At 73.2% G+C, this 56,284-nt stretch carries 53 protein-coding genes and 2 pseudogenes (1 of these 55 cut by a window edge); 27 read left to right on the forward strand and 28 right to left on the reverse strand.

Annotated elements, in window-relative coordinates:
* Positions 1-252, forward strand: partial view of a Rieske (2Fe-2S) protein gene (locus tag B085_RS0111075; protein ID WP_018558639.1) — the 3' portion only. 231 nt of this gene lie to the left of the window's left edge; 252 of the gene's 483 nt are visible here — the last part of the coding sequence; its start codon lies off the left edge, out of view; its stop codon occupies positions 250-252.
* Here the strand turns inward: B085_RS0111075 and B085_RS0111080 are convergent.
* Entirely contained in the window at positions 235-909 is a 675-nt protein-coding gene (locus B085_RS0111080; RefSeq protein ID WP_018558640.1) for an isochorismatase family protein, read from the reverse strand. The two genes, B085_RS0111075 and B085_RS0111080, sit on opposite strands and share 18 nt — an antisense overlap.
* Before the next feature lie 85 nt (positions 910-994).
* Between B085_RS0111080 and B085_RS0111085 the strand changes: the two genes are divergently transcribed.
* Entirely contained in the window at positions 995-1,465 is a 471-nt protein-coding gene (locus B085_RS0111085) for a pyridoxamine 5'-phosphate oxidase family protein (protein WP_026250918.1), read from the forward strand.
* On the opposite strand, the gene B085_RS45560 is transcribed toward B085_RS0111085, so the two are convergent.
* Positions 1,462-2,307, reverse strand: a complete 846-nt coding sequence (locus B085_RS45560; RefSeq protein ID WP_018558642.1) for a hypothetical protein — start codon at positions 2,305-2,307, stop codon at positions 1,462-1,464. The two genes, B085_RS0111085 and B085_RS45560, sit on opposite strands and share 4 nt — an antisense overlap.
* A 12-nt stretch (positions 2,308-2,319) precedes the next feature.
* Positions 2,320-3,234: a LysR family transcriptional regulator gene (locus B085_RS0111095; RefSeq protein WP_018558643.1), complete on the reverse strand. Its 915-nt coding sequence runs from the start codon at positions 3,232-3,234 to the stop codon at positions 2,320-2,322.
* A gap of 68 nt (positions 3,235-3,302) precedes the next feature.
* Between B085_RS0111095 and B085_RS0111100 the strand changes: the two genes are divergently transcribed.
* Complete coding sequence (locus B085_RS0111100) at positions 3,303-4,292, forward strand: DMT family transporter (RefSeq protein ID WP_018558644.1); 990 nt, start codon at positions 3,303-3,305, stop codon at positions 4,290-4,292.
* A 19-nt stretch (positions 4,293-4,311) separates the two neighbouring features.
* On the opposite strand, the gene B085_RS0111105 is transcribed toward B085_RS0111100, so the two are convergent.
* Positions 4,312-5,652, reverse strand: a complete 1,341-nt coding sequence (locus B085_RS0111105) for an aminotransferase class I/II-fold pyridoxal phosphate-dependent enzyme (RefSeq protein ID WP_018558645.1) — start codon at positions 5,650-5,652, stop codon at positions 4,312-4,314.
* A gap of 26 nt (positions 5,653-5,678) precedes the next feature.
* On the opposite strand from B085_RS0111105, the gene B085_RS0111110 reads away from it, so the two are divergent.
* Together B085_RS0111110 and B085_RS0111115 are read left to right on the forward strand one after the other, a co-directional pair.
* Positions 5,679-6,350: a pyridoxamine 5'-phosphate oxidase family protein gene (locus B085_RS0111110; protein ID WP_018558646.1), complete on the forward strand. Its 672-nt coding sequence runs from the start codon at positions 5,679-5,681 to the stop codon at positions 6,348-6,350.
* Between the two features lie 13 nt (positions 6,351-6,363).
* A complete protein-coding gene (locus B085_RS0111115) occupies positions 6,364-7,002 on the forward strand; it encodes an FMN-binding negative transcriptional regulator (protein ID WP_018558647.1) in 639 nt (212 codons plus the stop codon).
* Here B085_RS0111115 and B085_RS0111120 read toward each other — a convergent pair.
* The 6 genes from B085_RS0111120 to B085_RS0111145 form a co-directional block, all read right to left on the reverse strand.
* Positions 6,999-8,519, reverse strand: a complete 1,521-nt coding sequence (locus B085_RS0111120) for an FG-GAP repeat protein (protein ID WP_018558648.1) — start codon at positions 8,517-8,519, stop codon at positions 6,999-7,001. The two genes, B085_RS0111115 and B085_RS0111120, sit on opposite strands and share 4 nt — an antisense overlap.
* Positions 8,520-8,736: 217 nt before the next feature.
* Positions 8,737-9,729, reverse strand: a complete 993-nt coding sequence (locus tag B085_RS0111125; RefSeq protein WP_018558649.1) for an EamA family transporter — start codon at positions 9,727-9,729, stop codon at positions 8,737-8,739.
* Between the two features lie 12 nt (positions 9,730-9,741).
* The gene (locus B085_RS48105; RefSeq protein WP_018558650.1) at positions 9,742-10,095 is read right to left on the reverse strand and encodes a hypothetical protein; all 354 of its coding nucleotides are present in this window, start codon (positions 10,093-10,095) and stop codon (positions 9,742-9,744) included.
* Between the two features lie 13 nt (positions 10,096-10,108).
* Positions 10,109-10,804: a pyridoxine/pyridoxamine 5'-phosphate oxidase gene (locus B085_RS0111135; protein WP_018558651.1), complete on the reverse strand. Its 696-nt coding sequence runs from the start codon at positions 10,802-10,804 to the stop codon at positions 10,109-10,111.
* Between the two features lie 73 nt (positions 10,805-10,877).
* On the reverse strand, positions 10,878-12,305 hold the full coding sequence (locus B085_RS0111140; protein ID WP_026250921.1) for a chitinase: 1,428 nt from the start codon (positions 12,303-12,305) through the stop codon (positions 10,878-10,880).
* Positions 12,306-12,632: 327 nt separating this feature from the next.
* Positions 12,633-14,864, reverse strand: coding sequence for an RICIN domain-containing protein (locus B085_RS0111145; RefSeq protein ID WP_018558652.1), 2,232 nt, complete (start codon positions 14,862-14,864; stop codon positions 12,633-12,635).
* Positions 14,865-15,476: 612 nt separating this feature from the next.
* Here B085_RS0111145 and B085_RS0111150 point away from each other — a divergent pair.
* The 3 genes and pseudogenes from B085_RS0111150 to B085_RS0111160 all read left to right on the forward strand — a co-directional run bounded on the left by B085_RS0111150 (position 15,477) and on the right by B085_RS0111160 (position 18,213).
* Positions 15,477-16,772 carry a ThuA domain-containing protein gene (locus tag B085_RS0111150; protein WP_018558653.1) on the forward strand — a complete coding sequence of 432 codons (1,296 nt, stop codon included), beginning with the start codon at positions 15,477-15,479 and terminating at the stop codon, positions 16,770-16,772.
* Between the two features lie 186 nt (positions 16,773-16,958).
* Positions 16,959-17,262: pseudogene (locus B085_RS42050) on the forward strand (SRPBCC family protein); the annotation flags it as partial.
* A 327-nt stretch (positions 17,263-17,589) separates the two neighbouring features.
* Positions 17,590-18,213 carry a PASTA domain-containing protein gene (locus tag B085_RS0111160; RefSeq protein WP_018558655.1) on the forward strand — a complete coding sequence of 208 codons (624 nt, stop codon included), beginning with the start codon at positions 17,590-17,592 and terminating at the stop codon, positions 18,211-18,213.
* 149 nt (positions 18,214-18,362) lie between these two features.
* On the opposite strand, the gene B085_RS42055 is transcribed toward B085_RS0111160, so the two are convergent.
* Positions 18,363-18,974 carry a PadR family transcriptional regulator gene (locus tag B085_RS42055; RefSeq protein ID WP_026250922.1) on the reverse strand — a complete coding sequence of 204 codons (612 nt, stop codon included), beginning with the start codon at positions 18,972-18,974 and terminating at the stop codon, positions 18,363-18,365.
* 257 nt (positions 18,975-19,231) lie between these two features.
* On the opposite strand from B085_RS42055, the gene B085_RS0111170 reads away from it, so the two are divergent.
* The 6 genes and pseudogenes from B085_RS0111170 (at position 19,232) to B085_RS0111195 (ending at position 25,665) form a co-directional block, all read left to right on the forward strand.
* A complete protein-coding gene (locus B085_RS0111170) occupies positions 19,232-19,852 on the forward strand; it encodes an L-threonylcarbamoyladenylate synthase (RefSeq protein ID WP_018558657.1) in 621 nt (206 codons plus the stop codon).
* A gap of 72 nt (positions 19,853-19,924) precedes the next feature.
* Positions 19,925-20,071, forward strand: a pseudogene (locus B085_RS48535) (DUF2199 domain-containing protein); the annotation flags it as partial.
* Positions 20,072-20,164: 93 nt separating this feature from the next.
* Positions 20,165-20,752, forward strand: coding sequence for a hypothetical protein (locus B085_RS42060; protein WP_018558659.1), 588 nt, complete (start codon positions 20,165-20,167; stop codon positions 20,750-20,752).
* A gap of 218 nt (positions 20,753-20,970) precedes the next feature.
* The gene (rox, locus tag B085_RS0111185) at positions 20,971-22,395 is read left to right on the forward strand and encodes a rifampin monooxygenase (protein ID WP_018558660.1); all 1,425 of its coding nucleotides are present in this window, start codon (positions 20,971-20,973) and stop codon (positions 22,393-22,395) included.
* A 259-nt stretch (positions 22,396-22,654) separates the two neighbouring features.
* On the forward strand, positions 22,655-25,252 hold the full coding sequence (locus B085_RS42065; protein WP_018558661.1) for a Pls/PosA family non-ribosomal peptide synthetase: 2,598 nt from the start codon (positions 22,655-22,657) through the stop codon (positions 25,250-25,252).
* Positions 25,253-25,425: 173 nt separating this feature from the next.
* Positions 25,426-25,665 (forward strand): twin-arginine translocase TatA/TatE family subunit, encoded by a 240-nt coding sequence (locus B085_RS0111195; protein WP_018558662.1) that lies wholly within the window; start codon positions 25,426-25,428, stop codon positions 25,663-25,665.
* Positions 25,666-25,820: 155 nt separating this feature from the next.
* Here the strand turns inward: B085_RS0111195 and B085_RS0111200 are convergent, their stop codons facing one another.
* On the reverse strand, positions 25,821-26,852 hold the full coding sequence (locus tag B085_RS0111200) for a hemolysin family protein (RefSeq protein ID WP_018558663.1): 1,032 nt from the start codon (positions 26,850-26,852) through the stop codon (positions 25,821-25,823).
* Positions 26,849-28,150 carry a hemolysin family protein gene (locus B085_RS0111205; RefSeq protein WP_018558664.1) on the reverse strand — a complete coding sequence of 434 codons (1,302 nt, stop codon included), beginning with the start codon at positions 28,148-28,150 and terminating at the stop codon, positions 26,849-26,851. Before B085_RS0111205 ends, B085_RS0111200 begins: the two co-directional genes overlap by 4 nt.
* A 548-nt stretch (positions 28,151-28,698) precedes the next feature.
* On the opposite strand from B085_RS0111205, the gene B085_RS0111210 reads away from it, so the two are divergent.
* Complete coding sequence (locus tag B085_RS0111210) at positions 28,699-29,541, forward strand: undecaprenyl-diphosphate phosphatase (RefSeq protein WP_018558665.1); 843 nt, start codon at positions 28,699-28,701, stop codon at positions 29,539-29,541.
* An 11-nt stretch (positions 29,542-29,552) separates the two neighbouring features.
* Here B085_RS0111210 and B085_RS0111215 read toward each other — a convergent pair whose 3' ends face one another.
* The gene (locus B085_RS0111215; RefSeq protein ID WP_037731572.1) at positions 29,553-30,737 is read right to left on the reverse strand and encodes a serine/threonine-protein kinase; all 1,185 of its coding nucleotides are present in this window, start codon (positions 30,735-30,737) and stop codon (positions 29,553-29,555) included.
* 280 nt (positions 30,738-31,017) lie between these two features.
* Between B085_RS0111215 and B085_RS50660 the strand changes: the two genes are divergently transcribed.
* Positions 31,018-31,347 carry a WHG domain-containing protein gene (locus B085_RS50660; protein WP_018558667.1) on the forward strand — a complete coding sequence of 110 codons (330 nt, stop codon included), beginning with the start codon at positions 31,018-31,020 and terminating at the stop codon, positions 31,345-31,347.
* A 22-nt stretch (positions 31,348-31,369) separates the two neighbouring features.
* On the opposite strand, the gene B085_RS0111225 is transcribed toward B085_RS50660, so the two are convergent.
* The 4 genes from B085_RS0111225 to B085_RS0111240 form a co-directional block, all read right to left on the reverse strand.
* Positions 31,370-32,110, reverse strand: coding sequence for a GNAT family N-acetyltransferase (locus B085_RS0111225; protein ID WP_234018550.1), 741 nt, complete (start codon positions 32,108-32,110; stop codon positions 31,370-31,372).
* 126 nt (positions 32,111-32,236) lie between these two features.
* Positions 32,237-33,691, reverse strand: a complete 1,455-nt coding sequence (locus tag B085_RS0111230; RefSeq protein WP_018558669.1) for a glyceraldehyde-3-phosphate dehydrogenase — start codon at positions 33,689-33,691, stop codon at positions 32,237-32,239.
* Positions 33,692-33,774: 83 nt separating this feature from the next.
* Positions 33,775-34,251 carry a hypothetical protein gene (locus tag B085_RS45565; protein ID WP_018558670.1) on the reverse strand — a complete coding sequence of 159 codons (477 nt, stop codon included), beginning with the start codon at positions 34,249-34,251 and terminating at the stop codon, positions 33,775-33,777.
* Between the two features lie 157 nt (positions 34,252-34,408).
* Positions 34,409-36,358 carry an N-acetylmuramoyl-L-alanine amidase gene (locus B085_RS0111240; protein WP_078619846.1) on the reverse strand — a complete coding sequence of 650 codons (1,950 nt, stop codon included), beginning with the start codon at positions 36,356-36,358 and terminating at the stop codon, positions 34,409-34,411.
* 719 nt (positions 36,359-37,077) lie between these two features.
* On the opposite strand from B085_RS0111240, the gene B085_RS0111250 reads away from it, so the two are divergent.
* Genes B085_RS0111250 through B085_RS0111260 form a run of 3 tightly spaced genes read left to right on the forward strand, consistent with a single transcriptional unit; the run spans position 37,078 to position 39,969 of the window.
* Positions 37,078-38,601 carry a GMC family oxidoreductase gene (locus B085_RS0111250; RefSeq protein WP_037731552.1) on the forward strand — a complete coding sequence of 508 codons (1,524 nt, stop codon included), beginning with the start codon at positions 37,078-37,080 and terminating at the stop codon, positions 38,599-38,601.
* A 59-nt stretch (positions 38,602-38,660) separates the two neighbouring features.
* Positions 38,661-39,335, forward strand: a complete 675-nt coding sequence (locus tag B085_RS0111255) for a molybdopterin-dependent oxidoreductase (RefSeq protein WP_037731575.1) — start codon at positions 38,661-38,663, stop codon at positions 39,333-39,335.
* Positions 39,277-39,969, forward strand: coding sequence for a cytochrome b/b6 domain-containing protein (locus B085_RS0111260; RefSeq protein ID WP_018558674.1), 693 nt, complete (start codon positions 39,277-39,279; stop codon positions 39,967-39,969). The genes B085_RS0111255 and B085_RS0111260 overlap by 59 nt, the downstream gene beginning before the upstream one ends.
* Before the next feature lie 81 nt (positions 39,970-40,050).
* On the opposite strand, the gene B085_RS0111265 is transcribed toward B085_RS0111260, so the two are convergent.
* From B085_RS0111265 to B085_RS0111275, 3 genes are all read right to left on the reverse strand, one after another.
* A complete protein-coding gene (locus B085_RS0111265; RefSeq protein ID WP_018558675.1) occupies positions 40,051-40,626 on the reverse strand; it encodes an ABATE domain-containing protein in 576 nt (191 codons plus the stop codon).
* 109 nt (positions 40,627-40,735) lie between these two features.
* Positions 40,736-41,704, reverse strand: a complete 969-nt coding sequence (locus tag B085_RS0111270) for an SDR family NAD(P)-dependent oxidoreductase (protein ID WP_018558676.1) — start codon at positions 41,702-41,704, stop codon at positions 40,736-40,738.
* A gap of 202 nt (positions 41,705-41,906) precedes the next feature.
* On the reverse strand, positions 41,907-42,380 hold the full coding sequence (locus tag B085_RS0111275; protein WP_018558677.1) for a MarR family winged helix-turn-helix transcriptional regulator: 474 nt from the start codon (positions 42,378-42,380) through the stop codon (positions 41,907-41,909).
* 174 nt (positions 42,381-42,554) lie between these two features.
* On the opposite strand from B085_RS0111275, the gene wrbA reads away from it, so the two are divergent.
* The 4 genes from wrbA (at position 42,555) to B085_RS0111295 (ending at position 45,743) form a co-directional block, all read left to right on the forward strand.
* On the forward strand, positions 42,555-43,163 hold the full coding sequence (wrbA, locus tag B085_RS0111280; protein ID WP_018558678.1) for an NAD(P)H:quinone oxidoreductase: 609 nt from the start codon (positions 42,555-42,557) through the stop codon (positions 43,161-43,163).
* Between the two features lie 104 nt (positions 43,164-43,267).
* Complete coding sequence (locus B085_RS42085) at positions 43,268-43,918, forward strand: DsbA family oxidoreductase (protein ID WP_018558679.1); 651 nt, start codon at positions 43,268-43,270, stop codon at positions 43,916-43,918.
* A gap of 92 nt (positions 43,919-44,010) precedes the next feature.
* Positions 44,011-44,892 carry a helix-turn-helix transcriptional regulator gene (locus B085_RS0111290; protein WP_018558680.1) on the forward strand — a complete coding sequence of 294 codons (882 nt, stop codon included), beginning with the start codon at positions 44,011-44,013 and terminating at the stop codon, positions 44,890-44,892.
* A 137-nt stretch (positions 44,893-45,029) separates the two neighbouring features.
* Positions 45,030-45,743 carry an SDR family oxidoreductase gene (locus B085_RS0111295; protein WP_018558681.1) on the forward strand — a complete coding sequence of 238 codons (714 nt, stop codon included), beginning with the start codon at positions 45,030-45,032 and terminating at the stop codon, positions 45,741-45,743.
* A gap of 96 nt (positions 45,744-45,839) precedes the next feature.
* On the opposite strand, the gene B085_RS0111300 is transcribed toward B085_RS0111295, so the two are convergent.
* The 4 genes from B085_RS0111300 to B085_RS0111315 form a co-directional block, all read right to left on the reverse strand.
* On the reverse strand, positions 45,840-46,553 hold the full coding sequence (locus B085_RS0111300) for an SDR family NAD(P)-dependent oxidoreductase (RefSeq protein WP_018558682.1): 714 nt from the start codon (positions 46,551-46,553) through the stop codon (positions 45,840-45,842).
* Positions 46,554-46,635: 82 nt separating this feature from the next.
* The gene (locus B085_RS0111305) at positions 46,636-47,910 is read right to left on the reverse strand and encodes a YbfB/YjiJ family MFS transporter (protein ID WP_018558683.1); all 1,275 of its coding nucleotides are present in this window, start codon (positions 47,908-47,910) and stop codon (positions 46,636-46,638) included.
* A gap of 114 nt (positions 47,911-48,024) precedes the next feature.
* Positions 48,025-48,327: a muconolactone Delta-isomerase family protein gene (locus tag B085_RS0111310; protein ID WP_018558684.1), complete on the reverse strand. Its 303-nt coding sequence runs from the start codon at positions 48,325-48,327 to the stop codon at positions 48,025-48,027.
* Positions 48,328-48,523: 196 nt separating this feature from the next.
* A complete protein-coding gene (locus B085_RS0111315) occupies positions 48,524-48,913 on the reverse strand; it encodes a YybH family protein (RefSeq protein WP_018558685.1) in 390 nt (129 codons plus the stop codon).
* Positions 48,914-49,146: 233 nt separating this feature from the next.
* On the opposite strand from B085_RS0111315, the gene B085_RS0111320 reads away from it, so the two are divergent.
* Positions 49,147-50,178, forward strand: coding sequence for an NAD(P)H-dependent flavin oxidoreductase (locus tag B085_RS0111320; RefSeq protein ID WP_018558686.1), 1,032 nt, complete (start codon positions 49,147-49,149; stop codon positions 50,176-50,178).
* Positions 50,179-50,230: 52 nt separating this feature from the next.
* Here the strand turns inward: B085_RS0111320 and B085_RS0111325 are convergent, their stop codons facing one another.
* The gene (locus B085_RS0111325; protein WP_018558687.1) at positions 50,231-50,851 is read right to left on the reverse strand and encodes an HAD-IA family hydrolase; all 621 of its coding nucleotides are present in this window, start codon (positions 50,849-50,851) and stop codon (positions 50,231-50,233) included.
* Between the two features lie 320 nt (positions 50,852-51,171).
* On the opposite strand from B085_RS0111325, the gene B085_RS0111330 reads away from it, so the two are divergent.
* A complete protein-coding gene (locus tag B085_RS0111330; protein WP_018558688.1) occupies positions 51,172-52,230 on the forward strand; it encodes an alpha/beta fold hydrolase in 1,059 nt (352 codons plus the stop codon).
* 231 nt (positions 52,231-52,461) lie between these two features.
* Here B085_RS0111330 and B085_RS0111335 read toward each other — a convergent pair whose 3' ends face one another.
* Entirely contained in the window at positions 52,462-54,147 is a 1,686-nt protein-coding gene (locus tag B085_RS0111335; protein ID WP_018558689.1) for a cytochrome c biogenesis protein DipZ, read from the reverse strand.
* A gap of 121 nt (positions 54,148-54,268) precedes the next feature.
* Positions 54,269-54,472: a hypothetical protein gene (locus B085_RS0111340; protein WP_018558690.1), complete on the reverse strand. Its 204-nt coding sequence runs from the start codon at positions 54,470-54,472 to the stop codon at positions 54,269-54,271.
* A 227-nt stretch (positions 54,473-54,699) separates the two neighbouring features.
* Here B085_RS0111340 and B085_RS0111345 point away from each other — a divergent pair, with 227 nt between their 5' ends.
* Both B085_RS0111345 and B085_RS0111355 read left to right on the forward strand, forming a co-directional pair.
* Entirely contained in the window at positions 54,700-54,879 is a 180-nt protein-coding gene (locus tag B085_RS0111345) for a hypothetical protein (protein WP_018558691.1), read from the forward strand.
* Between the two features lie 377 nt (positions 54,880-55,256).
* Entirely contained in the window at positions 55,257-56,273 is a 1,017-nt protein-coding gene (locus B085_RS0111355; RefSeq protein WP_018558692.1) for an alcohol dehydrogenase catalytic domain-containing protein, read from the forward strand.
* Positions 56,274-56,284 lie beyond the last annotated feature (11 nt).

A 56,284-nucleotide genomic window follows, 5' to 3' on the forward strand; every position in this document is an offset into this window, starting at 1 on the left:
GGCGGCGGCAAGATCTTCGCGGACAAGAAGGTCGTCGTCTGCCAGCCCGAGGCGGGCTCGTTCAAGGCGTTCTCCGCGATCTGCACCCACCAGGGCTGCGCTGTCAGCGAGATCGCGGGCGGCACGATCAACTGCCCCTGCCACGGCAGCAAGTTCAGCATCAAGGACGGCAGCGTGGCCAACGGCCCGGCGACCCAGCCGCTGGCGGCGGCGAACATCAAGGTGGAGGGGGACTCAGTGGCCCTGGCCTGAGTCCCCCGGACCCGGCCCGGACCGTTCCCAGCTGCCGATCACCTCGTCGGTGGTGGTGACCGTGGCGACCAGCGCGAGGGTGTGCCGGAGCATGTCGGCGGTGTACGACTGCGGCACCCCGGCGATGGCGTCGGCGGGCACGACCGCCTCGTAGCCGAGGTTGACCACGTCGAAGACGGCGTTGGGGACGGCCACGTTGGCCGACACCCCGGTGACGACGACCGTGCGCACGCCGAGGTTGCGCAGCACGGCGTCGAGGCCGGTGCCGGCGACCGGCGACAGCCCGTGCAGCCGTCGCACCACGAGGTCGCCGGCACCGACCGCTATCTCCTCGGCCACCTCGACGGCGGGCGTGCCGGCGACCTGCGGTACGGGGAGCCGTTCGGCGGCGCGGAAGATCCGCGCGTTGCGGCTGGACCCGCGGCCGTCGGCGCGGCGTTCCGCGACCGCGTGCACCACGGTGGCGCCCGCCGCGTGGGCGGCGGCGACCAGCCGCCCGGTGGCCTCCAGCGCCCCGGAGGCGCGTACGGCGGCCGCGAGTTCCGGCAGCGCGCCGCCCGGGCGGACCACCCCGCGCCGGCACTCGACGGTGAGCACGGCGGCGGACCGGGGGGTCAGGAGCGCGTCGAGCCGCCGGTGCCGATTGCCGTCCGCCACTCTTGCCCCCTCGCGCTCGGGTGCCCTACCGTCGTCCCGGGTGAACGTACCTGACGACATGTCAGGCTGGGAAGTGGGGGTGCGCATGGCCGTCGCACAGCGCCGCGGACGCCGGATCATGATGACCGCCGAGGAGGTGGACGCCTTCCTCGGCGCGCAGCGCACCTGCCGCGTGGCCACGGTCTCGCCCGACGGCCGCCCGCACGTGGGAGCCCTGTGGTTCGCCTGGGACGGCGCGTCCCTGTGGCTGTACTCGATCGTCCGCAGCCGCCGCTGGGCCGACCTGCGGAGCGACCCGCGCGTCGCGGTCGTCGTCGACGACGGCACGGAGTACGGGGACCTGCGCGGCGTCGAACTCTCCGGCACCGTGGAGTTCGTGGGCGAGGCGCCCCGCACCGGCGAGCCCCACCCGGACCTGGAGGCCGTCGAGCGGTTGTTCGCCGCCAAGAACTTCGGCCTGGAGTCCATGCCCCACGACGGCCGCCACGCCTGGCTCCGCCTGACCCCGGACGCCGTGGTCTCCTGGGACTTCCGCAAGATGCCGGACCCTGGCTAGGGCACGCGCGCGACCGCGTCCCCGAGGGCGGAGCGCCGTCCTCGTGCGGCGTCGCGGAGTTCGGCGAGTGCCTGGTCACGGTCGACGAGCGGGGGCGTGAAACGGCCGCCGGAGGCACGGACGTGCTCCTCCCAGTGGTCCGCCCAGAACTCCACCGTCCACCCCCGCCAGCGCGAGGCCATCAGCGGCGCCCCGGCCTGGGCACCGAGCAGCCACCAGCCCACCCGGCGCCGCGCCGGGTCCACATGGAGGCCGGAGTCCGCGGCGAGGACACATCGCCCGTGGTCGGGCGCCCCCGCGAGCCGGTCGAGCAGCGCCGGGCCTTCGGCCACCGGGTGGTGGTTGGCGGAGGACAGCAGATGGCAGCGGTCGGCGCCGACCGTGACGACCCGGATCATGGGATCGCGCTCGGCCAGTTCCCCGTCACCGGTCGCGAGGGCGCCGTCGGGACAGGTCGAACCGCCGGTCTCCCGTACGGCCTCGGGGTCCAGGCCGAGGTGGGAACGCAGTTCGGCGGGACCGTCGTAGGTCCAGCGCAGCTGCCAGCCGGGCCAGGCGCGTCGCAGCGCCTGCCACACGGCGGCGCGGTGGCGCAGTTCGACGACGGGCCCCTCCCAGGCGAAGAACAGCAGCACCCTCTGCCGCAGGTCGATCAGCGCCGCCGCCTGGCACCACACCTCGTCGCGCCGGCCTTCGGCCCGTGGGCGCTCCCGGAGGACCGGCACCAGGACGTCGGGACCGGCGAGCAGGTCGAGGTCGAGACCGACCGCGCCGAAGCGGGCCTCGTACACCTCGTGCCCGCCGTCCTCGCGCACGAGGACGTACGTCGCCCAGTCAGCCATCCGGGGATGGTCTCAGACGTCGGCGGCCGCCACGTCCTCCCCCGCCCGGCGCAGGGCGTCGACGGCGGCGCGGATGGCGGGGCGGCGGTCGGCGTCGGAGCGCCAGACGGCGTAGATGTGGCGCTTCATGGTGTGCCGCACGCGGATGGCGCGGACCCCGGCCGGGAGGGGGCCGCGGCCCAGGCGCGGGACGACGGCGACGCCCAGGCCGGCGGCGACGAGGGCCAGCACCGTGGGGTGCTCCTCGGCGTGGTGGGCGATGCGCGGTTCCACGCCCTTGCCGCGCAGGGTGAACAGCAGCCACTCGTGGCAGAAGCCACCGTCCGGCCAGGCGATCCAGTCGTCGTCGGCGAGTTCGCCGAGGTCGACCTCGGCACGGCCGGCCAGGTGGTGGCCCTCGGGGACGACGACGTCGGCGATGTCGTCGAGCAGCGGCTCCTTGGCCAGGCCCCCGGGCAGCGACAGCGGCTTGTTGTACCAGTCGAGGACGACCGCGAGGTCGATGTCGCCGCGGACGAGCCGGGCCAGCGCGTCCTGGGGCTCCATCTCGCGGACCATCGCGCGCAGCTTGGGGTGGTCGCGCCGCGTCGCGGCGAGCGCCTGCGGGAACAGCCCGCGCACCGACGTGGGGAAGGCCGCCATGCGCAGTTCGCCGACCGCGGCGCCGCGGTGCGCCTCCAGGTCGGAGTGGGCGAGCTCGACGAGGGAGAGGATGCGGTCGGCGTGCCCGGACAGCAGCCGGCCGGCGTCGGTGAGCCGGACCCCTCGGCCGTTCTTGGCGAGCAGGATCTGTCCGGTCTCACGTTCGAGCTTGCCCATCTGCTGGGAGACGGCGGAGGTCGTCACGTGCAGGACGTCCGCCGCGGCGCTCACCGAGCCGTAGGTGGAGATCGCGTGCAGGATGCGCAGGCGCTCGAGATTCAACATGTAAGCAACACTACGCGATCACCGGCAGGTTTTCTCGCTTGTCCTAAGAGGTTCGATCCGTCATCGTGATGGCCATGAGCGCACCCAGCACCCGCCGCCCGGACGCCGTGGCCGCCCCCTCCACCGCCGGCGCCCCACCGGCCGCCGTCACCGGCGCCCCCTCCGCCACCGCGCGCCGCCGCCTCGTCGTCGACTGGCGCGTCAGCTGGGCGGTGCTCGCGCTCATCTGGGGCTTCAGCTTCCTGTTCATCAAGGTGGGCACCGAGGCCTACGCCCCGCTGCAGGTCGCGCTCGGCCGCATGGCGTTCGGCACCGCGGTGCTGGCCGCCGCCTTCGCCCTGAAGCGGGAGCGGCTGCCGCGCGGCGCGCGCGCCTGGGGGCACATGGCGGTCGCCGCGCTGCTGCTGAACACAGTGCCGTTCACACTCTTCGCGTACGCGGAGCTGACGATCCCGTCGACGCTCGCGGGGATATGCAACGCCACGACCCCGCTGTGGAGCATGGTGCTGTCGGTGGTGGCGCTCTCGGACGACAAGCCGACCCGGCAGCGGGTCGCGGGGGTCGGCATCGGCTTCGTCGGCGTGCTGACCGTGCTCGGCGCCTGGCAGGGCTTCTCCGGGACGGACCCGGCGGGCACCGCGATGGCGCTGGGCGCCTCCGCGAGCTACGCGGTGGGCTGGATCTACGTGCGCCGCACCCTGAGCGGCAGCGGCAACTCGGCGCTGTCGATGTCCTCCGCGCAGCTGCTCCTCGGCACCGTCCAGCTGGCCGTGCTGACGCCGCTGTTCACCTCCGTGCCCGCCTCGTTCCCGCTGTGGCCGACGCTGTCGGTGGTGGCGCTGGGCGCGCTGGGCACCGGGATCGCCTTCCTGCTGCAGTACGGGATCGTCGCGGAGAAGGGCCCGACGATCGCCACGATGGTCACCTACCTGATCCCGGTCATCGCGACCGCGGCCGGCGTCGCCCTGCTGAACGAGCGCCTGACGTGGAACGAACCGGTCGGCGCCCTCGTGGTGCTCGCCGGCGCGGCGCTGACCCAGCGCCGCCCGGCGGGCTGACCGCACGGTCCGCGCCCGGTCAGCCGAAGCGCCCCGCGCGGAGCGGGCGGACCGCGCCGGCGACCGCCTCGGCCAGGGCCGGGACCTCGTCCACCGTGACCGGCGAGACGGTCACGCGGATGCCCGGCGGGGAGTCCAGCCGGAAGCGCGCGCCGGGCGCCACGGCCCAGCCCGACTGCAGGAGCCGGGCGACGGCCGCGGTCTCGTCCGGCACCGGGACCCAGACGTTCATGCCGCTGCGGCCGTGCGCCGCGACGCCCCGGTCGGCCAGCGCCCGCACCAGCGCGTCGCGGCGCGCGGCGTAGGCGGCGGAGACGGCCGGGACGTCGACCGCACCGGTGCGCCAGAGGTGGGCGACGGTGTGCTGCAGCAGATGGCTGACCCAGCCGGGCCCCAGCCGGTAGCGGCCGCGGACCCGGTCGACGGTGACCGGGTCGCCGGTGAGCACGGCCAGCCGCAGGTCGGGGCCGTAGGCCTTGGCGGTGGAGCGGACCAGCATCCAGTGCGGGGTGCTGCCGGCGAGCGGATGCAGGGGCAGCTCGGTCAGTCCGTTCACATGGTCGTCGTCGATGACGAGCACCCGCGGGTGGCCCCCCAGGACCGTGCGCAGTTCGCCGGCGCGCGCCGCGGAGAGCGTGGCGCCGGTCGGGTTCTGCCCGCGGTCGGTGACGATCAGCGCCCGCGCGCCCCGCCGGAGGGCGGCGTCGACGTCGTGCGGGAGCGGCCCGTCGTCGTCCACGCCCACCGGGACGGCGCGCAGCCCGAGGGCCGGGACGAGGTCGAAGACGCTGCCCCACCCCGGGTCCTCCACCGCCACCGCGTCCCCCGGCCGCAGGTGGGCGGTGAGCGCGCGTTCCATGGCGTCGAGGGAACCGGAGGTGAGCCCGACCGGCCCGGCCGGCACCCCGTCGGCGTCGAAGGCGGCCCGCGCCAGGGCCGCGAGCTCCTCCTCGACCGGGGCGTGCCCGTACAGCATGGGCTGCCGTGCGTTGCGCGCCGCGGCCTCGGCCAGCGCCTCCGCGAGCGGTGGCAGCAGCGCGGTGTCCGGATTGCCGGTGGACAGGTCCCGCACCCCGGGCGGCACCTCCGGGCGGATCTCGTCGCGCGCCGTGGTCGCCGGCCGCCGCCGCACCCGGCTGCCGCGGCGGCCCGCGGTCTCGATGACGCCGCGGTCGCGCAGCAGGCGGTAGGCGGCGGCGACGGTGTTGGGGTTGACGCCGAGTCCGGCGGCGAGCTCCCGCAGCGGCGGCAGCGCGGCGCCGGGGGCGAGCGCGCCCTCGCCGATGGCCCGTTCGACGCTCGCCGCGATGTCCGCTGCGCCCCGGCCGGTGAACGTATACTCTCCTAGCACAAACAGCATTATGCACTAGTGCAAAGGATCGTGCCATGTCCGCCACGCCCTCCGCTGCCGACGCGTACGCTCCCACCGACCGCACCGTCCCCACCCGCAGCCGCGAGCGCGCCTCGTACGACCGCGAGCTGGTGCACGCGATCCTCGACGCGGACTACCTCTGCCACCTCGGCTTCGTCCGCGACGGGGCGCCGGTCGTGCTGCCGACCCTCTACGCCCGCGTCGGCGAGCGGCTCTACGTGCACGGCTCCACCGGCTCCCGTCCGTTGCGCGGCGCCGGCGAGGACACCGGGCTCCCGGTCTGCCTGACCGTGACGCACCTGGACGGGCTCGTGCTGGCCCGTTCCGCCTTCCACCACACCATCAACTACCGCTCCGTGGTGGTGCACGGCGTGGCCCGCCAGGTCACCGACCCCGCCGAGCGCTCCGCCGCCCTGGACGCCCTGGTCGAGCACATCGTGCCCGGCCGGGTCGCCGACTCCCGCCCGGCCAACGCCAAGGAACTGGCCGCCACCGCCGTCATCGCCCTCGACCTGCACGAGGTCTCGGCCAAGGTGCGCACCGGCGGCCCCGGCGACGACCCCGAGGACCTGGCGCTCCCCCACTGGACGGGAGTGCTGCCCGTCACCCGCGCCTACGGAACACCCGAACCCGCGGACGACCTCGACCCGTCGATCGCCGCCCCGGGCTACCTCACCACGCGCTGAAGGGAGCCCGCGCATGCTCGTCCACCCCTGGGACGCCCCCGTCGACGAGGCCGAGTGGCAGGACTGGCTGGCCGAGCACGACTTCGGCCAGCTCGCCGTCAACGGACTCGGCGGCGAACCCCCGTTGGTCCAGCCGGTGCACTTCGCCTATGACGCCGCACGGCGTGAGGCGGTCACCCACCTCGCCCGGCCCAACCCGCTCTGGAACGCGATCGAGGCCCACCCCCGGGTGACGCTCAGCGTCGCCGGCGACCACGCCTTCATCCCCGGCGCCTGGCACGCCCCCGAGGGCACCCCGCCCGAGCACGGCACGCCCACCAGCTACTACGCCGTCGTGCAACTGCTCTGCGTGGCCCACCTCGTGGACGACCCGCAGGAGAAGGCGGACCTCCTGCACCGGCAGCTCGCCCACTTCCAGCCGCGCGGCGACCACGCCCCCGTCGTCCCCGGCCAGGCGCCGTTCGGCCGGATGCTGCCCGGCATCCGCGGGCTGCGGCTGGAGGTCGCCGACGTCCGCGCCAAGTTCAAGTTCGGCGGGAACCGGCCGCTCGAGACGCAGCGGCGGGTGACCGGCCTGCTGGCCGAACGGGGAGGTCCGGGCGACGACGCCGCCCGGACCCAGCAGTTGCGCCGCCTCGGACAGCCGGGCTAGTCGTCCATCGCCGCGCCGTACCGGGCGTTCTGGTAGGGCGCGCCGAGCGAGCCGCCGCCGTACGTCCAGCTCCCCGGCAGCTTGAGGCCACCGGAGCCGGCCGAGAACACCCACACCACACCGTCGTTGGTGTTCTCCCCCGGTGCCGCGGCGAGCAGACCGTAGTAGCCGTCGCGGTTGGGGTCGGTGAAGGAGACCTGGGCGCCGAACTTGTCGGCCTTCTCGGCGGTGCCCGGGACGCCGGCGGTGTTCTGGTTGACGTCCAGGACACCGGCGGCGGTCAGACCCCGCGCCGAACCGCGCAGCACCCACACGGCCCCCGCGTCGGCGACGCTGCCGATGTCCTCTCCGGGGGAGCCGATCGCCACGTCGGCGTACCCGTCGCGGTTGACGTCGCCGACGGAGAGGTCGGCGCCGAAGCCGTCGCCGCGCTCGGCGACGCCCGGCACACCGGGGTTGTCCTGCGTCCACCAGTACGGCGGGGTGCCCGGTCCCTCCTGGCCCACCAGCCCGTCCCGGCTGCCGTGGTAGACGCCCACCAGGCCACCGTTCACGAACTCGCCGCCGTCGTCGGGGCTCTGCGGCTCGCCGGTGACGAGGTCGTCGAAACCGTCGCCGTTGATGTCGCCGGAGGCGACGACGGGTCCACCGCGCAGGGCGGTGACGGGCAGCGGATCGATGTCGTCGCTCAGGATGACGTACGACCAGCCGTGGCCCGGCTCGTTCCCCAGGCTGACACCGGAGACGACGAGGTCGGCCAGGCCGTTGTCGTCGTAGTCCCCGGTGGTCAGCGACGTGGGCGCGATGCCGGGCCCCTCCGCCTGCCGGGCGAGCGGCGTGCGCCGCCGGTCCTTGAAGGGCGTGAAGGTCCCCGCGTCCCCGCCCTTGCGGGCGGCGGCCTGCGGCACGGACTCGTACTGGAAGATCGACAGCCCCACCTTGTCGATCACGGCGAGCAGGTCACCCGGGACGTAGGTGGTGAAGTGCCCGGCGGCCAGGGCGCTGCCGAACCGGTCGCCCTTCATGGCGCTGACGGACTGCAGCCAGTCGCTCGCGGTGCCGGACAGCCCCTTCGCCGAGCCCCACAGGACCACGACGCCCCCCGCGTCGGCGCCGACGCCGCCCAGGTCCTCGCCGGGGACGCCGACGACGGCGTCGTCGTACCCGTCCCCGTCGAGGTCCCCGCTGGCCACGGCCTGGCCGAAGGCGTCGCCGGTCTCGGCGGCGCCGGGCACGCCGGAGGTGTTCTGGCTGAAGACACCGGCGCTGGTGGTGACCCCCTTGGGGCCGCCGTACTGCACGGTGACGGCACCGGCGCCGGAACGGCCGCCGACCGTGGCGCCGGGCGCGCCGGTCAGCACGTCCTCGTACCCGTCGCCGTTGAAGTCCCGGTTGCGATCGCTCGCGTGGGTGCCGCCGGGGGTCCCGGCGACGGAGGCGGGCGCGGAGGCGATGGCCGCGCCCGTGATGAGGAGAAATGACGCCGCGGTGACCGCAGCCGAGCGGTTCTTGCGCATGAGCGGCTCCTTCGCTCAAAAACGACCGGGCGGTGCGGGGGTATCCGGAAAGAGCCCGTTTCCTTCTCCGGCACCGTCTTTGACACGCCGTGAGAGGAAAGGGTTGTAGGGGGACGCGAGACAGTCGTCGGTCGGGCGTGGTGACGCCGGTGGGCGGGCGACGCCGGCGCTGTGCGCCCGCAGGGCGCGAGACGGCGGGACAGCCGAACTGCCGGCGCTACTGCCCCACGCCGGACACCGGCCTGGCAGGCGCGGCGGTGCCGGTGCCGACGGGGCTGCCCGAGGCCACGACCGTCGTCGGGCCCCGCTTCTTGGCGGTCTGGGCGACGAACGCGCCCGCCAGTACGAGCGTGCCGCCGATGATCTGCGGCGTGCCGAGGTGTTCGCCGAGCAGCACCCATGCGAAGACGGTGCCGACCACCGCTTCCAGGCACGCGACGACGCCGGCCACCTGCGGTGACAGCCGGCGTACGGCGACCACGCCGGTCAGGTACGCGAGCACGGTGGCCACCAGCACGACCCAGCCGACGAGCAGGACCGCGGGCACGTCCGTCTCGCCGAGCGCCGCCTGCCGCGTGAGCACCGACCAGTCCATCGACCAGGGGCGGGAGACCGCGGTCAGCACGACGGCGCCGATGGCCAGGCCGTACGCGATGACGGCGACCGGGTCCGGGGCGTCGTCGCCGTCGCTGCCGTGGTCGGCCAGCACGAAGTAGCTGACCTGGCAGCAGGCGGCGCCGAAGGCGAGCGCCAGGCCCAGCGGGTCGAAGGCGAGCCCGGACCACACCTCGACCACCGCGGCCATGCCGCCGACGGCGAGCACGACACCGATCGCGGCGGCCTTGCTGACCGCCTTGCGCTGGACGAAGCGCACCCAGCCGAGCAGCAGCGCCGGGCCGAGGAACTCCACGAGGATCGCGACGCCGACCGGGACGCGGGATATCGCCGCGAAGTAGAGCGTCTGGACACCGGCGACACCGAGCAGCCCGAAGCCGAGCAGCAGGCCGGGGCGGCGCAGCAGGAGCGCCCGGTGCCGCAGCACCACGGGGAGCATGATGAGCGTGGCGCCGGTCACGCGCAGCCACACCACATGCAGCGGGTCGAGCCCCGCCTCGATCAGCGGCTTGGCCGCCACCCCCGAACCGCCGAACGCGAACGCGGAAACCAGCGCGAGCCAGAGCCCGGCGTTCCTCCCCTGAGACACATGCATCGGGCCATGATGTCAGCTCGCGACAGGACCGTCATCCCGGTAGCGGCTGTCGTTCTCGCCGCGCGGCAGGGGTGGCCGCACGGCCGGGACCTGCGGTTCGACCCCCGCCGACCTCAGCACCTGCGCCGCCCGGCTCCCCTGGTCGGCGACGAGCGCGGCCAGCAGGTCCGTGCCGCCGGCCCGCGGCGCGCCCCGTTCCGCGGCGTGGCCGGCGGCCGCGCGCAGGGCCGCGGCTGCGTCCGGGCTCCAGCCGGGCGCTTCGACGGCGGTGAGCACGGTCCCCGCGCCGGCGTCCTCCACCGCGCCCCGCCCGGGCAGGACGCCGCCCGCGTGCGCGCCGCCGCCACTCCCGCGGGCGTGCGGCACCTGCGGTGAGGCCTCAGGGCCAGAGCAGCGTGCGCGTCCAGCCCCCGGGGACGGCGGGGTCGCGGGTGTAGCGCAGGCGGACGTGGCCCTGGTCGGGGGCGGCCTGCCAGAACTCGGCCTCCTCGGCGGCGAGGCGGTAGACGGTGTGGCCCTCGGGGACGTCGTCGGGGTGGGCGGCGACGTGCCCGGCGGCCCGGCGGCGCGCCTCCTCGTACGCCGCACGGTCCTCCAGCGGGGCACTCGTCACGCCCGTGAAGCCGGCCACCCGGGAGGCTTCACGGCGGCCGAGGAAGTCGCGGCGGGTGGCGTCGCGGCCCAGGGTCTCCACCGGTCCGGTCACCCGGATCTGCCGGCCGTGCCGCGGCCAGTACCAGGTGAGGGCTGCCCAGGGGCGCTCCGCCAGGTCGCGGCCCTTGCGGCTGGCCGCGTCCGAGGCGAAGGCGAAGGCGGGGCGGTCGAGGTCGACGCCGCGCAGCATGAGCATCCGCGCGGAGGGCCGGCCGCCGGCGTCCGCAGTGCTGAGGGTCATCACGTGCGGCTCCGGGACGCCGTCGTCCAGCGCGTACGCGAGCCAGCGGGCGAACAGCGGCCCCGGTTCCGGACCCGCGCCGTCGGGGTCGAAGGAGGGAAGGGGCCCGGCGAGGACGGGCGCGGAGCGCATGCGCTCCCGGAGGGCGTCGGCGGTCACGGGGGCCTGGTCGTCGGTCACGCAACGATCCTGGCATGCGGCCGCCCGGCGCACCGCGGTTCCGCGGTGCGCCGGGCGGCGGCGGTGGGACCCGTCAGGCCGGAAGGTGGAACTGCTGGTTGGTGCCGCCGGCGCAGGTCCAGATCTGCAGCCGCGCGCCGTTGGCGGTGGACTTGTCGGTGACGTCCAGGCACTTGCCGGAGGCGGGGTTCACCAGGGTGTCCCCGCTGCCGGGCTGCCAGGCCTGGGCGCCGGTGCCGTTGCAGTCGTACAGCTGGACCTTGGTGCCGTTGGCGGTGCCGGCGGCGGTGAGGTCCATGCACTTGCCGAGGGCGCGCACGGTGCCGTCGGTGCCGACCGTCCACTGCTGCGCGGTGGTGCCGTTGCAGTCGTACATCTGGACGGCGGTGCCGTTGGCGCTGCTCGCGGCGGCGACGTCGACGCACTTGCCGCCGAGGCCGGTGATCTGGCCGGTGGAGCCGGTGGGCGGCGGGGTGGTGCCCCCGCCGGTCACGGTGTTGAAGACGGAGGAGAACTGCCAGGCGCTCTGCGGGGTGCCGCTGCAGCTGTCGGAGAGCTGCCCGTTGGTGGCGCACGCCTTGTCGCGGCCGAGCGCCCAGAAGGCGAGTTCCTGGATGCCCTTGGACTTGGCGAATCCGGCGAGCGTGGAGGCGTTGCCGGTGGTGAAGATCTCGCTGGTGTCGTCGTTGACCCCGATCATCGGGGTGTTGCCCTCCATCGCCCACAGCTGGGCGTCGGACTTCTCCGGCCAGATGGCGCCGAGCTGGCCGCGCAGGGCGGTGGCGGCGTCGGTGGCCGCCTTGCCCATGTCGCGGGTCCCGTCGTAGTAGTCCATCGTCATGATGTTGACGAGGTTGACGTTCAGCCCGTTGCTCTTGGCGTTGGAGAGCAGCTTCGTGCCGTTGTCGTCCAGTCCGCTGGGCATGGCCGGCAGGGTGTACTGGACGTCGAGCTTGCGCCCGGCCGCCGCGTACTCCTGCTGGAGCTGGGCGAGCGCCTTGTTGCGGCGGTCGTTGGCGGCGGTGTCGGCGATCGCGCTGCCTTCGACGTCGAGGTCGACGCGGGTGAGGTTGAGGGCGTCGACGACCTTCTTGTACTGGGCCTTGAGCGTGGACACGCTCGTACAGGACAGGCCGATCTCGGTGCCGGAGGCGCCGCCGAAGGAGACGATGACGTCGCCGCCGGCGGCCCGCACGGAGTTGACCGCGGAGGTCCAGCCGGCGTCGGTCACAGGCGTGTCGCCGTTGAACATGGCGTTGCAGCCGCCGCCGTCGATGACGAAGGCGAGCGTGAAGTACTTCAGGCCCGTCGCGTTGCGCACGTTGGTCATCGCCGAGGGCGAGTTCCAGGTCTCGACGTAGGGCGCGGCGTAGTGGGCGGGGAAGCCCGGGCCGGGGTTGGCGGCGGCGCTCGCGGAGCCGCCGGTGGCGACGACGGCGGTGGCGGCCATGGCGAGGACGGCGGGGGCCGCGGTGAGGGCTCTGACGGCGGATTTCAGCACGGGACGGCTCCTTCGTGTGCGCACCCGGGGTGCGCGTCGTGGGGGGCAAGCCGTTGAGGGGGTGGTACCGAGGTGAGCGGGGGGGGTGGCACCAGGGGTGGGGGGATCGAGGCAGCCGTTCATGTAGGTGAAAATCGCCTCACTACATGAACAGCTGATGGCCGCAGACGCTATGGACCAGACCAGCCCCGCGTCAAGACCCCGGCGTCATCGGTGCGTTGGGCGCCGCGACGACCGCCGGCGGGCCTGCGGGCATGCCTGGTGGCGGGGTCGCCGCCGCCCACCGTGCGGACGGCGGCGGCCCCGCCTGGTGTCGTCCGGCCGGGGTCAGGGACCGGAGACGAGGTTGGCCACGTTGTTCGCGGAGTTGGACGGGCCTCCGCTGTTGTTGATGACGTGGCTGATCGTGCCCGTTCCGCCGAGCGAGACCGTCACCATGTTGTGGAAGCGGACCCCCGACACCGCGGGCACCTCGAAGGCCCGGTCGGCGACGACGGACGGGTTGACGTTGAAGTAGCAGTAGCTGCCCAGGCCCCAGGCCTCGTGACCGGTCACCGACGGGCTGACCTTGTAGGCGTCGTAGCCGCGCGTGGAGCCGTTCATCCAGGCGGACTGGTTGGGCGGGTCGTACGGCATCTCGTTCTGGAAGAAGTACGTACGGCCGCCGTTGCCGTTCCAGATCACCTGGTGCTGCTGGTAGTGCTCCACGAACAGCCCGTACATCGTCACGTTCGTGCCGTTGACGATCAGGCCGTTGGCGGCGGTGTTGCTGTTCCAGCCCACCCCGCTGCCGTGGTCGGCCCGCCACAGCCACATGTGGTCGCCGATGACGTCCGAGCTGTTGACCACCAGGCTCTGGGAGGCCTTGCCGACGCCCGCGCCGCCGATGCGGAAGAAGACGTCGTGCAGCGAGGTCGGGTCCGCGGTGTGCCGCGCGGACGATCCGGCGGGGCCGACCTGCATCAGCGTCTGCGAGTTGGCGGTGCCCGCGTCGATGAGCAGTCCGGCGATCTTCACGCCGTCGACGTCCGCGACGTTCACCGCGGTGATGCCGTTGTCCGGGATCACGGTCGCGAGACCCAGACCGAGCACGACGGTGCCGGCGCGGTTGACGTTCAGCGTCTGGTTGAGGTGATAGACGCCGGGCGTGAACAGCAGGTTCTTCCCCTGGGCGAGCGCGCCGTTGATGTCGGTGGCGGTCGCTCCGGGCTTGACGATGAAGAACTGGTCGATCGGCAGCGAGCTGCCCGCCGGGTTGCCGCCCGCCCAGGTCGTGCCCTGGGTGTTGGTGCGCAGCGACGGTACGAAGACCTTGTAGGCGCCGGCCGAGTCCACGTACAGGAACGGCTTCTCACGGGTCACCGGGGACTGCGCGACGGTGGTGTAGGGCGGGTTCGGGAAGCTGTTCGAGGGCGCGTTGACGTCACCGACGAAGACCATGTTCCAGTTCGAGCCCGTCCAGCTGCCCCACTGGCTGTTCCGCGACAGCCACTGCTGCTGCGAGCCGGAGCGCACCTGGCCGTCGATCTTGGAGTCGGCGATCAGGCCGCCGCTGGACCAGCCGCCGTCGTCCAGCTGCAGGTTGCCGCGGACGTGCATCCGGCGGTACGGGGCCGCCTGCGAGACCGCCCAGCGGTCGGTACCGCCGGAGGGGTTGACGGAGAGGTTCTCCGCCGAGCGCCAGAAGTTCTGGGTGGCGTTGCCCTGGAACCAGTCGGCCTCGGCGTGCACCGCGCCGTTGATCGTCACGTCGTCCGGCGACAGGCCCAGGCCCGCGACCTGCGTGTAGAAGCCGACGTTGGCGTCGACGTCGTAGCTGCCGGGCTTGAAGAGCAGGGCGTACCGCTGGGCACCGAACTGGTTGGACTCCTGCTGCCCGAAGACCTGGTTGAGCCGGCCCTGGATCGCGGCCGAGGACATCGACGGGTCGAAGACCGAGACGTTCGGGCCGAAGTCGGGGGTGCCCGGCGGGTTCTGCGGGGAGTCGGTGGAGCCCAGGCTGAAGGACTGCGCGCTCGTGCCGTTGCAGGTGTACTGCTGGATGCGGGCGCCGTCGGCGGCCGACGCGGCGGGCACGTCGAGGCACTTGCCGCTGTTGCGGTTCACGAAGTGGTAGGTCCCGCCGGCCTCCTCGACCGGCAGCCACTGCTGGTTGGCGCCGTTCGAGTACGACCAGAGCTGGACCGGTGCGGCGTCCGCCACGGAGACGTCGGTGACGTCCCAGGCCTTGCTCGCGTCGTTGCGGTTGTTGACGCGGACGTAGCCGTCGCTGGTGGGCTGGAACTGCCACTGCTGCGCGGTGGTGCCGTTGCACGCGTACTGCTGGACCGCGGTGCCGTCGGCGGTGCCCGCGGCGGCGGCGTCGACGCACTTGCCGCTGTGCTTGGCGGCGACGGTCACCCAGCCGGTGGGGAGGCTCGCGGCCTGGGCCTGCGGGGCGGTCAGCACGACGGCGGACAGCCCCGAGGCCAGGAGTGCGCCGAGCGCGAGCGGTACGACGCGGCGCCGGACCCGGCCGCGTCCGGTGGCGCCGCGGGGCGGCGCTCCGAGGGTTCTCATGGATGACTCCTGTTGCCGCGCGGGGCGCGGCGCCGTGGGGGGTGGGAGCGGGCATGCCGAAGCGTGCGGCGGCGTGACCGGGCATGGTGGAGGTGGGGGGTGGGGGTCGCCGGGCGCACGCGCCCGGCCGTGCGACAGCGGCTCAAAGGCCGGAACGACCTTTCTTCACGGCGTGAAGTTAGGCTTCTGCAGCGGACACGTCAAGAGGTCGCGCTACGGATTCCGAAGGCCGCCGGATGCGTGGCAGGGCCTGAGCTCATCGGCGGGCAGGGGCATCCGCGCAGTTGGCGACCGGTACGGAACCCCATGGCCGGCAGTTCCGCCGGATCCGGGCCGGACAACACTTGAACGCGCCCCCTCCGCCGGACCGCCGTGCCCGGTCCGCACCCCCGGACCCCTCGTCCGGAACCGCCGATCAACGGAGGCCACCTGCGCGGACATTACTGGTCTGTACCAAAGTCTTGACTGCACCCTTCCTTCACTCCTTAAATCACGAGTTGAAGAAGGCCTCCCCACCGCCTCCCCCCACCACCTCTCCCCACGTCTCCCCCCTCTCCGCTCCCCCACCGGCGCCCCCCACACGCGCCCGCCGACCGGGAAGGACCTCCCCCCATGACCCGTGCCACGACCGCCGCCAGGCGCGTCGCCGCCCGCCTGTTACTGCTGCTCGCCGTCCTCGTCGGAGCCGTCGCCGCTCCCGCCACGGCCGCCCCCGCCGCCACCCCCTTCAAGGTGCTGGCGTTCTACAACGGCACCTGGGACGCGGCCCACATCGACTTCGTCAAGGAAGCCAACCAGTGGTTCCCGCAGGCCGGGGCCGCCAACGGCTTCACGTACACCTCGACGACCAACTGGAACCTGCTGACCGACGCGAGCGCGCTCAGGCAGTACCAGGTCGTCCTGTTCCTGGACGACGCCCCGACAAGCGCCGCCCAGCGCGCCGGCTTCGAGGCGTACATGCGCGGTGGCGGCGGCTGGATGGGCTTCCACGTCTCGGCCTGGACGGACAACGCGCAGAGCTGGCCCTGGTACTACAACCAGTTCCTCGGCAGCGGGAACTTCCGCTCCAACACCTGGGGCCCCACGACCGCCACCCTGCGCGTCGAGGACCGCACCCACCCCTCCACCTCGCACCTGCCGGCGACGTTCACCTCGTCGGTGAGCGAGTGGTACGGCTGGAGCAACGACCTGCGCGCCAACCCGGACATCGACATCCTGGCGTCCGTCGACCCGGTCAGCTTCCCGCTGGGCACCGACCCCGGGCAGTCGTGGTACAGCGGCTACTACCCGATCCTGTGGACCAACACCAAGTACCGCATGCTGTACGCCAACTTCGGCCACAACGCGATGAACTACGACACGAACACCGGCCTGTCGTCGACCTTCGCCAGCACCACCCAGAACACCTTCCTCCTCGACGGACTCAAGTGGCTCGGCACCGGCTCCACGGGTGACCCCGACCCGACCGACCCGATATCCGAGACCTCCTGGTACTCCCTGGTCAACGCCGGCAGCGGCCGCTGCGTGGACGCCCGCGCCGCCGGCACGGCCAACGGCACCGCGATCCAGCAGTACACCTGCAACTCCACCACCGCGCAGGACTTCCGCGTGCTGTCCACCGACAGCGGCTACCGGCGCCTGGCCGCCCGCAACGACACCACGAAGGCCGTGGACGTCACGGACGTATCCACCGCCGACAACGCCGCACTCCAGCTCTGGACGTACGGCGGCGGCGGCAACCAGCAGTGGAAGGCCGTCGCCGAGTCCGGCGGCCGCTACCACTTCACCGCCCGCCACAGCGGCAAGTGCCTCACCGCCCCCACCGGCGACCCGAGCGGCACCCAGCTGGTCCAGCGCACCTGCGACGGCTCGGCCGCGCAGTCCTTCCAGCTCGTCGTCCGTCCCTGACCCGGGCGACGGGATCCCGGTGCCGCCCCGCCCCCACGACGGGCCGGGGCGGCACCTCCGCGTCCGGCACCGCGTACCCGTGCCCACCAGTCCTGACGGTACATCAGTAGTGAAACCTCCGGTCGCGGCGGTTACGTTCCGCTCACCCGCCGACGCGAGGGAGTGCACCGTATGGCCGAGGTCGACGGCGGTCCCGAGCCGCTGGAGGCGGGCGCGACGTACCGGGAGAACATGAAGCCGACGGACCCCGGCCGAGGTGAAATGGGAGGTCACGGCGCTGGACCCCGGCCGCGGGTTCGAGATCGCCGACAGGGGCCCGATGGCCGTGAACCTGCTCACCCGCCACAGCCTGACGCCGGACGGCGACCGGACCGACGTCCGCATCGACGGCTCCTTCAACGGCGCGGCCGTCGCCCTCATGGCGGGCAAGCTCAAGGACACCGCCACCGTGGCCCTCAAAGAGTCGCCGCGCAAGCTCGCCGGTCTCGTCGAGCAGCCCTGGACCGTACGGGACGACCCGGGCGCCGGGGGCCGCGGGTGGCGTGACCCTCGCGGCGCCCGTCGCTGACGCAGCACCGCGTCGGCACTCTCTCCCCCACCGTGAAGGGGTACGTCCCGCGCCCGGCCCCAGCGGAGTTCCCGCAGCGTCGATGCCGCCCGGCGTCATGGGCAGGCCCGCCGCCCCGCGTGCCGGGAGAGCGGTCCTGATCAGGCGTCACCCATAGGTGGATGACGGGGCATTGATCCGTTGTGCCCCGGTACGGTGGTGCTTGCCCCGGCCATGAGGGGCCGACGGACCGACAGGGGAGCCCCGCCCATGCAGATCGCCCGCGCCGCCGCCGCTCTAGCGCTCGCCGCCCTCGCCGCCGCCGCAACGGCCTGCGATCCCGCCGGCGCCAACACGACCGGCGACGGCACGACCGGCGACGGCCGGGCCCCCGCGAGCACTCCCGCCACGGCCGGACCGGCCGACCTGCCCTCGTTCGCCGGCATGGGCCTGCAGGCCGCCCAGGACAAGGCCCAGTCGCTCGGCTTCTACCGCCTGGACTCGCACGACGCGCTGGGCCGGGGCCGCGACCAGATCTGGGACCGCGACTGGAAGGTCTGCTTCCAGCGCCCGGCCCCGGGCAGCCGGACCACCACCGCCACCGTCGACTTCGGTGCCGTCAAGCGCGACGAGTCCTGTCCCGGCCAGGACGCCTCGGCGCCCGCCTCTGCGGGAGCGACGATGCCGGACCTCACCGGCACGTCACTGAAGGTGGCCCGCACGACGCTCACCCCCGCGACCGGCATCACAGTGCAGGACGCCTCGGGGCAGGACCGCTTCATCCTCGTGGAGAGCAACTGGAAGGTGTGCTCGCAGTCGCCCGCCGCCGGACGCGGGCTCACGGGACAGCCGGTCGCCTTCAAGGCCGTCAAGTTCGGTGAGGCCTGCCCGTAGGCCCCGGGTGTGCCGGCTTGATCGTTCGCCGTCCCGGCCTCCGGTTCGCGCGGTCGGATCACGCCTTGAACGACGTCTCGGCGGCGCCGCATCACGACGCCGGTGGTCCGGGACGCATGTGCGTCCCGGACCACCGGCGTACGAAGGGGTCAGTCCTCGTCGGCGAGGATCAGATAGAGCTTCTTGCGGGCCTCGTTGACCACCGTCAGCGCCTTGTCGCGCTGCTCGGGCGTACCGGTCGCCCAGACCTGCCGGAAGGCGTCGACCAGGCCGGCGCCCGCCTTGCGGATCTCGTTCATGGCCTCCCAGTCGATGCCGCGCCCGGCCTCCTCCCAGGGGGCGTCGGCGCCCGCCTCGGCCTCGCTGCGGCCGGCCTCGGTGAGCGTGAAGAGCTTCTTGCCGCCCTCCGACGCGCTGGTGATCAGGCCCTCGTCCTCGAGCAGTTGCAGTGTCGGGTAGACCGAGCCGGGACTCGGCTTCCACGCGCCGCCGCTGCGCTCGGCGATCTCCTGGATCATCTCGTAGCCGTGCATGGGCCGGTCGGCGAGCAGCGCCAGGATCGAGGCCCGCACATCGCCGCGCCTCGCCCGGCCCCGCGGCCCTCCCCTGCCGCCCCGCCCGCCGTGCCACGGCCCGGGCCCCCAGGGCCCGCCGCCGAACGGCGGTCCGAACGGGCCGAACGCCGCGCGCCGCCCCTCCTGCTCATGGTCGCCGCGGCCGTGATGGCCGGGTCCGAAGTGTCCGTTTCCATGGGAACGCATGATGACGCTCCTTCCATCGTCGTACGGTCGCGATACCTCAACGATATATCGGCAACTGTCGCAGAGCAAGGCCCCTCGACCTGCGGAGCCGTGTCCTGTCCCAGCGGAGATGCACCGGCCTCACCGAAGATTGACGACTGGGCTGTTCGTCTCATCGAGGTTTCACCTGACAGGTCTTGTCCGTGTCCGAAGCGGTGGTTGCGACGACGGGCGCGGCCCCGCGGGTACGGCACCCGGGTACGGCATAAGCTCGGCAGATGGCGAAGTACTTCGACGTGCACCCCGAGAACCCCCAGCCGCGCAGCATCTCCCAGGTCGCCGACGCGGTGCGGTCGGGAGGACTCATCGCGTATCCCACCGACTCCTGTTACGCGCTGGGCTGCCGGCTGGGCAGCAGGGACGGCATGGACCGGATCCGTTCGATCCGCCACCTCGACGACCGGCACCACTTCACGCTGATGTGCCGGGACTTCGCGCAGCTGGGCCAGTTCGTGCAGGTGGACAATGACGTGTTCCGGGCCGTGAAGGCGTCCACGCCCGGCAGCTACACCTTCATCCTCCCGGCCACCCGTGAGGTGCCGCGCAAGCTGCTGCACCCGAAGAAGAGGACCGTGGGTGTGCGCATCCCGGACCATGTGGTCACCCAGGCGCTGCTGGCCGAAATGGGCGAGCCGCTGCTGTCCAGCACACTGCTGCTGCCTGACGAGGAGGAGCCGATGACTCAGGGCTGGGAGATCAAGGATCGGCTCGATCACGTGGTGGATGCCGTGGTCGACTCCGGGGACTGCGGCACCGAGCCGACGACGGTGGTCGACTTCTCCGGCGGCGTGGCGGAGATCGTACGGCGGGGCGCGGGAGACACCTCGCGGTTCGAGTGAGGCCGCGAGGCCGGTCACGAAGGTAAGGATCTCGCCTGCAGCATGAGACGTGCATGCCGCGCCGACGGCACCAGGACCAACGCCCACACACGGCCGGTCGGCACGCGGCCCTTGATGGAACTGGAGCCCACCGACCATCCGCTCGCCGTCGAACAGCGCACCGGAATCACCCAGGACCGCGTCCGCGAGATCGCCATGGCCGTGCCGCATCCGTCCTGAGTGACCACAGCGCCGGCTTCCCGTACGGTCCCGCGCGCACCGAACAGCGGGGCGAGTGTCGCACGCACAGGCGGATCAGCCATACTGCCCGCCGTGGAACAGAGCAGAGGTCAGAAAATCCCGCTCGTACAGGCCGCCGGCACAGATCCGGCATACGTCCCCGGCATCCTCGTACCGGAACCGGATGACGACGACACGACCAAGGCCGCGGCCTCCGGGACCGGCAGCGCGTCCGACACCGCGGCGGACGTGACGACCGGCACCGTGCCGTCGCCCGCCACGGCCGCGGATGAGTCCGCCACCGTCACCGCCACCGATGATGACGACGACGCTGACGAAGTCGACGACGACGAAGCCACCGAAGACACCGGCGAGAAGCGGGAGTTCGAGGCGGCGGACCGCAGGGGGGCCATCCGGGCGGACCGGCGCGGCCTCACCTTCCGGCTGGACGACACCGAGGCCGAGTTCCTCTGGAAGGAGATCCGTGCGGTCGAGGTCGACGTCCCCACGTGGGGGCGCCGCTTCGGCGTCACGGTCTACCTGTCCGAGCGCCGCTGGTTCGAGGCGTGGGCCGACGCACCCAGCCGCCGGCAACTGCGGTCCTGGAGCGATGAGTTCGACGCGATCCTAGACGTCTACTTCGAAGCCGACACCGAGAAGCACGACGCCGTGGAGCAGTAGGCGCTGATCCCGGCCGTGAGTCGGGGCCGGCGCGGCCTCGGGAGGCCCGTCGGGCACGTGCGACGAAAGGCCGCCGAGGCGGAAGGCAACGCACATGGCAAGGAGCGCCCGCTCCTTGCCACTTTCAAGCTATAGCCCAGCGGGGGCCTTGCGGCAAGGCCCCCGCCGTGACGCAGAATCACCGCCCTGAGCCAAAACCTACGGGGTCGGGTGTGTTGATGATCGACGTCATCGTCGTCGGCGGCGGGCCGACCGGGCTGATGCTGGCCGGAGAACTGCGGCTGCAGGGTGTGCGGGTGCTCGTGCTGGAGAGGGAGGTCGAGCCGAGCGTCCAGACCCGCTCGCGCGGCCTGCACGTGCGCAGCATCGAGGTGCTGGACCAGCGCGGTCTGCTGGACCGGTTCCTCACGCTCGGCAGGAAGGTCACGTCCGGCGGGTTCTTCGCCGGCCTCGCCACGCGGTGGCCGGACCGGCTGGACACCGCCCACTCGTACGTCCTCGCCATCCGGCAGACCGACACCGAGCGCCTGCTGACCGAGCACGTCACCGGACTCGGCGTCGAGATCCGGCGCGGCTGCGAACTGACCGCGCTGGGTCAGGACGACGACGGGGTGACCGCCGGACTGGCCGACGGGACGTGCCTGCGCTCGCGCTACCTCGTCGGCTGCGACGGCGGTCGCAGCACCGTGCGCAGGCTGCTCGGGGTCGGCTTCCCCGGCGAGCCCTCCAGGGTCGAGACGCTGATGGGCGAGATGGAGGTGGCCGCGCCGCCGGAGACGGTTGCCGCCGTGGTGGCCGAGGTCCGCAGGACGCGGGAGCGGTTCGGCGTCATCCCCGAGCCCGACGGGCGGTACTGCCTCGTCGTGCCGGCCGAAGGGGTGGCCGAGGACCGGGCGGCGCCGACGCTGGAGGAGTTCAGGGAGCGGCTGCGGGCGGTCGCCGGCACCGACTTCGGCGTGCACTCGCCGCGCTGGCTCTCCCGCTTCGGCGATGCCACCCGGCAGGCCGAGCGGTATCGGGTGGGCCGGGTGCTGCTCGCCGGTGACGCGGCGCACATCCACCCGCCGACCGGCGGGCAGGGTCTCAACCTGGGCATCCAGGACGCGTTCAACCTGGGCTGGAAGCTCGCCGCCGCGGTGAACGGCTGGGCGCCTGAGGGGCTGCTGGACAGCTACCACGCCGAGCGTCACCCGGTGGCCGCCGACGTGCTGGACAACACCCGCGCGCAGATGCAGCTGCTGTCCGCCGAGCCGGGTCCGCGGGCGGTGCACCGGCTGCTGTCCGAACTGGCCGGCTTCGAGGAGGTGAACCGGCACCTGATCGAGAAGATCACCGGGATCGGGATCCGCTACGACTTCGGCGAGGGCCACGAACTGCTCGGCCGGCGGCTGCGTGACGTCGGGCTGACCCGGGGGCGGCTGTACGGGCTGATGCACGGCGGCCGCGGTCTGCTGCTCGACCGGGGCGGGACGCTGTCGCCGGCGGGCTGGGAGGACCGGGTCGACCGCGTCGTCGACGTCAGCGGGGAACTCGACGTCCCCGCCGTGCTGCTGCGCCCCGACGGCCACGTGGCCTGGGCCGGCGCGGACGGGTGCGAGCTGCAGGCCGCCCTCCTCCGCTGGTTCGGCGCCCCCGCGCGCTGAGCCGGTGCGGCTGCTCCCGGCACCACCTCACCAGGGGGTATCACGTGGCGCCGCCGAGGAGTTGCCGAAGGTGACCGGTCGGCCGACTGGCATCCGCGACGCCCGGGGCCGAGACTGCGAGTACGGCACACATATCTTCCGATCGCGGACAAATGACCCACCCACTGTTTCCGGATCGCGCGCCCGGACGTCGGCCGGGGCGATGCCGCCCCGGTGCCCGGCTCGATCGCACGCGGTCCGCACCCCTCATGGAGCCGCCATGGCGGACATCCCGGTCGACGTCCTGACACCCGGACCCGATCCCGATCCCGACCCCGACGCCGGTCCCGATGCCGGTCCCGATGCGGACCCCGGTCCGGGCCGCTGTCCCGGCCGGTCCGCGGCCACCGGCCGCGAACGGATCCTCGCCGAGGTCCTGGCCCCGGTCGTACAGGCCGAGCGGGTCCCGCTCGACAGCAACTTCTTCACGGACCTCGGCGCCGACTCGATGGTGATGGCGCGCTTCTGCGCCCGGCTCAGGAAGCGCCAGGACGTGCCTGCCGTCTCCATCAGGGACGTCTACCGCCATCCGACCGTCAGGAGCCTGGCGGCGGCCCTCGTCGACGCCCCGCCCCCGGCCGCCGTCCCGCCCGCCGCATCCCCGGCGCAGGCACCGTACGGACCGGACGCGCCGGGGAGCCCGACCGGCACACCGCGTTACGCGCTGTGCGCGACGCTGCAACTGCTGTTCTTCCTCGCGTACTCCTTCGCGACGGCCCTCGTCTTCGCGGGCGGCGTGGAGTGGATCTCGGGCGGCTCGGGGCTGCTCGGCACCTACCTGCGGGCGGTCGTGTTCGGTGCCGCCGTCTTCCTCGGGATGTGCGTGCTCCCGGTCCTGGGCAAGTGGGTGCTGGTCGGCCGGTGGCGACCACGGGAGATCCGCCTCTGGAGCCTGGCGTACGTCCGCTTCTGGTGCGCCAAGACGCTGATCCGGGCGAATCCGCTGGCACTGTTCACCGGGTCCCCGGTCTACTCCCTCTATCTGCGGGCGCTCGGCGCCAGGATCGGGCGGCGCGTCACGGTCCTCACCCGCCACGTACCGGTCTGCACCGATCTGCTCACCGTCGGCGACGGCACGGTGATCCGCAAGGACGCCTTCCTCAACTGCTACCGGGCGCAGTCCGGGGTGATCCGGACCGGGCCGGTCACCCTCGGCAGGGACGTTCTGGTCGGCGAGGCGACGGTGCTCGACATCGATACCTCCATGGGCGACGGCACCCAGCTCGGCCACTCCTCCTCGCTGCACGCCGGCCAGTCCGTGCCCGACGGGGAGCACTGGCACGGTTCGCCGGCGCAGCCGACCACGGTCGACTACCGCCGCGAGGCCGGCCCCGCCCGGTGCGGGGCCCTCCGCAGGGCCCTCTACGCCGTGACGCAGGTGCTGACGGCCCTGATCCTGTACGTGCCCCTGGCCGTCGGCGGCGTCGTCCTGCTGGTCTCCGCCGTCCCGCAGTTCGGCTCGCTGCTGCAGCCCGGGCCGACGGCGTTGACGAGCTGGGTGTTCTACGCCGACGCGCTGGCCGCGTCCGCGATGTTCTTCTTCGGCGTCGTCGTCCTGGGGGCCCTGCTCTCGGTGACGGTCCCGCGCGTGCTGAACCTCGTCGTCCGGCCGGACCGCGACTACCCCTTGTTCGGCTTCCGCTACGCTGCGCACCGGGCCGTGGGCTTCCTCACCAACCGGCGCTTCCACAAGGTCCTGTTCGGCGACAGCTCGGCGATCGTGCCGTTCCTGAGCCGGCTCGGGTACGACCTGGGCGAGGTCGAGCAGACCGGCTCCAACTTCGGTCTCACGGTGCGGCAGGACACGCCCTGCCTGACCAGCGTGGGCCGGGGGACGATGATCGCCGACGGGCTGTCGGTCATCAACACCGACTACACCGGTACGTCCTTCCGGACCTCCGAGGTGACGATCGGCCCCCGCAACTTCCTCGGCAACTACATCGCCTTCCCCGCCGGGGGCAGGACCGGCGACAACTGCCTCCTGGCCACCAAGGTGATGGTGCCGCTCGACGGGGAGGTCCGCGAGGGCGTGGGACTGCTCGGCTCGCCCAGCTTCGAGATCCCCCGGTCCGTCCTGCGGGACAGCAGGTTCGACCACCTCGTCGCGGACCGTGCGACCTTCCTGCGACGCCTGGCGGCCAAGAACCGGCACAACGCCGCCACGATGGCCCTGTACCTGGGGTCGCGGTGGCTGTTCTTCTTCTCGGTCGCCCTGGTCGTGTCGGCCGCCGCGGACCTCTACGACACCTTCGGGCCGGCGGTGATCGCGCTCGCCAACGTCGTCACCGTGCTGTTCGCCGTCGCCGGCATGGTGCTGACCGAACGCGCCACCGCCGGCCCGCACGGCCTCCGGCCGCTGTACTGCTCGATCTACGAACGCCCCTTCTGGCGGCACGAGCGCTACTGGAAGATCACCAACCCGACCGAGGCGATCGCGGTGTTCAACGGCACGCCCTTCAAGACCCTCGTCTGGCGGCTGCTCGGCGTGCGGATCGGCAGCCGGGTCTTCGACGACGGCTGCTACGTGCCGGAACGGTCCCTCGTCAGCATCGGCGACGAGTGCGTCCTCAACGAGGGCACCAGGATCCAGTGCCACTCGCAGGAGGACGGCACCTTCAAGTCGGACCGCACCACGCTGGGAACCCGCTGCACCGTCGGCGTCGGCGCCCTCGTCCACTACGGCGTGACGATGGGCGACGAGGCGGTCCTCGCCGCCGACTCCTTCCTGATGAAGGGCGAGGAGGTGCCCGAGCGGGCCCGCTGGGGCGGCAACCCGGCACGGGAGATGCGGGACGCCGTGGCCGCTGGGCCCGGCTGAAGCCGCGGCGCGGGGACTCCGGGCGCCGCACCTCGTCTTCCGCGGCGCCGCGGAAGACGAGGGAGCCCGGTCCGGGAGACGGCCCGGGCTCCGCCGAGACCTTCGGTGCTGTAGTTTCCACAGGGTCGTCACCACGGGCGCACCGGCGCCCTCCAGCCGGAGGAGACCTCCCGATGTTCGGCCTCAGCGAACTCGCCCTGCTGCTCGTCGTGGTCGTCGTCCTGATCGGCGTCAGGAAGCTCCCCGACCTCGTCCGCTCCGCCGGGAAGGCCACCCGCATCCTCAAGAGCGAGGCGGCGGCCATGAAGGCGGACGACGACCCGGCCGCCGAACGGCCCGCCCCGCAGGTCATCCGCGCGGCCCCCGGGGACGTCATCCGCAGGACCGACGAGGTGGGCGGCACCGGCCGCTGAGCCCTCCCCGGCCGCCCGGCCGAAGCACGGCCGAAGCCCGGACGGGAACACCGGCCCGGAACCGCGGGCGACCCTCTGCGCGCCGGGGATCGTCACGCCGGGGATCGCCGCGCCGCCCGCCGCAGGCCCCCGTAGCGGGGCCGCCCGCCGGGGGCTCAGGCCGCCTCCCCGACCTCCGTGGCGGGGCCGACGAGTTCCTCGAGGACGTCCTCCATGGTGACGTAGCCGAGCAGCCTGCCCTCGTCCCCGGTGACGGCGGCCAGGTGCGTGCCCGCGGCCCGCAGGGCGGTGAGGGTGTCGTCCAGCGGGGTGGTGGGGCGCAGCCGGATGACGGGGTGGAGGGAGCTCCGGGGGAAGGGGCGGTCGCGTTCGGCGACGCCGAGGGTGTCCTTGATGTGCAGGAAGCCCAGGACGCCGCCGTCGGCGCCGGTGACCGGCAGGCGCGAGTAGCCGGAGGCGGTGGCGGTCCGCTCCAGTTCGTCCGGGGTGACCCGCTCGCCGACGGTGACCATGCGGCCGGCCGGCACGAGGATCTCCCCCACCGGACGGCTGCCCAGTTCCAGGGCGTCCCGCAGGCGCTCGCCGCCCGAGGCGTCGAGCAGACCGGCGGCGCTGGAGTCCTGGACCAGCCGGGCCAGTTCGTCGTCGGTGAAGACCGCCGCGACCTCGTTCCTCGGTTCGACGCGCAGCAGCCGCAGCAGGGCGTTGGCGAAGGCGTTGACGCCGAAGACCACCGGCCGCAGCGCGCGGGTGACGGCCACCAGCGGCGGCCCGAGCAGCAGCGCGGAGCGCTCGGGCGCGGCCAGCGCGATGTTCTTGGGCACCATCTCGCCGACGAGCATGTGCACGTAGGTGGCCACCGTGAGGGCGATCACGAACGAGATCGGGTGCACCAGCGCGTGCGGGACGTGCGCGGCCTCGAAGGCCGGCTCCAGCAGGTGCGCGATGGCGGGTTCGGCGACCGCGCCCAGCACCAGCGAGGAGACGGTGATGCCCAGCTGCGCGGTGGCCAGCAGGGCGGACAGGTGCTCCAGGCCCCACAGCACCGTGCGGGCGCGCTTGTCGCCTCCTTGCGCGCGCGGCTCGATCTGGCTGCGCCGTACGGAGATCAGGGCGAATTCGCCGCCGACGAAGAAGGCGTTCGTCAGCAGCGTGAGGGCGCCGACGGCGAGCTGCAGCGCGGTCATCGGGCGTCCTCCGGGATGCGTGCGACACGGACCCGCTCGGCCACGTGGTGGTCGACGCTGAGCACGGTGAAGCGCCAGCCGCCGACCTCCGCGGCGTCGCCCCGGGCGGGGATCCGGCCGAGGGTGGCGGCCAGCAGGCCGGCGACGGTCTCGTACGGGCCGTCGGACGCGGTCAGGCCGATGCCGGCGAGCTGGTCCATCCGGATGTTGCCGTCGGCCTCCCAGGACCCGTCGCCCGCGGGGGCCAGGTCGGGCCGCTGCTGGGGGTCGTGCTCGTCGCGCACGTCGCCGACGACCTCCTCCACGACGTCCTCGACGGTGACGACACCGGCGGTGCCCCCGTACTCGTCGATGACGACGGCCATGGTGCGGCGGCTGCGCATCCGGTCCAGCAGCCGGTTCACCGGCAGGCTGTCGGGGACGAGCAGCGGGGCGGTGGCCAGGGCTCCGACGAGTGTGCCGGCGCGCTCGCCGGCCGGGAGGGCCAGTACGTCGCGGATGTGGACGGTGCCGACGACCTCGTCGAGGCTGTCCCGGTAGACGGGGAAGCGGGACAGGCCGGTGGACAGCGACAGGGCCGCGGCGTCGGCGGCGGTCGCGTGGGCCTCCAGGGCCCGGACGTCCACGCGCGGGGTCATGACGTTCTCCGCGGTCAGCTCGCTCAGGTGGAGGGTGCGGACGAAGAGCTCGGCGGAGTCCGGTTCGAGCACGCCCTCGGCGGCGGAGTGGCGGGCCAGGGCCCGCAGCTCGTCCGGTGTGCGGGCGGAGGCCAGTTCCTCGGCCGGTTCCAGACCGAAGCGGCGCACCAGGCGGTTCGCGGTGTCGTTGAGGTGGTTGATCAGCGGTGAGAAGGCCGCGGTGAAGCCGCGCTGCGGCCCCGCCACCACCTTGGCGACGGCCAGCGGGCTGGAGATCGCCCAGTTCTTGGGCACCAGCTCGCCGATCACCATCAGCACCACGGTCGAGACGACGACGCCCAGAACGGTCCCGGTCATCGACGCGGCCCCCTCGGGCAGGCCGACGGCCTCGATCGGGCCGCTCAGCAGCACCGACAGGGACGGCTCGGCGAGCATGCCGATGACCAGCGAGGTGACCGTGATGCCCAGCTGCGCGCCGGACAGCTGCAGGGTCAGCCGCCGCACGGCCTTGAGGGCGCCGTCCGCGCCGCGCTCGCCGGCGGCGGCGGAACGTTCCAGCTCGCCGCGCTCCACCGTGGTCAGGGAGAACTCCGCCGCGACGAACACCGCGCAGGCCAGGGTCAGCAGCAGGGCCAGCAGGAGGAGCAGGACTTCGGTCACCGTGTCACCCCCGTCGCCACGCTTCGGCGGGCCCCTCGGGGGATGACACGGTCGGTACTCGGGGGATGGTCCATCGCGGGAACCGCGGCTCCTTCTTCTTGCTCGGTACGGCAGGGCCCACCCATGGTAAAGGAAACGCAAAGGCGGCCGTCAATGGAGACGGGCCTTATGCCGCCGCCCCGGCGGGCCCCGTGACCGGACGAAGCCCGCTCGGCCAAGTGGGCGTCTTGGGAACTTCTTTACCTGACGCGGTAGTTCCCGGGGTGGCCCGCAGGGGGCCGACGGAACCGCGGGTGAAGGAGCGAACGCCGCAATGGTGTTCAAACGGCCACGGGCGGACGACAGGGATTCCTGACCCGCTCGCCCCCGGCTCTCCGGCGGGCCGTGCCGCGGCCGGCGGCACGGCCCGCGCCACCGGAGTCGGCTCCACCGCGCGCCGCACCCCGTCCGTCCGGCCACCGCCACCGTCCGAGTTCATGTCCCGCACGTCCCCGGGCGGCTCCGCCGCCGGGACGTGCCGCCCCGACCATCCGTGGAGTCACCCCCCGATGTCCTGGTTCGAAGCCGCCGTCCTCGGCCTGCTGCAGGGACTCACCGAGTTCCTTCCCGTATCCTCCAGCGCCCACCTGCGCGTGTTCTCCGCCCTGGCCGGCTGGAAGGACCCGGGGTCCGCCTTCACGGCCGTGACGCAGCTGGGCACCGAGACGGCCGTGCTGATCTACTTCCGCCGCGACATCGTCTCGATCGTCAAGGCCTGGACGACCTCACTCTTCGTCCCCGACCGGCGCAAGGACCCCGACGCCCGTATGGGCTGGTTCGTCATCGTCGGGACGATCCCCATCGCGGTCCTCGGCGCCGTCTTCCAGCACAGCATCGAGACGTCACTGCGCGATCTGCGGATCACCGGCACCGTGCTGATCCTCTTCGGACTGGTCCTCGCCGTCGCCGACCGCACCCGGGCGATCCGCAAGGCCAAGCCCATCAGCGAGCTGACACTCCCGCACGCCCTCGGCTACGGCTTCGCCCAGTCACTCGCCCTCATCCCCGGCGTGTCCCGCTCCGGCGGGACGATCAGCGCGGGGCTCTTCCTCGGCTACAGCCGTGAGGCGGCCGCCCGCTACTCCTTCCTGCTGGCCATCCCCGCGGTGCTCGCGTCCGGCACCCTGGAGCTGTTCGAGATCGGCGGCGAGACCGCCCCCGCCTGGGGCCCGACGCTGCTCGCCACCGGGATCGCCTTCGCCGTGGGCTACGCGGCCATCGCCTGGTTCCTCAGGTACGTCTCCACGCACAGCTTCACGCCGTTCGTGATCTACCGCGTACTGCTCGGCGCGCTGATCATCGGGCTGGTCGCCGTCGGCGCGGTCGCGCCCGGCGCGGGCGACGTGGGCTGACCCGGCCCGGCTCAGTCCTCGTCCTGCGCGTCGTCGTCGCCCTGGTCGTCGCCCCCGTCCGCGGACGGTGTGACGGCCTGGGGCGAGGACCCGGCCCCCTGGGTCGGCGTCGCGCTCGAACCGTCGGTGGGGGTGTTGGCGGAGCTGCTCTCCGGCGAGAACCAGATCATGCCGAGGATCACGGCCACCACGAAGGCCACCACCCCGGCGATGGCGCTCGCGACGCGCGGCCGGTAGCGGATGAACTCGCCGGGGCTGCGGCGCTGGGCCGGGGCGGCCCGCCGCCTGGGCGCAGCCGCTCGCACGCCGCGCGCCGGCCGCGTCGCCGGCGGCCGCACGAGCGCCGAGGTATTGGCCCTGCTCCCGGCGTCGTTCGGGGTGGCGTTGCCCGCGCCGCGCGACGCGGCGCCGGCGGGCGGGGGGAGGGGGACGGGACGCGCGCGCCAGGCGTCGGTGCGGAACCAGTCGGCCACGTCCTGGGCCGCCGGCCGGTCCTCCGGCTGCTTGGCCAGGAGCCCGAGCAGGTAGCCCTCGAACGCCGCGGGCAGGTCGACGCCCCGCTGCGAGGGCGGCACGGGCGCACTGTCGATGTGCTGGTAGAGCAGGGCCGTCGGGCTGTCGCCCTGGAACGGCGTACGGCCCGTCAGCAGCTGGTAGAGGACGCACCCGAGGGCGTACACGTCGGAGGCCGGTCCCGCGTTCTGGCCCAGGGCCCGTTCGGGGGCGAGGTAGAGGCTGGTGCCGACGATCTGCCCGGTCATGGTGAGCGCGGCGGCCGGATCGTCGACGAACCGGGCTATGCCGAAGTCACCGATCTTGAGCGAACCGGCGGCGTCGAGCATCAGGTTGCCCGGCTTGATGTCGCGGTGCACGATGCCCTGCTGGTGGGCGGCCGCCAGCCCCGCGGCGGCCTGCGCGGCGACGACCGCGACCTGTTCGGCGCCCAGTACGTGCCCGGCCTCCAGCAACTGGGCCAGGCTGTCGCCCTCGACCAGTTCCATGACGAGGAAGAACCGCCCGTCCCAGGCCCCGAAGTCGAAGACCGCCACGACGTGCGGATGCCCCAGACGCGCCGCCGTCTGCGCCTCCAGACGGAAGCGGGCGGCCGCGGAGGCGTCCGAGCCGTCGCCCAGCAGGAGCTTCACCGCGACGGGACGCCCCAGCACCTCGTCGGTCGCCCGCCACACCTCGCCCATGCCGCCGCGGCCGATGGGCGCGTCCAAGCGATACCGATCCGCCACCAGCACGTCGTACGACCTCGATCCCGCGAGCCAAACCAGACCCCCCTTAAGGTACTTCACCCGCACACTCGCGGTGACCTGCGGCCGCAACCGCCGAGGACCCGCACCTCACCGGGGAACCCCGGAACGACCGGGCGGGAACGCCGAGCGAAGGCGCCTGCCACTCAAGGGACTTGATGTATCAGAACCCGGTTGCCGACCGTGTCGGCCGCTCCCGCACGGGGCCGGCGCACGCGTGCCGCCCCGCGGCGCGCCGGCGGTGGGCGGCGCGTACACGGCGTTCGCGCGGCGGCGGCCGGCCCTCTACGACGCGATGTTCACGCACCACGTCGGTCTGCCCTTCGCCACACCCGAGACCCCGGCGGCCCTGCGCGAGGCGTTCGGTGAACTGCCGCGCGCCGTCGGGCCGGTGGCGGGCGCCGACGGCGCACCGGACGTCCCCACGGAGACCTCCTGGACCGGGCCGCACGGTCTGGTCACCCTCATGCGCAGCGGCCGCCTGCCGGAGGATGCGCACGAGCGCCGCCTCGCCCTGCCGAACGCCCGCTCCACCAGCGCCGTCTGACCCCGGCGCCGAGCCCGCCCGCTCAGGGGACGAGGACGGTGAGGGAGGTGTCGGTCACGGCGAACCCCAGCCGCTCGTACAGAGCGCGGGCGGGATTGGCGTCGCTCACCGCCAGGCCGATCCGTGGGAGACCGCCGATCGCCGCGTCCGCCAGCACCCGGCGCAGCAGCCGGGAGCCGAGACCGGCGTAACGCGAATCCGGCCGCCGGAAGACCGTCGCGACCCACGGGAGGCCGTCGCGGTCCGTCACGACGACCCCGGCGACGACGCGGTCGGCCCCGTCGACCGCCAGGGCGCTGCACGGCAGGACCGGCCCGAGCACGGCGCCCGACAGCACCGGGGCCAGCTGGGTGTCGAGGGCCTCCTGGTCATCGCCCTCGTGGTGGTCGGGGTGACCGGGCGCGAAGGCGGCGCGCCAGGCGGGGAACAACTCCTCGGCCGAGCGGTCGCAGGAGACGGCGCGCAGCCCGTCGGGCAGGGGCCACGAGGCCCACTCGGCCGGCGGGGGGTCGGCGACGAGGTCGCGCTCCATCCCGTGGGCGTGCCGGAGGACCCTGGCACCGTGCCGTACGAGCTGCTCCCCGAGTTCGACGGAGCCCGACACCGCCCACCCCGGCAGGCCCGCGAGCACGGCCGGCACCGGGTCCGGTCCCACCGCTTCCGCGAGGTCGGCCCAGGGACGGCCGTCCCTGACCCCCTCGACGTACGTCAGTTGCGGCAGTCCCCCCGCCCCGCGCAGGACCAGGCGCTCCTCCTCGTGCACGGCCACTCAGTACCCGCCCGCCGCTGTCGCCATCGCTCTCATGCGGCCCATGCTGCGGGCCGCCCGCCGGTGCGCGCAAACGATTTGCCGCGGGGGTCCGCCGCGGCGCACCGGCGGGCGGAACGGTCAGAGCCGGGCGGCCGGGTAGGTCGGGTACTCGACCTCGGAGACGTGCTGGACGACCCGGATGACCTGGCAGGAGTAGCCGAACTCGTTGTCGTACCAGAGGTAGAGGATGGCGTTGTCGCCGTCGACCTTGGTGGCGCCGGCGTCGACGATCGAGGCGTGGCGCGATCCGATGAAGTCGCTGGAGACGGCGTCCGGGGCGCTGATGAAGTCGATCTGGCGCTTGAGCGGCGAGGTCAGCGACACCTCGCGGAGGTGGTCGAGGACCTCCTCGCGGGTGGTCTCCCGGGCGAGCTGCAGGCTGAGGATCGCGATCGAGACGTCCGGCACCGGCACCCGGATGGAGCTGCCGGTGATCCTCGCCTTGAGGTCGGGCAGGGCCTTGGCGACGGCCGAGGCGGCACCGGTCTCGGTGATGACCATGTTGAGCGGCGCCGAGCGGCCGCGGCGGTCGGAGCTGTGGTAGTTGTCGAGCAGGTTCTGGTCGTTGGTGAACGAGTGGACCGTCTCGACGTGGCCGCGCAGGACGCCGTACTCGTCCGCCATCGCCTTCAGCGGCGGCACGATCGCGTTGGTGGTGCAGGAGGCGCAGGACAGGATCCGCTCGTCCGGCTTGATCATGTCGTGGTTGACGCCGTGGACGACGTTGGGGACGTCCCCCTTGCCCGGCGCGGTCAGGACGACCTTGTCGACGCCGGGACGCAGGTGCTGCGAAAGCCCCTCGCGGTCCCGCCACTTGCCGGTGTTGTCGATGAGGATGGCGTTCTCGATGCCGTACGCCGTGTAGTCCAGCGACGCCGGGTCGTCGGCGTAGATCACCTTGATCGCGTTGCCGTTGGCGATGATCGTGCTGTTCGCCTCGTCGATGGTGATCGTGCCCTGGAACTGGCCGTGAATGGAGTCGCGGCGCAGCAGCGAGGCGCGCTTGACGAGGTCTTCGGCGGCCCGGCCGGAGCCCTTGCGGACGACGACGGCGCGCAGCCGCAGGCCGTTGCCGGAACCGGACTTCTCGATCAGCAGCCGGGCCAGGAGACGGCCGATGCGGCCGAATCCGTAGAGGACGACGTCGCGCGGCTCGCGGCGCTCGATCTTGTTGGCACCGGTGGCGCCCGCGACGGCTCCGGCGGTGAACTCCTCCACGGACAGCCCGCGGTCGTCGGCCCGGTAGGTCGCGGCGAGCATGCCGAGGTCGATCTGGGACGGGCCGAGGTCGAGCGTGGTCAGGGCCCGCAGGAACGGCAGCGTCTCGGTGACGGAGAGCTCCTGTCCGGCGATCTGCCGGACGAAGCGGTGGGCCTTCAGGATGCTGATCACCGACTTGTTCACCAAGGAGCGGCTGTGCAGCAGGACGGTCACGTCCCGCTCCCTGTGCAGCTTCCCGATGATCGGAATCATCGATTCCGCGATCTCCTCGCGGTGCTTCCAGTCGGTGAACGAGTCGTCATTGACAGTCACAGGCGCATCTTTCGAGCTAGGCGGTGCTCATATGTTAACCACACCGCCACCTCGTGCTTTCCGCGGGTCCCGCCCGCCGTCGTTCAGGAGACCGCGACGACGCCCACGGCCGCCGAGCCGGTCTTCGCCCGCAGCAGGACGTCGTAGAGGTACCCGTCGCCGGCCCGCGGGGCCACGGTCGCCCGCGCCCCGGTGGGCAGCGCGCGGGAGACGGCCTCGTGCCGCTCCCCCGGCGCCGAGCCGCTGACCGCCACGAGCCGCACCGAGGTCCTGCCGATGTTCTCGAACGTCACGGAACGGGTCCGGGGGCATGGGCCGTCGTGCTCACCGGCGCAGTGGAAGCGGAGGTCGCCGAGGCCCACCAGGCCGCAGGAGACGTCGGTGGCGAAGGCGAAGTGCGAGGAGCAGACGGCCCCCACCCGCAGGTCCTGGACGGCCGCCTCCGCGGCCGTGTCACCGGGGCGGGGCGCGCCGCGGGGGCGAGGGGCGTCCGCGCAGGAGACGGCGGACAGACCGAGGGCGGCGGTGGCGAGTGCTGCGGGCAGGAGTGCTGTGCGCACCTGTGGCTCCAGATGTGGTGCGGTCGGTGAGTCGGTGCTCACCGCGGTGCCCCGCCCGTGCGGGACCTGCGCGGGCGAAAGGCGGGCAGGGGCCCGGACGCGGGTGGGGCCCGGAAGCCGTGGCTCACGGGCCCCACCCTCAGGCGTCGTACGGGTGTCAGCGACCGTCGTGCGCGGGGCGCTGCGTGGCGATGACGTCGTTCGCGTAGACCAGCGCGGTGCGGTGGTTGTACTGGATCGTGTACATCTTCTTGGCGCCGAAGACGACCTTGCCGTCGGCCTTGAAGTAGTCGTCGGTCAGGGCCGGCGCCGCGGTGGCGACGTAGGCCTGGCCCGACGGGATGGAGTACATGCTCAGCGGGGCCTGGGTGGAGGCGCCGTAGCCGGCCGGGTACTCCGCGGCGTCCGGGTAGCTGGAGCCGTACACCTTGGCGGGCGGCGTCGCGGGCACCACGCCGGCCTTGATGAGCGTGTAACCGCCGCGCGCCGGGATGGTGTTGGCGCCGAGCGGGTTGTGGAACCACACCTTGCTGCCGCTGAACCAGATCGCGGTCCAGGGACCCTCCTTGCCGGCGACCACGAACTGCTGGCCGGCCTGGACGGTGCTGCCCCAGTCGTTGATCCGGTCGGTGCCGTCGCCACCGGAGTGGATCGCCTGGTCCCCGAACAGGGGCGCGGTGGCGCTGGGCGCGGTCCGCACGAACAGGGAGTTCGACGCGTGCGTCACCTTGGTGCACTCGGGGGTGGCGCCGGTCGGGTCGTCGGACGGGCAGACCTCGACGGTCTGCTGGTTCCGCTCGAAGCCGGGGGCGATGGTCACCACGGAACCGATGTCGCCGACCCCGTGCCTGCCCTCGGCGGGCGCGCCGACCAGGGCCATGAAGTGCTCCCAGTCCCAGCCGTCGGCCGGGTCCCAGTGCATGCCGGACACGGTCGCCGACGACGGGCCGACAACGTTGTCGTGGCCCACGATGTGCTGCCGGTCCAGCGGGATGCCGAAGCGCTCGGACAGGTACTTCACCAGCTCCGCGGTCGCCTCGTACTGCGCCTCGGTGTACCAGTCGGCGCCGTGCGCGGCGAAGCCCTCGTGCTCGATGCCGATGGAGTGCATGTTGGTGGAGTAGTTGCCCGCGTGGAAGGCGATGTCCTTGGTGGGCATCATCTGCGTCACGGCGCCGTCCGAGGACCGCATCACGTAGTGCGAGGCGGCCGAGCTGCCCGGGGTCTGGAAGGTCGCGATCGCGGACTCGTACGAGCCCTCGATGTCGTGGATGACGATCGAGTCGATCCGGATCCCGTTGCCGGGACGGCTGGAGACCTGACCGTTGCTCGACGCCGCCGGCACGAAGGTGCAGTCCACGGTCGCCGGGCACTCGGTGTCGGCGGTCGCCGCGGCCTTCAGACGCAGCTTCGCCAGCTGGCCCGTGGCCGGCTTGACCTGCGGCATCGCGGCGAGGGTCACCCGCTGCCCGTCCGCGGTGGTACGGCCGGCGCCCTTGGCCAGGGTGGCGAAGACCCGGTTCGCGAACGCCTTGGCACCCTGCGCCTGCGAGGCCTGGCTGTACCGGGCGACGGCCCCGTACCAGTCACCGGCCTCGGCGGAGACCGAACCGCCCGCGGCCTTCTGGTACGACGCCAGCAGCGCCGCACCGCCGCGGATGTTGGCCGCCGCGTCGCCGCGCAGTTCCTTCGCCGACAGGCCCGTCAGCTTCGCCGCGGCCTGCAGGGTGTGCAGCGCCGGGTCGGCCACGAACGACGCGATGTCGCTACGGCCGACCGCTCCGGCGTCACCGCCGGACACCATCTCCGCCGTCACATCGGTCAGGTGCATCGGACCGAAGCCACCGGTGGTGCTGTGCCTGCCGGCGTGCCCGTCCCACGCCGACTCCTGGTACGCCACAGCCAGAAGCAGCTGCTCCGGCACGTGGAACTCCTCGGCCGCCGCGGCGAAGTCGCGCTGCCGGGCGGTGTCCGCCGGCGCGGCACCGGTGGCCTGCGCCGTCAGCGGCACGGCCACCGAACCCGCGACAACCAGCGCACCGGCCGCGGCCAGCAGGCCGGTCCTACGTCGCTTGGCATGCCGGCGGGTGGATGTATCTGATGTCATCAACAATCCCAAATCTTGAACGAATGGAGCCAATTCCGCTGAACGCAGCGCGATGTGACGCACCGTCGGCCCGGGAGAGGCTCGCGGATTCTACTCACGTCACACCCCGCGGAATTGAGCCGCCGTCACTATCGAGCCACGCCGGCCCGTTCGCCGCGCAATGCCGGACCGGACGGCCGGCACCGGCGCCGACCGGCCCCGACGCGGCCACCGCCGGAACGTGGACACTCCCACGCGGGCGGCCGGCCGGACGGCGAACGGGAAAGGCACGGGGCTGCACCAGCCGAATTCCGAGAGCCCGCCACAACTCCCGCCCCCGCGAAGGGAACGCGAAGGGAAAGAAAGGGCACAGGCGGCGCCGGCGGATGAATCCGGCCGGCGTATCGCAGTCGCACGACGTCCCGGTGCGTCACCGCCCCGACGGTGGAAGCTCACGAAGATCCCTCTTCTTGTCCTGACGGGCGTGCGCACGAGCGACGCAGACCCCGGCCAATGGCGCTTGCGGCGTCAAGGAGTAGATCAGGGAAGCGATGCACCATGCAAGTAACTGCGGAGCATACCGATCCCAACCCGGACATTTACTGCCCACATACGGAACAGGAGTCCACCCCTTGGAATCCATCACCGCCTTGACAGGTGACTTTTGATTGTGGGAAGGTCATCACCACTTCAATGGGTGACGAGGCGGGTCATCGCGTCGCCGGAACAGGAGAGGCCGCGTGAGCCAGGCTGTGGAATACGACTACGTCGTGGTGGGCGCGGGAACGGCCGGCAGCGTGCTGGCCGCGCGCCTGTCGGAGGACGGCGGCGCCCGCGTCCTGCTGCTGGAGGCAGGCGGTCCCGAGGTGCCCGAGGCGATGCCGACTCCCCCCGCGTGGCCCCGGTTGCTGGGCACGTCGTCCGACTGGGGCGACCGCACGACCGGGCAGGCACCCACCGGGACGCCCGTCGCCCTCGCGCGGGGCCGGGGGCTGGGCGGCTCGTCGGCGATCAACGCCATGGTCTTCACCCGCGGGCACCGCAGTTCCTACGACGCGTGGACGGCGGGAGGCGCGAAAGGCTGGGACTTCGACGCCCTCCTGCCGTATCTCATGCGCAGCGAGCGCGCCGAGGGCCGCGACCCCCGTACGCGCGGGCAGGACGGACCACTGACCGTGGCCCCCGCCCGCGAGCCGAACCCGGTGCTGGAGGCCTGCCTGGAAGCGGCCGCGGAATCGGGCCACCGCAGGGCGACCGACATCAGCTCCGGGCTGGAGGAGGGATTCGGTCTGCCGGACCTGAACATCGTCGACGGCCGGCGCCAGAGCGCCGCCGACGCCTACCTCACCCCCGCGTCCGGACGGGACGGTCTGCGCGTGGTGACCGGTGCGCTCGTCCACCGCGTCCTGCTGGACGGCGACCGCTGCACGGGGGTGGCGTACACCCTCCGGGGAGAGGAGATCACCGCCCGCGCCACGCGCGAGGTGGTCCTCGCGGCCGGCGCCATCGGCACCCCGCACCTGCTCATGCTCTCGGGCATCGGCCCCCGGCGGCACCTGCGGGAGACCGGCGTCGAGGTCGTCCACGACCTGCCCGGCGTCGGCAGCGGCCTGCAGGACCATGTGACGGCCGGCGTGGTCCACTCCGCCGCCCGCCCGGTCCCCGCCGCTCGGAACAACCACGGCGAGGCCCTGGGCCTGCTGCGCAGTACGTCCTCGGCCACCGCCCCCGACCTGCAGATCATCTTCATCGACGTCCCCAGCCACTCGCCGGCGCTCGCGGGGCCGCGCGAGGGGTACACGATCCGCGCCTCGCTGATGCGCCCGCACAGCCGCGGCACGGTTCGGCTCGCCTCGTCCTCGCCGGACACCGCCCCGCTGATCGACCCGCGCTACTACAGCGACCCGCGGGATCTGCGGGCCATGGCCGCCGGCATCCGCGCGGCCCGCGAGATCGGCCGGGCCAGGGCGCTCGACGGCTGGCGCGGCGAGGAGGTCCTGCCCGGCCCGGACGCCGACGACGACGCGGCGCTCGCCGCCTACCTCCACAAGGGCCTGGCGTCCTACTTCCACCCCGTCGGCACGTGCCGGATCGGCACCGGCAAGGACGCGGTGGTCGACGAAGAGCTGAGGGTCCACGGCATCGAGGGGCTGCGCGTCGCCGACGCCTCGGTGATGCCGTCGATCGTCTCTGGGAACACCAACGCGACGGTCTACGGCATCGCCGAGCGGGCCGCCGGGTTCCTCTCGCGGAAGGGAGCGTGACGGCCGTGGCCGAACAGGAGAACCTGCCGGAGCGCGGGGCCCCCGTGGCCCGCCGCGCCATGCTCGGCATGCTCGGTGCCGGCGTCGCCGGCGTCGCCGCGGCGCCCTGGCTGCAACGGGGCTGGGAGAACTTCCTGGGCGCCGCCTCGCAGGCCGACCCCACGGGGCTCACCGGGGTCCTGCCCAACCCGGGCGGCTTCCGCTACTACAGCGTCGTCGGCTCGGTGCCGCGCAAGGACGCGCGGACCTACCGGCTGAAGGTCAACGGCCTGGTCGACCGTCCGCGGACGTACACGCTCGACGACCTCCGCGCGCTCCCGCAGAAGCGGCTCGTACACGACGTGCTGTGCACCGACGGCTGGCGGGTGGCGGACACCCCCTTCGAGGGCGTCCTGCTGTCCGACCTGCTGGACGCCGCCGGGGTGCGGCCCGAGGGCAAGGCGATCCACTTCACCTGCTTCGACGGCGTCTACACCGAGAGCCTGACCCTCGACCAGGCCCGCCGCCCCGACATGCTCGTCGCCCTGAAGATGCAGGACAAGCCCGTCAGCCACGAGCACGGCGGCCCCGTCCGGCTCTACGCCGCGCCGATGTACTTCTACAAGTCGGCCAAGTGGCTGTCCGGAATCACCGTGACCGACGAGGTCATCCCCGGCTACTGGGAGGAGTACGGCTATGACGTCGACGGCTGGCTCGACGGGGCCGACCGGCGTGGCGACGCGCAGGCCGCCTGAGCGCCCCGCGCGCGTGCTGCGGTTCACCCGGGCCGAACGCTGGGTGCACCGCGGCACCGGCCTGCTGATGCTGCTGTGCCTGACGACCGCGGCCTGCCTCTACCTGGGGCCGCTGGCCCAGCTGGTCGGACGGCGCCATCTGGTCGCGACGGTCCACGAGTGGTCGGGGATCCTGCTGCCGCTGCCCCTCCTGCTGGGGCTCGTCTCGCCGGCCTTCCGCGCCGACCTGCGCAGGCTGAACCGGTTCGCGGCGTACGACAGGCGCTGGCTGCGGGCCGCGCGCAAGCGCCTGACCGCGCCGGACCTGCGTCCCGCCGGCAAGTTCAACGCCGGTCAGAAGCTCTACGCGGGCTGGCTCGCCGGGGCCGTGCTGGTCATGACGGCCACCGGGCTGCTGATGTGGTTCACCGGTCTGCTGCCGGCGGTCTCCCGCACCAGCGCCATCTTCGTGCACGACGTCCTGGCCTGGGCGATCGCCCTGGTGGTGATCGGGCACATGCGCAAGGCGTTCCAGGACCCCGAGGCCCGCCTCGGGATGCGCACGGGGTACGTGTCCCTGGGCTGGGCCAGGCGGTGGCACACCCACTGGCTGACGGAGGACCGCGCGGCGACGAAGGACGTACGGGAGCCCTGATCCGCGTCCCGCGGCACACACGTACGCCCGGGGGGCCGGGCCCCGCAGCACGGGGCCCGGCCACCCGGGCGCGTCGGACGGCTACCCGCCCCGCGCGGAGGACGCGGCCAGGGGAGGTGCGGCCGCCTTCTTCCGTGCGCGGTAAGCCGCCGCCTTCACGCGGTTGCCGCAGGGATCCATGGCGCACCACTCGCGGCGGCTGCCGTGCGAGCGGTCGAGGTAGATCTGCGTGCACTCCGGCCTGCTGCACTCCTTGACCAGCTCCGCGTCCGGGCCGCTCAGGAGCCGTACGGCCTCGCGGGCCAGCGAGGACAGCGCCTGCTGCGGCGTCGCCTCGACCCTGCGCCCCTCCCTGGTGAGCTGGGGGACGGCGGAGGGCCCGCGTGCCGTCGCGTTGAGGAGCGCGAGCGCGTCGGCGTCGTAACCCTCCTTGTTCAGGGCGGACCTGACGAGCGAGAAGACCGCCTCACGGAGGGAGACCGCCCGCTCCACGTCGGACGGCTGCGAGAGCACGTCCCCGTCGACGAGCCCCGACTCGCGGAACCAGGCGTCGAGGCTCTCCGGTGTGGTGAGCATCTCCTGGGGGTCCGGGTTGCGGCGGCGCCTCAGGGTTCCGACGAAGTCCAGCACGGGCAGACCGCACTTGAACACATGCATCATGTCACCATTTTGACAGGTGACGAACAAGAGGGCAAGACGTACGCCCTGCCTCGGCACCCCCTTTTTCGCGGACAGCGGCCGCACGGCGGCGACCCGACGGCTCCGGTCAGGAGGTGGTCGCGGGCGCGGCGGCGAGCATGTCGAGTGAGAGCCGCCACAGGCGTGCCGCGCTCCGCGGGTCCAGGGCGTGGGCGGCCACCCCGCGGCGCAGCCCCGGCCGGTAGGGGGCGGCCTCGGCGCAGTCCTCGAAGTACCGGCCGGTGACCCCGGCGACCAGGGGGGACGCCGCGAGCAGCACCGACGTGGCGGCACCCTGTTCGACGTTCTTCACCGACACCCCGTCGCTCCTGCCCGGCTCGAAGGACGCGGGTGCGTCGAGCGCCGACGCGATGTGCCGGGCGAGGTTGGTCTCGGCGATCCGGCCGGGGTTGAGGGCGTTGACGCTGATGCCGTCGCGCGCCCAGCGCGCCGCGGCCTCCACCGCGAACAGCACGTTGGCGGTCTTGGACTGGCTGTAGGCGGCCCAGGCGTCGTACGGCCGGGACTCGAAGTTGACGTCGTCGAAGAGGACGTCGCCGTTGACGTGACCGACCGAGCTGACCACGACCACGCGCGCGTCACCGGCGGCCCCGAGCGCGGGGCGCAGGCCGGTGGTCAGCGCGAAGTGGCCGAGGTGGTTGGTGGCGAACTGCAGCTCCCACCCCTCGGGGGTGCGGGTCTCGGGGGACGCCATGACGCCCGCGTTGTCGACGAGGATGTGCAGCGGCCCTTGCCACGCGGCCACGAAGGCGGCGACGGACGCCCGGTCGGACAGGTCGAGGGGTGCCGTCAGGACCCGCTCGTTGCCGGTGGTGCCGGTGATGGCCTCGGCGGTCCGCGCCCCGGCGGCGGTGTCGCGCACGGCGAGGGTGACCTCGGCGCCCGCGGCGGCGAGGGCGCGTGCCGTCTCCACGCCGATGCCGGAGGAGCCGCCGGTGACGACGGCCCGCCGCCCGGTGAGGTCCACGCCGGCGACGACCTCCGCCGCGGTGGTCCGCGCTCCGAACGGGGTGGTGACAAGTGCCTGCTCGGTCATGCTGTCCGCCTTCCTGTGCGCCCCGTCCCGCGGAGCGGGGGACGGGTGTCCGCTCTCCAGGCAAACACCGATCGGCACAGGCCGGACGGGTCGCAGCGAGCCCTGTGCGACGGGGGGTCCGGCAGTACCTCCCGGGCCGGGCCCGGCGGGCGTCGCGGGGTCGAGGGGGGACGGCGGCCACCCCGGCCCGCGGCGGCCGGGATCAGGCGTGGTCGCCCTGGTCGCTCGCCACGCGCTGCAGCGCCAGGGTCAGCCCGGCGAGGTCCTGGTCGCCGAAGTGGTCGACGAGGTGGCGCCGCACGCTGGCGAGGTGCGTCGGCCACGCCTGCTCCAGGCGCTCGAGCCCGGCGTCGGTCAGCACGGCGTTCCAACCGCGGCCGTCCTCGGCGCACTTGACCCGTTCCACCCAGCCGTGCTTCTCCAGCCGGATGACGACTCGGGTCATGCCGCTGAGGGAGAGGCTGCAGACGGCGGCGAGTTCGCTCATCCGCATCCCGCGACCGGGGGTCTCCGACAGGTACATCAGCGGCGTGTACTCGGAGAGCGGCAGCCCGGCCCCCTCGATCATGTCGGCGTCGACGGCTCGGGGGAGTTCCAGGAGCACCCGGCTCAGCGCACGCACGAACGCTTCCTCGCTCGCGCTGAGAGGCTGCGACTGCTGCTTCGTGGAGGCCATCACCCCACTTTAGCTCCTTGACCGGTCAATGAGACCCGTTGATCGCCCTTCCGGTCGGGACGCACGCCTTTGACAGTTGTCGACCGGTCGTCTAGCTTCAAATAGGCGACCGGTCAGTTAGTTCGGTCGGCACACCCCCCCTCGCAAAGAAACACAAGGAACGGAGCGCCTCCTGTGGCCACCCCCGTCAAGCTCGCCATCGTCTACTACTCGTCGACCGGCACCATCTCCGAGATCGCCAAGGAACTGCACGACGCCGCCGTCAAGGCCGGCGCCGAGGTCCGCCTGGTCAAGACGGCCGAGCTCGCCCCGCAGGCCGCCATCGACACCAATCCGGCCTGGGCCGCCCACCACGCGGCCAACGCGCACGTCCCGCACGCCACGCCCGAGGACATCGAGTGGGCCGACGCCGTCATCCTCGGCACCCCCACCCGCTTCGGCAACGTCTCGGCGCAGCTGAAGCAGTTCATCGACACGCTGGGCGGGCTGTGGGCCGAGGGCAAGCTGATCGACAAGGTCTTCAGCGGCTTCGTCTCCAGCGCCACCTCGCACGCGGGCCAGGAGGCCACGCTGCTGTCCCTCTACACCTCGATCCACCACTTCGGCGGGATCACGGTCACCCCGGGCTTCACCCAGCCGTCCAAGTTCATCGACGGCAACCCCTACGGCACCTCCCACGTGGACGGCCAGGGCAACAACCCCGTGGACGAGGTCACCCGCACCGCGGCCCGCGTCCAGGCCGAGCGGGTCGTCCGGGTCGCCGCGCAGCTCAAGGCCGCCTGACCCGTCCGGCAGCGGCGCCGCGCGGCCCCACCCCCCGTCACCGGGGGCCGCGCGGCGCCGCCCCCGTACCCCCATCGAACCCACGAACAGGAAGATCCTCAAACATGCGCGTCGAGATCTGGACCGACATCGCCTGCCCCTGGTGCTACGTCGGCCGGGCACGCTTCGAGCGGGCCCTCGCCGGCTTCGGGCACCGGGAGAGCGTCGAGGTGGTGCACCGCTCGTTCGAGCTCAACCCGGACGCCCGGAACGGCTCGACACCCATCATCGACGCCGTGGCCGCGCAGTACGGACGCACCCGCGAGCAGCAGGTCGCCCGGGAGGAGCACGCCGCCGCCGAGGCCGGCGCCGAGGGCCTGGGCTTCCGGGTCGGCGGCCGGGTGTACGGCAACACCTTCGACGTCCACCGTCTGGCGCACCTGGCCAAGGAGCGGGGCGTCCAGCAGGAGTTCCTCGACATCGCCTTCCGGGTGAACTTCGCGGAGGAGCGCTCCGTCTACGACCGGGAGACCCAGCTGGACCTCGCGGTCGAGGCGGGACTCGACCGGGCGGAGGCGGACGCCGTCCTCGCGGACCCCGACGCCTACGCCGGCGAGGTCCGCGCCGACGAGCGGCTGGCCGCGGAGCTCGGCGCCGGCGGGGTCCCGTTCTTCGTGCTGGACCGGAAGTACGGCGTGACCGGGCTGCAGTCCGCGCAGATGCTGACCCGCGCGCTGGAGCAGGCCTGGGAGAACCACGCCGCGGCCCGGTCCTGAGGATCCGGCCCCCCGGGCCCGGGCCCGGGGGGGGTCCGGCAGTACCCGTCTGCGGCGCGTTCCTCCGTGGCGGCCGTCGTAGCGTGAAGGAGATGGACGCGCACACGACCGGGGCCGGCACCCGGAACACCGCTCTGGGGGACTTCCTGCGCTCACGCCGCGCGAGGATCTCCCCGGAGCGGGCCGGCCTGGCCCCCGAGCCGACCGCCCGCCGGGTGCCCGGCCTGCGCCGTGAGGAGATCGCCCGGCTCGCCGGCGTCAGCGTCGACTACTACGTGCGACTGGAGCGCGGGCACCAGGTCAACGCCTCCGGGACCGTCCTCGCGGCCCTCGCCCGCGCCCTGCGCCTGACCGACGACGAACGGGACCATCTGTTCGCCCTGGCCAGGCCCGAACGCCCGGCGGCCCGTCCGCCGGCGCCGCAGCGGGTGCGTCCCGCCGTGCACCGCCTCCTGGAGACGATGACCGACGTCCCCGCGGTGGTCGTGGGGCGCCGCACCGACGTCCTGGCGGCCAACCGGCTCGCCCGCGCGCTCTACACCGACTTCGACGCGCTCCCCCAGCGGGAGCGGAACATGGCCCGCTTCATCTTCCTGGACGAGGCCGCACGCACCCTCTACGACGACTGGGAGGGCGTGGCGCGTACCTCCGTCGCCGCGCTCCGCCTCTACGCCGGCAAGCACCCCCACGACTCCCGGCTCGGCGAACTCGTCGGCGAGCTGTCCGCCCGCGACGCCGACTTCCGGGCGTGGTGGGACGACCACGACATCAGGCGCCGCACATACGGGGTCAAGCACTTCCGCCATCCGGTGGTCGGTGAACTCACCCTGCAGTACGAGGCGCTGGCCGTCGCCGGCGACCCGGACCAGATCCTCGGCGTCTACACCGCGGAGTCGGCGACCGCCTCCGAGCGGGCCCTGCGGAGGCTCGCCGAGTGGGCCGAGGACACGTGGCCCACCGGCCGGACCATCTGACTTTCACACTTAAAGTCAGCTGTTAGCCTGGCCCCGCAGGCCGGTCCGCGCCTGCCCCGAGGGCTGCCGCACCGCCCGGGCCGCCGGCGACCGCACGGCGCCGTCCGGGCAGCACACGCCCGCAGCAAGGAGGCACGATGCACATCGAGGGGTCGGTCGCCCTGGTGACGGGCGCGAATCGCGGCATCGGCCGCGCCTTCGCGCGCGCGCTCATCACCCACGGCGCGTCCAGGGTCTACGCCGGCGTCCGGGATCCGGAGAGCCTCGTCGACCAGAGCCTGGTGGACGACTGCCTCGTCCCCCTGCGCCTGGACGTCACCAAGCCCGAGGAGATCGCCGCGGCGGCCGCCGCGGCCGCCGACGCCAGCATCGTGATCAACAACGCGGGCACGGGCGGCGCCGGCACCCACCTGCTGGACGGCCCCTTCGACGGCGCGCGCCAGGCGATGGAGGTCAACTTCTTCGGCACCTGGGCCGTTTCCCGTGCCTTCGCCCCGGTCCTCGCCGCGAACGGGGGCGGGGCGCTGGTGAACATGCTCTCGCTGGCCTCCTGGGTCGGCCAGCCCCTGATCCCCGGGTACGCGGCCTCCAAGGCGGCGGAGTGGTCGCTGACCGACGCCCTCCGGCAGGCACTGCACCCGCAGGGGACGCTGGTGGTGGGCGTCCACGCGAGCTTCGTGGACACCGAGCTCAGCGCCTGGACCGACGCCCCGAAGATCAGCTCCGCGACGGTGGCCGAGCTGACCATGGACGCGCTCCTCCACGACCGGCCGGAGGTCCTCGCCGACGAGGAGACCCGGCGCGCCAAGTCCGCCCTCTCCGGACCCCCGAGCGCCACTCCCGGCACCTGACGGGGCACGTCGCACGGCACCCCGGCACGGCGAAGGCCCCGGACGTCTTGGTCCGGGGCCTTCGCCGCGCACTCGGCCGGCGACCGACCGGGCCGGTCAGCGACCGGCGGTCTGGCCGCCGTCCACGGGAAGGGTCACGCCGGTCACGAACGGGGCGTTCTCCAGGTAGAGCACCGCGTCGACGATGTCACCCACCTCACCCATACGCCCGACCGGGTGCAGCGCGGCCAGCCACTCGTGCGTCTCCACCGGGTGCATCGGGGTCTTGATGGTGCCCAGCGCCACCGCGTTCGCACGGATCCCCTGGGTCGCGTACTCGGTCGCCAGCGCACGGGTCGCCGCCTGCAGGCCGCCCTTCGTCAGCGAGGCCAGCACCGACGTGATCTTCGCGTCCGCCTGGTCACCGAGGCTGCTGGAGATCTGGACCACGTGCCCGCCGCCCTGCTGGAGCATGCGCTCCACCGCGAGCTGCGTGATCCGGAAGAAGCCGTCCACGTTGATGCCGAGCACGCTGCGGTACTCCTCCTCGGTGTACTCCGTGAACGGCTTGGCGACGAAGACGCCGGCGTTGTTGACCAGCGTGTCCACCCGGCCGAAGCGCTCCACCGCCGTGGCGATCACACGCTCCGCCGTCTCCCATTCGGCGATGTCCCCCCGGACCGTCACCACTCCCGGGTCCGCCGACTCGCCGATGTTCCGCGAGGTGGCGACGACGGCGTAGCCGAGCTTGCGGTAGCCCTCCACGACTCCGGCGCCGATGCCCTGCGAGGCACCTGTGACGACCGCGACCTTCTGACCCTGAACGCTCATGGTGTTCCTTCTCCGAGGGGTGACATGGGGATCCGGCACTAGACGACCGGTCACTTAAAAGTAGACGACCGGTCTAGAAATGTCAAAGACCCGGTATGCGGGCTGGGGTGCCCCCACCCGGCACCGCCTCCCGGACACCGGCCGGGTCCATGCGGTGCGGGAACCCGACACGCAGCACGAACGCCGCCGCGGCGGCGGCCAGGACGACGAGCGCCGCCAGGACCAGGGCCTGCCGGTAGCCGTGCCTCAGCAGGGGCTCCACGGCCAGCGGGCCGAGGATCTGCCCCACCGAGTACCCGGCGGTCAGCAGGGCGACCGCGCGCGGGAACCGCAGATGCGTCCCGGCCGCCAGGGCGACCGTGCTCACGCCGATGAAGGTGGCGCCGAAGAGGAACGCCGAGACCAGTGCCGCGGCCGGCCCCTCGACCAGAGCGGGCAGGGCGATCCCGGCGGCCTGCACGACCAGCGCCGCGAGCAGTACGTCCGGGCGCGACCAGCGCCGCCCCAGCCCCGCCCACAGCGCGGCGGAGGGAACGGCCGCCACCCCGGCCAGCACCCAGGCGCCGGTGCCGAGCCGGCCGGGTGAGCCCTGGTCGATCGCGGCGACCAGGAAGGTGCCGGCGATGATGTAGCCGACGCCTTCCAGCGTGTACGAGGCGAACAGGGCGCCGAACCAGCGGTGTGTGCGCGGCGCCGTACGCGTCCGCCCCCCGGCAGCCGGCGCGGCCGCGGAAGCCGCGGGGGCCGCGGTCGTCGGCGCGGATTCCGTTCGCATCGTCCACGCCGGCACCGACAGCAGTGCGGCGAGGGCGGCGGACGCCCACCACGCGGCCCGCCAGTCCGCGAAACCGCGCAGCACGAGGACGAGCAGGCCGGACAGGGCGATCCCGGCGCCGATCCCGCCGAAGCCCCAGCCGGGCAGGTGCGCGGGGTGCTCGCGCAGCCGCCCGAGGAGCGCGCTGACGGCGATGACGAAGACCGTCGCGCTCACCGCGCCCGCGACCAGTCGCAGCACCAGCCACACCGCGGTCGTACGGGTGAGCGGCATGGCGGCGAGGCTCATGACGAGCAGCAGCAGCGAACCACGCAGGACGGCGGCGGAGCGCGTCAGCCGGGGGAGGAAGGTCCCGGCCAGCGCGCCGACGAGGTAGCCGACGTAGTTCGCGGTGGCCAGGTGCGCGCCGGCCCCGGCGGTCAGTCGCGCCTGAGCGTGCATCAGGGGGAGGATCGGGGTGTAGACGAAGCGCCCGACCCCCATCGCCGCCGCCAGCGCGGCCGCGGCCCGCAGTACGTGGCCCCAGGGCGAGCCCGGGAGGCCGCCGGGTGCGGCGGACGGGCGCTGGATTGAATCGCTCATGACATCTTCCTCGATGGGCGGGGTCCGGGTCGGGACGGCCGACGGCCCCCCGCGGGGACCGTGTCAGGTCGGCGGGGAGCCGTGGGGGTGCCGTGTGCGGCGGGGTGTGCGCGGTCAGACGCCGGCGCGCGCCTTCCCCGGGTCGTTGGGGTGCGACTGCAGCGCGGTGACGACCGCGGACATCCACGGCCACAGCGGCAGCGTGCCGAGGACCTTCTCATACAGCCCGGCCTCGTCGTCGGCGCGCCACAGCCCGATGCTGCGCAGTTCGCCCACCGGGCGCCACAGCCGGACGAGGTGCCCGGCGGCGGCCAGTTCCCCGGCCCGGACGGCCTCGGCCGCGCGACGCCGGTCGACCTCGGCCGGGTCGGTGCCCTCGGGAACGGTGGTGGTCAGCTCGACCAGGAACTCCTTCACGGTGTTGCCTCTCCTAGAACCTGGAAAACGGCCGGAACGTTCTGCGGGGCGCACGGCCGGGCCGGTGACGTGGTGCCGGTCCCGCCTGCCCCCACCCTGCGCCCGCGGGCCGGGGCGGCGCCACGACCGGTTGCCTCCCTGCTGGAAGGCGCAACCTCGCAACGGGCCCCGCCCGTACGGCGGGTGACGTCCGGTCTCAGTGGTCGGTGACGATCCGGGAGACGTGGTAGGCGCGGATCAGCCAGCCGTCGCCCTCGCGCCGCAGGACCAGCGAGAGGTGCACGGGGGCCGTCCAGCCCTCCGCGCCCCGGAAGACGACGTCGGCGAAGCCGCCGGCCACGTCGTCGCCGATGCGGTAGCCCTGGATCCTCCCCACGTCCGCCCAGCGGTCCTCGGCCACGGCCTCGTAGTAGGCGCGCACCGCGTCCCGGCCCGCCGTGACCTCGGGCCCGAAGCCCTGGAACAGGGCGTCGGCGGTGAACAACGCGGCCATCTCGTCCGGCCGGTGGCCGTCGAAGGCGGCCTTCCAGCGGGACACCACCTCGCGCATGGGTCCGTTCGTCGTGTCCGTCGGATCAAGGCTCATGTCGGTTCTCCTCTGTGCTCAACGGTAGGAAGGGCGGCGCCCGCCCGCGTGCGGAGGGCGACCGGACCGGGGACGACCAATGATAGTCGACCGGTCAAATAAAAATAGTTGGACGGTCGTATACTGGCAAACAGGGCCGTCCGGTGGCGCCGGCGACAGGCCCCGCCGACACCGCCCGACCCTGCTCGCCCCGCGAACGAGCGTCGCCGCCCCGCAGGAGGAACACTCACATCATGGTCTCGCCACTGCTCGCACTCGGGGTGGACACCCCGGTCCTCGCCGCGCCGATGGCCGGCGGTCCCACCACGCCCGCACTGGTCACCGCCGCCGCCCGGGCCGGCGGTCTGGGCTTCGTGCCCGGCGGGTACCGCACCACCGCGGCGCTGGCCGAGCAGATCGCCGCCGTCCGGTCCGCGGGGGTGCCCTTCGGCGTCAACCTCTTCGCGCCCAATCCCGTCCCGGTCGACCCCGGTGCCTTCCGGCGCTACGCCCGTGCCATCGCGCCCGACGCCGGGATCCACGGCATCGACACCGCGACCGCGGACGCCGTCGAGGACGACGACCACTGGGCGGACAAGGTCGCCCTGCTGCTCTCCGACCCGGTGCCGGTGGTGAGCTTCACCTTCGGCATCCCGGAGGCCTCTGTCGTCTCCGCGCTGCGCGCCGCGGGCAGCCTGGTCGTCCAGACCGTCACCTCGGCCGCGGAGGCCCGGGCGGCCGCGGAGTCCGGCGCCGACGCGCTGGCGGTCCAGGCGTCCGCCGCGGGCGGGCACTCCGGCACCCTCACCCCGCAGCACACCCCGGCGGCCGTCCCCCTGGAGGACCTGCTCGGCCAGGTGCGCGCGGCCGTCCCCCTGCCGCTCGTCGCCGCCGGCGGCCTGGCGACCCCCGCGGCAGTGGCCGGTGCGCTGCGCGCCGGAGCCGACGCGGTCATGGTCGGCACCGTCCTGATGCGCGCCGACGAGGCCGGCACCTCCACTCCGCACAGGGCGGCGCTGGCCGACCCCGCACGCACCGGGACAGTGGTGACCCGGGCGTTCACGGGACGCCCGGCGAGGGCGCTGCGCAACGAGTTCACCGACCGCCACACCGGCGCGGCACCGGCCGGCTACCCGGCCCTGCACCATCTGACCGGCCCGATGCGCAGGGCGGCCGCCGCCGCGGGCGACCAGGAGCGGATCCATCTGTGGGCCGGCACCGGCCACCGTCACGCCACCGAGGAGCCCGCGGAGCGGATCCTGCGGCGGCTCGCGTCCGGGATCTGATCCAGGACGCCTGCGGGCGGGCCGCACGCGCCGGCCCGCCCTCTCCGGGCCGTCAGCTCAGAGCGACACCGAGCAGGACCTCCAGCTGGGCGATCGTCCCCTCGGGGTCCTTGGCGTGGACGCCGGCGAGCCCCAACTCGGCCGCCGGCGCGAGGTACTGCTCGGTGTCGTCCACGAACACGCAGGCCTCGGCGGGCAGACCGAGCTCCTTCAGCGCCAGTTCGAAGATCGCGGGCTCCGGCTTGCGCATCCCGTGGTGCTCGGAGATGACCACCGCGTCGTACGAACCCTCCAGGTCGTAGCCCTCGTAGAGGTCCCACGGCGCGAAGCCGACGGAGTTGGACAGGATCCCCACGCGCACCCCGGCGCGCCGGGCGGCGGCCGCGGCGTCGATCAGGGCCCGCTCGGGCCGCAGGTCGGCGAAGATCCGGCCCATCAGGTTGTCCGGCGCGACATCGAGGCTGCGGGCCGCCGCGGTGTTCCACTGCTCCTGGGAGATCACGCCGCGTTCGAGGTCGTGGGTGCGCCGGGTGCCCTCCTCGTCGAGGTAGAGCGCCGTGATGCAGGCGCCCTCGGCGAGCCCCTCGCGCCGCTCGAAGGCGAGCACGGCGGGCAGCAGGGGCGTGGTGAGGACACCGCCGAAGTCGAGGATCAGGCCGGTGCGGTGGGACATGGCGGAACTCCAGCGGTAGCGACGAGGACGCGTGCCACCGCGATGCGGACGCGGCAGCCGCGTGGTGGGCCGTCCGCCGGCGACGCTGCCGCGCGGGGCCCGCGGGGGCCGGTCCGCGACGGCGGCCGCACGGGCGGCACGCGCGGGACACGACCGGACGTCATCCTGCCACCCCCTTCCGCCGCCCGGCCGGCCACCCCTCCGCCGACCGGGGGCGACTCGGCGACCGACCTCACAATCGTCACCGCCTTGACCGGTGACGCATGCGCGTGCAAGGGTTGCCGGCGGGAGAACCCCAGGAACATGAAAGAAGGTTGGGAATGATCGACAGGCGCAGCTTCGGCAAGGTCTTCGGTGCGGGCGCGGCCGCGGCGTCGCTCGCGGGGCTGTCGGGCCTCGCGTCACAGCCCGCTTCGGCGGCGACGGCGCACGGGCCGGGGCCGGACGCCCGAGGGACGGCTCCGGTCCGGGGTACGTACACCTCCCTCGGCGCCCTCAAGCAGGTGGAAGCGGGCGTCCTCGACATCGGTTACGCCGAGTCCGGCCCCGCCGACGGCCCCGTGGTGATACTCCTGCACGGCTGGCCGTACGACATCCACAGCTACGTCGACGTCGCACCCCTGCTGGCGGCCGAGGGCTACCGCGTCATCGTCCCGCACCTGCGCGGCCACGGCACGACGCGCTTCCTGTCGCCCCGCGCCTTCCGCAACGCCCAGCAGTCGGTGGTGGCGCTCGATGTCATCGCCCTGATGGACGCCCTGCGGATCGAGAAGGCCGTGCTGGCCGGCTACGACTGGGGGTCGAGGACCGCCGACATCGTCGCCGCCGTCTGGCCGGAGCGCTGCAAGGCCCTGGTCTCCGTCACCGGCTACCTGATCACCAACCGGGACGCGAACAAGCAGCCGCTGCCGCCGAAGGCGGAGTGGGCGTGGTGGTACCAGTACTACTTCGCCACCGAGCGGGGCCGCCTCGGCCTGGAGGAGAACCGGCACGACCTCGCCCGCCTGGTCTGGGAGTTCAACTCCCCCACGTGGGAGTTCGACGACGCCACCTTCCGCCGCACCGCGGCGTCGTTCGAGAACCCGGACTACGTCGCCATCGTGCTCCACAACTACCGCTGGCGGCTCGGCCTCGCGAAGGGCGATCCGCGCTACGACCGCCTGGAGCGGCGGCTCGCCGCGGGCCCGATGATCGCGGTGCCCACCATCACCCTCGACGGCGGGGACGATCCGTTCACCCCGGCCGGGGAAGGGGCCGCCTACCGCGCCAAGTTCTCGGGCCGGTACGCCCACCGGACGCTGAAGGGCATCGGCCACAACGTGCCCCAGGAGGCACCGGAGGCGTTCGCGGCGGCCGTCGTCGACGTCGACTCCTTCTGAGCCGGGCCGCCAACGACCCGGGCATCGGTGCCGGCACCGGATCGGGGCGGAGGGGGAGCACGGCACCAACGACGGTGCCGTGCTCCCCCTCCGCCCCGTTCCGCTGTGTGCGCGCCGCGCACGAACACTCTCGCGCGGGGCCGCACCGGCCGTCCGCCGGCGGCGTGCCACCGCCCCCGGCCGTGTCACGGACGGGGGCGGTGGCGGTACGGCAGGCCGGCGGCCGTGCGGTCAGCCGAAGGTGAAGGAGTAGGCGCTGAGCCCTGGCGAGAGCTTCAGCGTCAGGACGCCCTGGCGGGACGAACCGCCGCTCACCACACGGTGGATGCCGGGGGCGCCGGAGACGGGGAGGGTGGTGGTCCGCCCGTCCAGGGTCGCGGTGACCGTTCCGGTGCCACCGACGTCGAGGTAGACGTCGCGGGCGAAGAAGTCCAGCGTGATCCCGGCGTTCCGCCCGCTGGTGACCGCTTCCGCGCCGGCCTGCCAGGTCCCGGTCAGGGCGGCCTGGCCGGGAAGTAGTTCCTCCGGGCGGGCGAACTCACCGGTGCCGGTGGTCACGGGTCCGTTCACCACGGCGGCACTGCGGCCCGCCCCCAGCGGGATCTCCGGGGTCTGCCGCTGGTCGGTCGGGGTGTCGTCGGGGACGTCCGTGGGCGGCGGCAGTGCGGCGCCGGGGCGGGCGTCGGTCAGCAGTCGCCGGATCAGGGACTCGGTGCCGCCGTAGCCGCCCTCGCCGACGGCGACGTGCCGGACCGTGCCGCGGGCGTCGATCAGGTACTGGGTGGGCCAGGCCTGGTTGCCGAAGTTGTCCCAGGTCGCGTAGTCGTTGTCCAGCGCCACCGGGTAGTCGACGCCGAGCCGCCGGGCGCCCGCCGCGACGTTCCCGGGGACGCGCTCGAAGGCGTACTCGGGGGTGTGCACACCGATGACGACGAGGCCGTCGGACCGGTAGTTCTCGTACCAGGCGCCGACGTGCTCGATGGCGCGCTGGCAGTTGATGCAGGAGTAGGCCCAGAAGTCGACGAGGACGACCTTGCCGGCCAGTGACCTCTTCGTCAGCGGCGCGTCCCCCGGCGTGTTCAGCCACTGCTGGATCCCCGAGATCTCCGGCGCCGCGCCGCAGTCCAGGAGGACGGCCTCGGTCTCCTCCGCGCAGGAGCGCAACTCCCGCGAGCCGGAGGCGCCGTGCCCGCCGGGGAGACCGGGGCCGGCGATCGCGTCGTTGACACGGGAGGTGTAGTCGGGGACGGCTCGCTGCACGACGTCGGTGAGGTTGAAGGTGAGGCCGAAGGCGAGGACGACGAAGGTCAGTCCCGCGGCGAACCGCACCCCGCGCTGCCGCTCGCGGAACGCGCGCACCCGCTCGCCCACCCTCCGGCCGGCCAGCGCGAAGAAGAGCAGCGGAATCGCGGTGCCGACCGCGAAGGCGACGGCGAGCACGACCGTCCCCGGGCCGATCCGGTGGGTGGCGCCGGCGACGGCGATCGCGGCGAGCACAGGACCGGCGCAGGGCACGTACACCGTCCCGAGGACGAGTCCCAGCAGGAACCCGCCCCGGCCGCCCCCGACGCGCCGCTGCCCGAGCCGGGCGAACGGGCGCTCCAGCAGGTCCTGCACGGCCGGGAACATCATGGCCACGCCCAGCAGGAGCAGCACGCCGAGTCCCACCCACCGCAGGATGTCCGGCGGCACCGGCAGGGCGCCGAGCACAAGGGTGCCGAACAGCGTGATGAGGCTGAAGCTGACGACCAGTCCGGCCATCACCGCGTACGGCCGGCTCCTGCGCGCCGGTTCCGCCCCCTGCCGGGACGCGGGGACCCCGCCCGAGAGGAAGACCAGGGGCAGGACGGGAAGCACGCACGGGGAGACGGCGGTGACGAATCCACCGACCAGCCCGATGAGCAGCAGGGTGAGCAAGACGACCTCCGGACGGGGCTCTCACGAACGGCCCCGGGGGGAACGGCGGGCGCCGGGAGCCTGATCCCCGGCACGACGCGGACTGACGGTGCCGCCTCCACGGGCGGCGGCGGGCACGGCCTCAGACGGCGGTGGCCCCGGCGGTCACCGGGACGGCGAGCACCATGGAGCGGGGGCGGATCGGTGCGCGGCCGTGCCCTGCGCCCGCACCTCGCGCCGGGTGGCCGTGGTCTTCACCACGTCCGGGGAGCGCGCGGCCGGTCGCCCGGCCGTCGCGGCGCTCTCCGGCGGCGGTGACGACCGTGATGTGGTTCGTCTCGGTCACGAGCGGCCTTTCTCGCACGTCCCGGGCCGAGCACGACCCGATTCCCCCACCTCTCCAGATGTGGAAACGACTGTGACAGAGCCATTCGTCACCTGTCAAACAGGTGACGCCACTACTCCGGGCATCAGCCATCCCCAGTGCACATGAGACGAATCACTCCCTTGACAGGTGACAGTCGGGGAGACATCGTCGACGGAACGACACCCGCCCGCGGAGGAGACGACGCGATGCCGCCCACGCAACACAAGACGCCCGATGCCGCCGCGACGGCGCGCAGGACCCGGTTCGGCAAGCTGCCGGAGCGCATAAGGCCCGACCAGATGGTCCAGGAGACCCCGGCCACGGCACCCGACCCGGCCCGGCGCGTGTACAGCGCCGACGAGTGGCTCGTCCGCTACTGCCTGTGAATCGCGCCGGTCCCACCGGCCGTGAAGACGGAGGTTTTCCCGTGCGTGTCCCCAAGCCCCTCCTGGCGGCGTCCCTGATGGTGCTCGCGGCGGCCGTGAGCGTCGCCTGCTTCGCCCAGGTCGTCTGACCGCCCCGCCCACTGCGCCTCGCCGGCCCGCCCCGACCACCGTCGGGGCGGGCCGGCGCCCTCTTGCCCAGGCCCGGCCGGGCACGCCGGGCGGCGCTTGACGCATTTGAGACGACCGGTCATATTGGATTCCCGGCGCAGGTCCACCCGTCGCTCCGGCGCGACGCGTGCGGCCTGCGCCGCGGCCGGCGCCGCCGCTGTGGCGCCCCGCCCGGCCACCCCCAACCAGCCGAACCGTCGAGGAGAACCATGTCCACGTACCGCGCATTCGAGGTCACAGGCGCCCGCAACTTCGAGCTCGTCACCCGCGAGATCGTCGCCCCACCCGCCGGGCACGTCCGGCTGAGGGTGGAGAACTGCGGCGTCTGCCACTCCGACGCGCTCGCCGTGGAGGGCATGCGGGCCGACCCGTCGCAGCCGATCGTCCCCGGCCACGAGGTCGTCGGCGTCATCGACGCGGTCGGCGAGGGCGTGACCACCTGGCGGGTCGGCGACCGTGTCGGCGTGGGCTTCCTCAACGGACACTGCGGCGAGTGCACCTCCTGCCGCCGCGGAGACTTCGTCAACTGCACCGACCAGCCCCAGACCGGCACCACCACCGACGGCGGTTACGCCGAGATGATGATCGCCCGCAGCAGCGGCCTGGTCCGCGTGCCGGACGCGCTCTCCCCCGCCCTCGCCGCCCCGCTGCTCTGCGCCGGCCTCACGACCTTCAGTGCCCTGAGCCGGCTGGACGTCCGCCCCGGCGGGCTCGTGGCGATCCAGGGCATCGGCGGCCTCGGCCACCTGGGCCTCCAGTACGCCGCCCGGCTCGGCTACCGTGTCGCGGCCATCGCCCGCGGCCCCGAGAAGGAGCGGCTCGCCCTCGAACTCGGCGCGAACCACTACATCGACAGCGCCGCGCAGGACCCGGGAGCCGAGCTCCGCAAGCTGGGCGGCGCGGACGCCATCGTCGCCACGGCGTCGAGCGGCACGTCGATGACGCCGCTGGTCCCCGGGCTCGCCCCGCGTGGGCACATGGTCGTGGTCGGCGTCTCCATGGACCCGCTCTCCGTGGCCACGCCCGACCTGATCCTCGCCTCGCGCACCATCAGCGGCAGCCTGACCGGCTCCGCGATCGAGAACGAGGACAACCTCGAGTTCAGCTCGCGCTCCGGTGTCCGTCCGATGATCGAGACGATGCCCCTGTCGCAGGCGCCCGAGGCCTACGCGCGCATGATGTCCGGAAAGTCCCGCTTCCGGGTCGTGCTGGACGCCGCTGCCTGACCCGGCGGGGC

It is taken from the genome of Streptomyces sp. BoleA5 (assembly GCF_000373665.1).
GTDB lineage: Bacteria > Actinomycetota > Actinomycetes > Streptomycetales > Streptomycetaceae > Actinacidiphila.

Coding starts and splice junctions, on each gene's coding strand:
- B085_RS0111085 (WP_026250918.1), top strand. CDS start 995: ATGGCCGTCGCACAGCGCCGCGGACGCCGGATCATGATGACCGCCGAG.
- B085_RS0111265 (WP_018558675.1), bottom strand. CDS start 40,626: ATGCATGTGTTCAAGTGCGGTCTGCCCGTGCTGGACTTCGTCGGAACC.
- B085_RS0111315 (WP_018558685.1), bottom strand. CDS start 48,913: ATGAGCCTTGATCCGACGGACACGACGAACGGACCCATGCGCGAGGTG.
- B085_RS0111095 (WP_018558643.1), bottom strand. CDS start 3,234: ATGTTGAATCTCGAGCGCCTGCGCATCCTGCACGCGATCTCCACCTAC.
- B085_RS0111300 (WP_018558682.1), bottom strand. CDS start 46,553: ATGAGCGTTCAGGGTCAGAAGGTCGCGGTCGTCACAGGTGCCTCGCAG.
- B085_RS0111330 (WP_018558688.1), top strand. CDS start 51,172: ATGATCGACAGGCGCAGCTTCGGCAAGGTCTTCGGTGCGGGCGCGGCC.
- B085_RS0111305 (WP_018558683.1), bottom strand. CDS start 47,910: ATGAGCGATTCAATCCAGCGCCCGTCCGCCGCACCCGGCGGCCTCCCG.
- B085_RS0111215 (WP_037731572.1), bottom strand. CDS start 30,737: ATGGGCGAGGTGTGGCGGGCGACCGACGAGGTGCTGGGGCGTCCCGTC.
- B085_RS0111240 (WP_078619846.1), bottom strand. CDS start 36,358: ATGACATCAGATACATCCACCCGCCGGCATGCCAAGCGACGTAGGACC.
- B085_RS0111295 (WP_018558681.1), top strand. CDS start 45,030: ATGCACATCGAGGGGTCGGTCGCCCTGGTGACGGGCGCGAATCGCGGC.
- B085_RS0111195 (WP_018558662.1), top strand. CDS start 25,426: ATGTTCGGCCTCAGCGAACTCGCCCTGCTGCTCGTCGTGGTCGTCGTC.
- B085_RS0111120 (WP_018558648.1), bottom strand. CDS start 8,519: ATGCGCAAGAACCGCTCGGCTGCGGTCACCGCGGCGTCATTTCTCCTC.
- B085_RS0111160 (WP_018558655.1), top strand. CDS start 17,590: ATGCAGATCGCCCGCGCCGCCGCCGCTCTAGCGCTCGCCGCCCTCGCC.
- B085_RS0111210 (WP_018558665.1), top strand. CDS start 28,699: ATGTCCTGGTTCGAAGCCGCCGTCCTCGGCCTGCTGCAGGGACTCACC.
- rox (WP_018558660.1), top strand. CDS start 20,971: ATGATCGACGTCATCGTCGTCGGCGGCGGGCCGACCGGGCTGATGCTG.
- B085_RS0111125 (WP_018558649.1), bottom strand. CDS start 9,729: ATGCATGTGTCTCAGGGGAGGAACGCCGGGCTCTGGCTCGCGCTGGTT.
- B085_RS0111255 (WP_037731575.1), top strand. CDS start 38,661: ATGCTCGGCATGCTCGGTGCCGGCGTCGCCGGCGTCGCCGCGGCGCCC.
- B085_RS0111270 (WP_018558676.1), bottom strand. CDS start 41,704: ATGACCGAGCAGGCACTTGTCACCACCCCGTTCGGAGCGCGGACCACC.
- B085_RS0111100 (WP_018558644.1), top strand. CDS start 3,303: ATGGCCATGAGCGCACCCAGCACCCGCCGCCCGGACGCCGTGGCCGCC.
- B085_RS0111325 (WP_018558687.1), bottom strand. CDS start 50,851: ATGTCCCACCGCACCGGCCTGATCCTCGACTTCGGCGGTGTCCTCACC.
- B085_RS0111320 (WP_018558686.1), top strand. CDS start 49,147: ATGGTCTCGCCACTGCTCGCACTCGGGGTGGACACCCCGGTCCTCGCC.
- B085_RS0111355 (WP_018558692.1), top strand. CDS start 55,257: ATGTCCACGTACCGCGCATTCGAGGTCACAGGCGCCCGCAACTTCGAG.
- B085_RS0111115 (WP_018558647.1), top strand. CDS start 6,364: ATGCTCGTCCACCCCTGGGACGCCCCCGTCGACGAGGCCGAGTGGCAG.
- B085_RS42055 (WP_026250922.1), bottom strand. CDS start 18,974: ATGCGTTCCCATGGAAACGGACACTTCGGACCCGGCCATCACGGCCGC.
- B085_RS0111345 (WP_018558691.1), top strand. CDS start 54,700: ATGCCGCCCACGCAACACAAGACGCCCGATGCCGCCGCGACGGCGCGC.
- B085_RS0111110 (WP_018558646.1), top strand. CDS start 5,679: ATGTCCGCCACGCCCTCCGCTGCCGACGCGTACGCTCCCACCGACCGC.
- B085_RS42065 (WP_018558661.1), top strand. CDS start 22,655: ATGGCGGACATCCCGGTCGACGTCCTGACACCCGGACCCGATCCCGAT.
- B085_RS0111275 (WP_018558677.1), bottom strand. CDS start 42,380: ATGGCCTCCACGAAGCAGCAGTCGCAGCCTCTCAGCGCGAGCGAGGAA.
- B085_RS0111105 (WP_018558645.1), bottom strand. CDS start 5,652: ATGCTGTTTGTGCTAGGAGAGTATACGTTCACCGGCCGGGGCGCAGCG.
- B085_RS0111290 (WP_018558680.1), top strand. CDS start 44,011: ATGGACGCGCACACGACCGGGGCCGGCACCCGGAACACCGCTCTGGGG.
- B085_RS0111260 (WP_018558674.1), top strand. CDS start 39,277: ATGACGTCGACGGCTGGCTCGACGGGGCCGACCGGCGTGGCGACGCGC.
- B085_RS45560 (WP_018558642.1), bottom strand. CDS start 2,307: ATGGCTGACTGGGCGACGTACGTCCTCGTGCGCGAGGACGGCGGGCAC.
- B085_RS0111145 (WP_018558652.1), bottom strand. CDS start 14,864: ATGAGAACCCTCGGAGCGCCGCCCCGCGGCGCCACCGGACGCGGCCGG.
- B085_RS0111200 (WP_018558663.1), bottom strand. CDS start 26,852: ATGACCGCGCTGCAGCTCGCCGTCGGCGCCCTCACGCTGCTGACGAAC.
- B085_RS0111170 (WP_018558657.1), top strand. CDS start 19,232: ATGGCGAAGTACTTCGACGTGCACCCCGAGAACCCCCAGCCGCGCAGC.
- B085_RS42085 (WP_018558679.1), top strand. CDS start 43,268: ATGCGCGTCGAGATCTGGACCGACATCGCCTGCCCCTGGTGCTACGTC.
- B085_RS0111150 (WP_018558653.1), top strand. CDS start 15,477: ATGACCCGTGCCACGACCGCCGCCAGGCGCGTCGCCGCCCGCCTGTTA.